At 62.8% G+C, this 57,671-nt stretch carries 48 protein-coding genes, 1 tRNA gene and 2 pseudogenes (2 of these 51 cut by a window edge); 25 read left to right on the top strand and 26 right to left on the bottom strand.

The genetic code is table 11. From position 1 onward, the window contains the following. Together XalbCFBP2523_RS03075 and XalbCFBP2523_RS03070 are read right to left on the bottom strand one after the other, a co-directional pair. Positions 1 to 355, bottom strand: partial view of a tyrosine-type recombinase/integrase gene (locus XalbCFBP2523_RS03075; RefSeq protein ID WP_104629893.1) — the 5' end (the start) only. It extends 866 nt beyond the left edge of the window; the window shows 355 of its 1,221 coding nt (coding positions 1-355); its start codon is at positions 353 to 355; its stop codon lies off the left edge, out of view. Between the two features lie 211 nt (positions 356 to 566). After that, a tRNA-Leu gene (locus tag XalbCFBP2523_RS03070) sits at positions 567 to 653 on the bottom strand. Between the two features lie 143 nt (positions 654 to 796). Here XalbCFBP2523_RS03070 and XalbCFBP2523_RS03065 point away from each other — a divergent pair. Next, positions 797 to 1,177, top strand: coding sequence for a response regulator (locus XalbCFBP2523_RS03065; RefSeq protein ID WP_012916133.1), 381 nt, complete (start codon positions 797 to 799; stop codon positions 1,175 to 1,177). 160 nt (positions 1,178 to 1,337) lie between these two features. Then, positions 1,338 to 5,141 carry a PAS domain S-box protein gene (locus XalbCFBP2523_RS03060; protein ID WP_230599075.1) on the top strand — a complete coding sequence of 1,268 codons (3,804 nt, stop codon included), beginning with the start codon at positions 1,338 to 1,340 and terminating at the stop codon, positions 5,139 to 5,141. 41 nt (positions 5,142 to 5,182) lie between these two features. Here the strand turns inward: XalbCFBP2523_RS03060 and XalbCFBP2523_RS03055 are convergent, their stop codons facing one another. From XalbCFBP2523_RS03055 to XalbCFBP2523_RS03030, 5 genes are all read right to left on the bottom strand, one after another. Then, positions 5,183 to 7,543, bottom strand: a complete 2,361-nt coding sequence (locus XalbCFBP2523_RS03055) for a Tex family protein (RefSeq protein ID WP_045765800.1) — start codon at positions 7,541 to 7,543, stop codon at positions 5,183 to 5,185. A 101-nt stretch (positions 7,544 to 7,644) separates the two neighbouring features. After that, positions 7,645 to 9,279 carry a hybrid sensor histidine kinase/response regulator gene (locus XalbCFBP2523_RS03050; RefSeq protein WP_012916136.1) on the bottom strand — a complete coding sequence of 545 codons (1,635 nt, stop codon included), beginning with the start codon at positions 9,277 to 9,279 and terminating at the stop codon, positions 7,645 to 7,647. Between the two features lie 603 nt (positions 9,280 to 9,882). Then, positions 9,883 to 10,959, bottom strand: coding sequence for a class III poly(R)-hydroxyalkanoic acid synthase subunit PhaC (locus XalbCFBP2523_RS03040; protein WP_045765801.1), 1,077 nt, complete (start codon positions 10,957 to 10,959; stop codon positions 9,883 to 9,885). Continuing rightward, positions 10,956 to 12,047 (bottom strand): class III poly(R)-hydroxyalkanoic acid synthase subunit PhaE, encoded by a 1,092-nt coding sequence (gene phaE / locus XalbCFBP2523_RS03035; protein WP_045765802.1) that lies wholly within the window; start codon positions 12,045 to 12,047, stop codon positions 10,956 to 10,958. The genes XalbCFBP2523_RS03040 and phaE overlap by 4 nt, the downstream gene beginning before the upstream one ends. 46 nt (positions 12,048 to 12,093) lie before the next feature. Next, positions 12,094 to 12,708 carry a CDP-alcohol phosphatidyltransferase family protein gene (locus XalbCFBP2523_RS03030; RefSeq protein WP_045756876.1) on the bottom strand — a complete coding sequence of 205 codons (615 nt, stop codon included), beginning with the start codon at positions 12,706 to 12,708 and terminating at the stop codon, positions 12,094 to 12,096. 153 nt (positions 12,709 to 12,861) lie between these two features. On the opposite strand from XalbCFBP2523_RS03030, the gene XalbCFBP2523_RS03025 reads away from it, so the two are divergent. Next, a complete protein-coding gene (locus XalbCFBP2523_RS03025) occupies positions 12,862 to 13,620 on the top strand; it encodes a 3-hydroxybutyrate dehydrogenase (protein WP_045765803.1) in 759 nt (252 codons plus the stop codon). 303 nt (positions 13,621 to 13,923) lie between these two features. Here the strand turns inward: XalbCFBP2523_RS03025 and XalbCFBP2523_RS03020 are convergent, their stop codons facing one another. The 3 genes from XalbCFBP2523_RS03020 to ppsR all read right to left on the bottom strand — a co-directional run bounded on the left by XalbCFBP2523_RS03020 (position 13,924) and on the right by ppsR (position 15,937). Continuing rightward, entirely contained in the window at positions 13,924 to 14,412 is a 489-nt protein-coding gene (locus XalbCFBP2523_RS03020; protein WP_045765804.1) for an NUDIX hydrolase, read from the bottom strand. 50 nt (positions 14,413 to 14,462) lie between these two features. After that, positions 14,463 to 14,969 (bottom strand): DUF1249 domain-containing protein, encoded by a 507-nt coding sequence (locus XalbCFBP2523_RS03015; protein WP_012916142.1) that lies wholly within the window; start codon positions 14,967 to 14,969, stop codon positions 14,463 to 14,465. A 146-nt stretch (positions 14,970 to 15,115) separates the two neighbouring features. Then, positions 15,116 to 15,937, bottom strand: coding sequence for a posphoenolpyruvate synthetase regulatory kinase/phosphorylase PpsR (gene ppsR / locus XalbCFBP2523_RS03010; RefSeq protein ID WP_045757280.1), 822 nt, complete (start codon positions 15,935 to 15,937; stop codon positions 15,116 to 15,118). 140 nt (positions 15,938 to 16,077) lie between these two features. Between ppsR and ppsA the strand changes: the two genes are divergently transcribed. Both ppsA and XalbCFBP2523_RS03000 read left to right on the top strand, forming a co-directional pair. Further along, positions 16,078 to 18,453: a phosphoenolpyruvate synthase gene (ppsA, locus tag XalbCFBP2523_RS03005; RefSeq protein ID WP_045765805.1), complete on the top strand. Its 2,376-nt coding sequence runs from the start codon at positions 16,078 to 16,080 to the stop codon at positions 18,451 to 18,453. A gap of 4 nt (positions 18,454 to 18,457) precedes the next feature. Further along, the gene (locus tag XalbCFBP2523_RS03000; RefSeq protein WP_080928103.1) at positions 18,458 to 19,411 is read left to right on the top strand and encodes a mechanosensitive ion channel family protein; all 954 of its coding nucleotides are present in this window, start codon (positions 18,458 to 18,460) and stop codon (positions 19,409 to 19,411) included. Positions 19,412 to 19,472: 61 nt separating this feature from the next. Here the strand turns inward: XalbCFBP2523_RS03000 and orn are convergent, their stop codons facing one another. The 3 genes from orn to mntR form a co-directional block, all read right to left on the bottom strand. Next, positions 19,473 to 20,045 carry an oligoribonuclease gene (gene orn, locus XalbCFBP2523_RS02995; protein WP_045758056.1) on the bottom strand — a complete coding sequence of 191 codons (573 nt, stop codon included), beginning with the start codon at positions 20,043 to 20,045 and terminating at the stop codon, positions 19,473 to 19,475. A gap of 102 nt (positions 20,046 to 20,147) precedes the next feature. After that, positions 20,148 to 20,639 carry a tRNA adenosine(34) deaminase TadA gene (gene tadA, locus XalbCFBP2523_RS02990; protein ID WP_045765807.1) on the bottom strand — a complete coding sequence of 164 codons (492 nt, stop codon included), beginning with the start codon at positions 20,637 to 20,639 and terminating at the stop codon, positions 20,148 to 20,150. Beyond that, a complete protein-coding gene (gene mntR / locus XalbCFBP2523_RS02985; RefSeq protein WP_045758058.1) occupies positions 20,636 to 21,100 on the bottom strand; it encodes a manganese-binding transcriptional regulator MntR in 465 nt (154 codons plus the stop codon). The genes tadA and mntR overlap by 4 nt, the downstream gene beginning before the upstream one ends. 179 nt (positions 21,101 to 21,279) lie before the next feature. On the opposite strand from mntR, the gene XalbCFBP2523_RS02980 reads away from it, so the two are divergent. Together XalbCFBP2523_RS02980 and XalbCFBP2523_RS02975 are read left to right on the top strand one after the other, a co-directional pair. Further along, positions 21,280 to 22,620, top strand: a complete 1,341-nt coding sequence (locus tag XalbCFBP2523_RS02980) for an Nramp family divalent metal transporter (protein ID WP_407071004.1) — start codon at positions 21,280 to 21,282, stop codon at positions 22,618 to 22,620. Positions 22,621 to 22,980: 360 nt separating this feature from the next. Next, positions 22,981 to 23,688, top strand: a complete 708-nt coding sequence (locus tag XalbCFBP2523_RS02975; RefSeq protein ID WP_045765808.1) for a superoxide dismutase — start codon at positions 22,981 to 22,983, stop codon at positions 23,686 to 23,688. A 156-nt stretch (positions 23,689 to 23,844) separates the two neighbouring features. Here the strand turns inward: XalbCFBP2523_RS02975 and XalbCFBP2523_RS02970 are convergent, their stop codons facing one another. From XalbCFBP2523_RS02970 to XalbCFBP2523_RS02950, 5 genes are all read right to left on the bottom strand, one after another. Further along, positions 23,845 to 24,519 carry a DUF2058 domain-containing protein gene (locus XalbCFBP2523_RS02970; protein ID WP_012916151.1) on the bottom strand — a complete coding sequence of 225 codons (675 nt, stop codon included), beginning with the start codon at positions 24,517 to 24,519 and terminating at the stop codon, positions 23,845 to 23,847. Between the two features lie 28 nt (positions 24,520 to 24,547). After that, complete coding sequence (locus tag XalbCFBP2523_RS02965; protein WP_045765809.1) at positions 24,548 to 24,784, bottom strand: SlyX family protein; 237 nt, start codon at positions 24,782 to 24,784, stop codon at positions 24,548 to 24,550. Continuing rightward, complete coding sequence (locus XalbCFBP2523_RS02960) at positions 24,774 to 26,120, bottom strand: UDP-glucose dehydrogenase family protein (protein ID WP_045765810.1); 1,347 nt, start codon at positions 26,118 to 26,120, stop codon at positions 24,774 to 24,776. The genes XalbCFBP2523_RS02965 and XalbCFBP2523_RS02960 overlap by 11 nt, the downstream gene beginning before the upstream one ends. A 15-nt stretch (positions 26,121 to 26,135) precedes the next feature. Then, the gene (locus tag XalbCFBP2523_RS02955) at positions 26,136 to 27,083 is read right to left on the bottom strand and encodes an FKBP-type peptidyl-prolyl cis-trans isomerase (protein ID WP_045765811.1); all 948 of its coding nucleotides are present in this window, start codon (positions 27,081 to 27,083) and stop codon (positions 26,136 to 26,138) included. A gap of 88 nt (positions 27,084 to 27,171) precedes the next feature. Beyond that, positions 27,172 to 27,738: a glutathione peroxidase gene (locus XalbCFBP2523_RS02950; protein WP_045765812.1), complete on the bottom strand. Its 567-nt coding sequence runs from the start codon at positions 27,736 to 27,738 to the stop codon at positions 27,172 to 27,174. Between the two features lie 364 nt (positions 27,739 to 28,102). On the opposite strand from XalbCFBP2523_RS02950, the gene XalbCFBP2523_RS02945 reads away from it, so the two are divergent. The 6 genes from XalbCFBP2523_RS02945 to XalbCFBP2523_RS02920 all read left to right on the top strand — a co-directional run bounded on the left by XalbCFBP2523_RS02945 (position 28,103) and on the right by XalbCFBP2523_RS02920 (position 32,402). Continuing rightward, complete coding sequence (locus tag XalbCFBP2523_RS02945) at positions 28,103 to 28,465, top strand: GntR family transcriptional regulator (protein WP_012916156.1); 363 nt, start codon at positions 28,103 to 28,105, stop codon at positions 28,463 to 28,465. Next, a complete protein-coding gene (locus XalbCFBP2523_RS02940) occupies positions 28,462 to 29,343 on the top strand; it encodes an ABC transporter ATP-binding protein (protein WP_045765814.1) in 882 nt (293 codons plus the stop codon). The genes XalbCFBP2523_RS02945 and XalbCFBP2523_RS02940 overlap by 4 nt, the downstream gene beginning before the upstream one ends. Further along, entirely contained in the window at positions 29,340 to 30,320 is a 981-nt protein-coding gene (locus XalbCFBP2523_RS02935) for a hypothetical protein (protein ID WP_045760725.1), read from the top strand. The genes XalbCFBP2523_RS02940 and XalbCFBP2523_RS02935 overlap by 4 nt, the downstream gene beginning before the upstream one ends. 49 nt (positions 30,321 to 30,369) lie before the next feature. Further along, complete coding sequence (locus XalbCFBP2523_RS02930) at positions 30,370 to 31,197, top strand: DUF4097 family beta strand repeat-containing protein (protein WP_045764493.1); 828 nt, start codon at positions 30,370 to 30,372, stop codon at positions 31,195 to 31,197. A gap of 27 nt (positions 31,198 to 31,224) precedes the next feature. Then, positions 31,225 to 31,806: a DUF2884 family protein gene (locus XalbCFBP2523_RS02925; RefSeq protein WP_249027708.1), complete on the top strand. Its 582-nt coding sequence runs from the start codon at positions 31,225 to 31,227 to the stop codon at positions 31,804 to 31,806. Positions 31,807 to 31,958: 152 nt separating this feature from the next. After that, complete coding sequence (locus XalbCFBP2523_RS02920; protein WP_045765816.1) at positions 31,959 to 32,402, top strand: hypothetical protein; 444 nt, start codon at positions 31,959 to 31,961, stop codon at positions 32,400 to 32,402. A 44-nt stretch (positions 32,403 to 32,446) separates the two neighbouring features. Here XalbCFBP2523_RS02920 and XalbCFBP2523_RS02915 read toward each other — a convergent pair whose 3' ends face one another. Then, positions 32,447 to 33,868 (bottom strand): class II fumarate hydratase, encoded by a 1,422-nt coding sequence (locus XalbCFBP2523_RS02915; protein ID WP_045765817.1) that lies wholly within the window; start codon positions 33,866 to 33,868, stop codon positions 32,447 to 32,449. Positions 33,869 to 33,992: 124 nt separating this feature from the next. Between XalbCFBP2523_RS02915 and XalbCFBP2523_RS17000 the strand changes: the two are divergent. From XalbCFBP2523_RS17000 to XalbCFBP2523_RS02870, 9 genes and pseudogenes are all read left to right on the top strand, one after another. Further along, positions 33,993 to 34,139 (top strand): annotated as a pseudogene (locus XalbCFBP2523_RS17000) (HlyC/CorC family transporter); the annotation flags it as partial. Positions 34,140 to 34,207: 68 nt separating this feature from the next. Then, the gene (gene purB / locus XalbCFBP2523_RS02905; protein ID WP_045765818.1) at positions 34,208 to 35,575 is read left to right on the top strand and encodes an adenylosuccinate lyase; all 1,368 of its coding nucleotides are present in this window, start codon (positions 34,208 to 34,210) and stop codon (positions 35,573 to 35,575) included. 5 nt (positions 35,576 to 35,580) lie between these two features. Continuing rightward, positions 35,581 to 35,745, top strand: coding sequence for a DUF3060 domain-containing protein (locus XalbCFBP2523_RS02900; RefSeq protein ID WP_080928104.1), 165 nt, complete (start codon positions 35,581 to 35,583; stop codon positions 35,743 to 35,745). Positions 35,746 to 35,906: 161 nt separating this feature from the next. Further along, positions 35,907 to 37,115, top strand: coding sequence for a ribosomal protein uL16 3-hydroxylase (locus XalbCFBP2523_RS02895; protein ID WP_045766726.1), 1,209 nt, complete (start codon positions 35,907 to 35,909; stop codon positions 37,113 to 37,115). Positions 37,116 to 37,122: 7 nt separating this feature from the next. Next, positions 37,123 to 38,010, top strand: coding sequence for a GNAT family N-acetyltransferase (locus tag XalbCFBP2523_RS02890; RefSeq protein WP_045765819.1), 888 nt, complete (start codon positions 37,123 to 37,125; stop codon positions 38,008 to 38,010). 184 nt (positions 38,011 to 38,194) lie between these two features. Further along, positions 38,195 to 41,020, top strand: a complete 2,826-nt coding sequence (locus tag XalbCFBP2523_RS02885) for a 2-oxoglutarate dehydrogenase E1 component (protein ID WP_045765820.1) — start codon at positions 38,195 to 38,197, stop codon at positions 41,018 to 41,020. A 46-nt stretch (positions 41,021 to 41,066) separates the two neighbouring features. Further along, positions 41,067 to 42,281 (top strand): dihydrolipoyllysine-residue succinyltransferase, encoded by a 1,215-nt coding sequence (gene sucB, locus XalbCFBP2523_RS02880; RefSeq protein ID WP_045765821.1) that lies wholly within the window; start codon positions 41,067 to 41,069, stop codon positions 42,279 to 42,281. A gap of 125 nt (positions 42,282 to 42,406) precedes the next feature. Continuing rightward, positions 42,407 to 43,846, top strand: a complete 1,440-nt coding sequence (gene lpdA, locus XalbCFBP2523_RS02875) for a dihydrolipoyl dehydrogenase (protein WP_045765822.1) — start codon at positions 42,407 to 42,409, stop codon at positions 43,844 to 43,846. Positions 43,847 to 44,007: 161 nt separating this feature from the next. Then, entirely contained in the window at positions 44,008 to 44,574 is a 567-nt protein-coding gene (locus tag XalbCFBP2523_RS02870) for an LOG family protein (protein WP_012916169.1), read from the top strand. 170 nt (positions 44,575 to 44,744) lie between these two features. Here XalbCFBP2523_RS02870 and XalbCFBP2523_RS02865 read toward each other — a convergent pair whose 3' ends face one another. Then, the gene (locus XalbCFBP2523_RS02865; RefSeq protein ID WP_045765823.1) at positions 44,745 to 47,633 is read right to left on the bottom strand and encodes a bifunctional diguanylate cyclase/phosphodiesterase; all 2,889 of its coding nucleotides are present in this window, start codon (positions 47,631 to 47,633) and stop codon (positions 44,745 to 44,747) included. 365 nt (positions 47,634 to 47,998) lie between these two features. Between XalbCFBP2523_RS02865 and XalbCFBP2523_RS02860 the strand changes: the two are divergent. Both XalbCFBP2523_RS02860 and XalbCFBP2523_RS02855 read left to right on the top strand, forming a co-directional pair. Next, positions 47,999 to 48,253: pseudogene (locus XalbCFBP2523_RS02860) on the top strand (YigZ family protein); the annotation flags it as partial. 59 nt (positions 48,254 to 48,312) lie between these two features. Beyond that, positions 48,313 to 50,079, top strand: a complete 1,767-nt coding sequence (locus XalbCFBP2523_RS02855; RefSeq protein ID WP_045765824.1) for an ABC transporter transmembrane domain-containing protein — start codon at positions 48,313 to 48,315, stop codon at positions 50,077 to 50,079. Between the two features lie 411 nt (positions 50,080 to 50,490). On the opposite strand, the gene XalbCFBP2523_RS02850 is transcribed toward XalbCFBP2523_RS02855, so the two are convergent. The 6 genes from XalbCFBP2523_RS02850 to hrcA form a co-directional block, all read right to left on the bottom strand. Further along, on the bottom strand, positions 50,491 to 51,600 hold the full coding sequence (locus XalbCFBP2523_RS02850; protein ID WP_045766727.1) for a prephenate dehydrogenase: 1,110 nt from the start codon (positions 51,598 to 51,600) through the stop codon (positions 50,491 to 50,493). Positions 51,601 to 51,605: 5 nt separating this feature from the next. Continuing rightward, complete coding sequence (locus XalbCFBP2523_RS02845; RefSeq protein WP_407070979.1) at positions 51,606 to 51,731, bottom strand: hypothetical protein; 126 nt, start codon at positions 51,729 to 51,731, stop codon at positions 51,606 to 51,608. Positions 51,732 to 51,995: 264 nt separating this feature from the next. After that, the gene (dnaJ, locus tag XalbCFBP2523_RS02840; RefSeq protein WP_012916174.1) at positions 51,996 to 53,126 is read right to left on the bottom strand and encodes a molecular chaperone DnaJ; all 1,131 of its coding nucleotides are present in this window, start codon (positions 53,124 to 53,126) and stop codon (positions 51,996 to 51,998) included. A 149-nt stretch (positions 53,127 to 53,275) separates the two neighbouring features. Continuing rightward, a complete protein-coding gene (dnaK, locus tag XalbCFBP2523_RS02835) occupies positions 53,276 to 55,198 on the bottom strand; it encodes a molecular chaperone DnaK (RefSeq protein WP_045765825.1) in 1,923 nt (640 codons plus the stop codon). 149 nt (positions 55,199 to 55,347) lie between these two features. Then, the gene (gene grpE / locus XalbCFBP2523_RS02830) at positions 55,348 to 55,869 is read right to left on the bottom strand and encodes a nucleotide exchange factor GrpE (protein ID WP_045727616.1); all 522 of its coding nucleotides are present in this window, start codon (positions 55,867 to 55,869) and stop codon (positions 55,348 to 55,350) included. A 168-nt stretch (positions 55,870 to 56,037) separates the two neighbouring features. Further along, positions 56,038 to 57,096, bottom strand: a complete 1,059-nt coding sequence (hrcA, locus tag XalbCFBP2523_RS02825; protein WP_012916177.1) for a heat-inducible transcriptional repressor HrcA — start codon at positions 57,094 to 57,096, stop codon at positions 56,038 to 56,040. Positions 57,097 to 57,207: 111 nt separating this feature from the next. Between hrcA and recN the strand changes: the two genes are divergently transcribed. Beyond that, positions 57,208 to 57,671: the 5' portion of a DNA repair protein RecN gene (gene recN / locus XalbCFBP2523_RS02820; protein ID WP_045765826.1), read on the top strand. The gene runs 1,204 nt beyond the window's last position; only the first 464 of its 1,668 coding nucleotides appear in the window; its start codon is at positions 57,208 to 57,210; its stop codon lies off the right edge, out of view.

Here is a 57,671-nt window from a genome sequence, read left to right as displayed (position 1 = left end):
CGCGAGCAACAGTCTGGCGGCTCATCCACTCGCGAGCGACGGACTTGAAGGTCTCGCCAGAAGCAGCCACCGCAGCAATCTGCTCCTGCTTGACCTGTTTACGCTGTTCGCTCGGGTCTATGCCGGAAGCCAGGAGCTTGCGGGCTTCCTCGCGCCTTACCCTGGCAGCCGCAAGCCCAGTATCGGGGTAGGTGCCAAGGGACAACCGCTTTTCCTTGCCGCCAACGCGGTACTTCAACCTCCACCACTTGCCGCCGGCAGGAGTGATTTCGAGGTACATGCCCCCGCCATCGAACAAGCGTTGGGTGCGACTGGCGGACTTTGCCTTGCGGATCGCAGTATCGGTCAGTGGCATGGGGGACTCGTAATGGGGCAACCAGAATGGGGGCAACTGGGGCCATGGAAAATGTATCACGGCCCGCCTGCCCCCAAATCTGCCCCCACTTGCCCCCAGATTGCAACACATATCCTTGGACGCATTTGGACGATCAGACACAAAAAAACCCGCTAAGTTGCGGGTTTCTTTGAAGTTTCTGGACCTTATCGGACGCCATGAAACAATGTGCTGGTGCCGAAGGTGGGACTCGAACCCACACGCTTTTAAGGGCGGCGGATTTTGAGTCCGCTGCGTCTACCGATTCCGCCACTTCGGCGCGGCCGACAAGTATAGCCGACTCGACTACCAAAACACCATAGGGGCCCGCTTCAATCATGCGGCGGGATGCAGTAGCAAGTCTACACGGCGGGATTGCCGCTGCCGCTATACTCTCATTTCTGAAACTTTAACGAGCAAGCGATGTCGGCATTGCGGGGCCTGCGTATCTTGGTGGTCGAGAACGACGAAATGAACGCGACGCTTCTGGAGTTACAGCTTGCCCAGGCCGGTGCCGATGTCGTCGGTATCGCTGCGTCGGTGAAGCAAGCCCTGGCGTTGATCGACAGCGAACGTCCGGATCGGGCGGTCCTCGATTTCCGCTTGGCAGCTGGCGAAACCAGTGAGACAGTCGCCCGGGTATTGACCGAACGCGCCACGCCCTACGTGCTGGCCACCGGAGTGGCCGCCGCGTCCCTGCCGGCGGGTTTCGCCACGGGCGTGGTGCTGACCAAACCCTATCTGTCCGAGCAGCTCATCAAAGCATTGGAAGACGCTCACACCAAGATGACCGCACGTCCCTGAGAATCCTTAATTGCAAGCTTGTCACCGCGACATGCTACATTCGAGGAACACTGCCATCAACGCAAACGACCGTTCACCGCCTGCTGTCCGGCTTCCTGCCGGCAGCGTCACTGGTGAGCTGTTGCGCGCAATCGACTGGCCCAACCACTCACTGGGCCCCATGGAACACTGGCCGCAAAGCCTGCGGACCGCCCTGTCCATCTGCCTGGCGTCGCGTTTCCCGATGGTGATCTGCTGGGGCGAGCGGATGAGTCGCCTGTACAACGATGCCTACATCCCGCTTCTGGGACTGCGCCACCCCGCTGCATTCGGACGCCCAGCCGAAGAGGTGTGGCCGGACGTGTGGTCGGCAGTGAATGCGCAGGCCGAACAGGTCTTCGCTACCGGGCAATCCACTTGGAACGCGCACATGCCGCTGACGGTGCTGCGCAACGGCTACAGCGAGCAGGTGTATTTCACCTTCTCCCATAGCCCGCTCTACGACGACAACGGCGATATCGGCGGTGTGCTGTGCGTTTGCATGGAAGACACCGTACACACCACCCAGGCGCGCGAGGGAGATACATTGCTGAGTGATCTGGACGTGCAACGCACCCAGATGGCCGATGCCTTCGAGCAATCCCCCACCGCACTGGCCATCCTGCGCGGCCCCGACTACGTGGTCGAAAGCGTTAACCCACGCTATCAGGAACTGATCGGGCCACGCGAGTTGGTCGGCCGACCGCTAGCCGAGGCAATCCCGGAGATCCACCAGCAAGGCTTCCTGCAACTACTGGACACCGTGCGTGCCAGCGGCATGCCGTTCACCGGCAAGTCGATGACTTTCAACCTGCGCCGCACCGCACACGGGGCGATGTCGGAAACCAATGTGGACTGTGTCTACCACCCCATGCGCGACGCCGATGGCAAAGTCACCAGAGTGCTGGTGCATGGCATCGATCGTACCGAGCAGATTCGTTCTCAGCCGCACGACAGTTTCCTGCTGATGCTGGAAGACACGTTGCAGAATCTGGACAACGCCGAGGCTATCTGCGAAACCGGCGCGGCGATGCTCGGCCAGCATCTGCGTGCGAACCGCTGTGCCTACGCGATCGTCGCCCCCGACGAAGACACCTTCGATGTCCGCGCCGACTACGTCGACGGTGCCGCTCACCGCACTGGACGCTCATGCTTGAGCGAGTTCGGCAGCGATCTGCTCGACTGCCTGCGCGAGAACCGCCCCTGGGTCGTAGCAGATACCCGATCCCATACTCCTCCACTGCGCTTGGACGATCTCGATCAACGGCGCCTGGAGCTGCGTGCGGTATTGACCGCGCCGCTACACAAGGCCGGACGTCTGGTCGCGATGATCAGCGTGCACCAAAACTATCCACGCGTCTGGACGCCGGCGGAAATCGAACTGGTGAGGCTGGTGGCGGCACGCTGCTGGGAATCGATGGAACGGGCGAGCGCGCAGGCGGAACTGGCCAGCAGCGAGGCACGCCTGCGCGAGTTGGCCGATGCAATGCCGCAGATCGTGTTCACCACCATGCCAGACGGCCAAGTCGACTACTTCAACAAACGCTGGTACGAATACACCGGTCTGCCGGTCGGCGAAACTGGCTACGACAGTTGGCGCAAGGTCCATACCGAAGAAGGTTTGGCGCGGATGATGCAGGTGTGGCCGGAAGCCTTGCGCAGCGGCGAACCCTACGAAATCGAGTATCCGCTGCGCCGTCATGACGGCAACTATCGTTGGCACCTTGGGCGTGCCCTGGCAATCCGCGACGAAGCTGGCCAGATCGTACGCTGGATCGGCACCAACACCGACATCCACGACCGCCGCATGGTCGAACAGCGCCTGCAGGAAAGCGAGTTGCGCTTTCGCAACCTATGTGACAACGCGCCGGTCATGATCTGGATGTCCAATGCCGATGGCGATTACGAGTACATCAGCCGCCAGTGGTACCTCTACACCGGCCAGAGCGAACAGGAAGCACTAGGGGCCGGCTGGCTGGAAAAGATCCATGTCGACGACGTCGCCGCGACCGGGCGCATGCTGGCGCGGGCGTCAAACGACCGCCGCGCCTACACGATCGAATACCGCTTGCGCCGCCACGACGGCGAGTACCGCTGGTGCGTGGATACCGCGACTCCTCGCTTCAGTTCATCGGGCCAGTTCCTCGGCTTCATCGGCTCGTTGATGGACATCGCCGAACGCAAGCGCATCGAGCACGCCACCGCCGCCGAGCGCTCGGCGCTGGAGATGATCACCACTGGAAAACCGTTGAACGTGGTGCTCGAAGCAATCGCGCACGGTATCGAAGCGCAGAGCGATGTGGGCTTGCGCTGCACCATCATGCTCGTCGACGAGCATCAGCAATGTTTGCTGGAGGGAGCGGCACCGAGCATGCCGGCCGGATTCCGCAAGGCCATCCATCGCCTGCCGATCGATGCCAACACAGTCTCCTGCGGACGCGCGGTCCACCTGCGCCGGCAAGTGCTGTGCAGCGATATACGCCTGGATGCGCACTGGCAACACTATCTGACCGTGGCCGTTGAAGCCGACATCGTCGCCTGCTGCTCTACCCCGATCATCGCCAGCGATGGCGATGTATTGGGCTCGGTCGCGCTGTATTTCCCGTTCGTGCACTACCCCAACGCACACGAACAGGAGCTGGCCCGCTCGGCCTCGCGGCTGGCCGGCATTATCATCGAACGCCGTAAAACCGACCTACGCCTGCAGCAACTGCTCGACGCCGAACAGAATGCACGCAGCGAAGCCGAACGGGCCAGCCGCATGAAGGACGAATTTCTGGCCACATTGAGTCACGAATTGCGCACCCCACTCAATGCGATCCTGGGCTGGGCGCGGCTGATGCAGCAAGAGACGGAGGTGCTCGAAAAAGATATCAGCAAGGGCCTGCAGGTGATCGAGCGCAGCGCCCATACCCAGGCGCAGATCATCGACGACTTGCTGGACATGAGCGCCATTCTTTCCGGCAAGGTCCGCCTCGAACCGACAGAATTGGATCTGCGCACTCTGATCGGGGAAACGATCGACTCCGCCAGGCCCAGTGCCGAAGACAAGGGCGTCGATATCGTTTTAGTCGCCGACAGCACGCCGCTCCCCCCGTATCTGGGCGATACGGTACGCCTGCAGCAGGTGTTAACCAATTTGATCGGCAATGCGATCAAGTTCACTCCAAGCACAGGCAAGATCACGGTAACGCTGAGCAACAGCAGCACCCATATGCGCATCGAGGTCAGCGATACAGGCTTGGGTATCGAACCGCTGTTTCTACCGCACGTATTCGACCGCTTCAGTCAGGCCGATGCCAGCAGTACGCGCAGTGCCGGTGGACTCGGCCTGGGCTTGTCCATCGCCAAGCAATTGACGGAACTGCATCATGGGCAACTGTCGGTCATCAGCGATGGCCTCGGCCTCGGCTCGACTTTTACCCTGCTATTACCACGCAACGACCTACATGGACTGGATCAGATCCGCAGCCACGAAGGCGGCGCGATCGCCAGCGGCGGCTTGCGTGCTGGCGGCATTCGTCTGGACGGAGTCCGCGTGTTAGTGGTCGACGACGACATGGATTCTCGCGGCGTCACCCAGCGCTTCTTGCAAGAAGCCGGTGCGACAGTCGAAATCGCGGTATCCGCCGACGACGCCGAGGCACTGTTGCGCGAGCGCCCTTATGCGCTGCTGGTCAGCGACGTGGGCATGCCGCGCCGCGATGGACACAGCCTGATTCGCAGCATCCGCGCACGCGGGGCCGGCGCGACCAGCCGCATTCCCGCAGTCGCACTGACCGCCTACGTGCGCAGCGAAGATCGTACGTTGGCCTTGGAAGCCGGCTTCGATGCACACCTGGGCAAACCAGTGGATCCGTTGAAGTTGATCGAGCTGGCAGCCTCGCTGGTTTCGCCAGCGCCGGTCACCGAACAAGGCTCCAGCTCCAAGACCGAACCAGCCTGAGCCTGCGGACTGCCGACATCAGTCGGCAGCCAGCGTCTTCTTCAGCCGCGCTTTGCCCGCGCGAACGCGTCGGCCAGGGCGTTGTTGGCCGGTGCGATAGCAGGGGGCCGTGCTTTGGCGTTGCCGCCTTCCCGGTTGCCGCCGCGCTGCGCGCGACGCACCGCACCGGCGGGCGCGCGTGCGCCGCCGTCGCGTTCGCCTGCCCGTGTCGGTGCCGGTGTGTCGTCCAGGCGCCTGGTCAGTGCGATGCGCTTGCGCGCCACATCCACTTCGAGCACCTTGACCTTGACGATATCGCCGGCCTTGACCACCTCGCGCGGATCCTTGACGTAACTGTCCGACAAGGCGGAGATATGCACCAAGCCATCCTGGTGTACGCCGATATCGACGAATGCGCCGAAAGCGGCGACGTTGCTGACCACCCCCTCCAGCACCATGCCAGGCTTGAGATCCTTGATGTCCTCCACGCCGTCGGCGAAACGTGCAGCCTTGAACTCCGGACGCGGGTCGCGACCTGGCTTTTCCAGTTCCTTGAGGATGTCGCGTACGGTCGGCACACCGAACGTCGCATCGGTGAACTGATCGGGCTTGAGGCTGCGCAGGAAACTGCCATCGCCGATCAGCGCCTTGATCGGCTTGCCGGTGGCGCCGACGATGCGCTCCACCACCGGATACGCTTCCGGATGCACTGCCGAGGCATCCAGCGGCTCCTCGCCATCGGCAATGCGCAGAAAGCCGGCGCACTGTTCGAAGGTCTTCTCGCCCAGCCGCGACACTTTCAGCAGATCCTTGCGCCGCTTGAACGGACCATTGTCGTCGCGGTGACGCACGATGTTCTCGGCCACGCTGGACGAAAGCCCCGACACCCGCGAGAGCAGTGCCGCCGAGGCGGTATTGACGTACACGCCCACCGCGTTGACGCAGTCCTCCACCCTGGCATCCAACGCCCGCGCAAGGCGGTACTGGTCCACGTCGTGTTGGTACTGACCCACGCCGATCGCCTTCGGCTCGATCTTGACCAGTTCCGCCAACGGGTCCTGCAGACGCCGCGCGATCGACACCGCCCCGCGCAGCGATACGTCCAATTGCGGGAACTCCTTTGCCGCCAATTCCGAGGCCGAGTACACCGAAGCGCCCGCTTCGCTGACCACGATCTTTTCCAGCGACAGCTGCGGATTCTGCTTGATCAGATCCGCCGCCAGCTTGTCGGTCTCGCGGCTGGCGGTGCCGTTGCCGATGGCGATCAATTCCACGCCATGCTGGGTACACAACTGCTGGAGGGTGTGCAACGCCTGATCCCATTGCCGGCGCGGCTCGTGCGGATAAATCGTCTCGGTGGCGAGCAACTTGCCGGTGGCATCGACCACCGCGATCTTGCAACCGGTACGGATGCCCGGGTCCAGCCCCAAGGTCACGCGCGGGCCTGCCGGCGCGGCAAGCATCAAATCTTGCAGGTTGTCGCCGAACACAGCGATGGCCTCGGCCTCGGCTTTTTCGCGCGCCTGGTTGAACAGATCCAGTAGCAGATGCATGTGCAACTTGGCACGCCAAGTCATGCGGCATGCATCGAGCAGCCAGCGATCACCGGGCCGGCCCTGGTTGGCGATAGCGGCACGCAATGCGACCCGCCCCTCGGCATACTGGTGGCCAGCGTCAGGGTCGCTGCCCGGGTCCAGTTCCAGAGAGACGATGTCCTCGCGGCGCGCACGGAACAGGGCCAGCAAGCGGTGCGAGGGAATTTTGGCCAGCGCTTCGGCGTGATCGAAATAATCGCGGTACTTGGCACCTTCCTGCTCCTTGCCTTCGGCGACGCGAGCGCGGATCACTCCGACCTCGCTCAACCAGGTACGCAATTCGCCGACCAGCGACGCATCTTCGCCCCAGCGTTCCATCAGGATCGCGCGTGCGCCTTCCAACGCCGCCTTGACGTCGGCCACGCCCTTGTCTGCATCGACGAAACCGGCGGCAACCGTTTCCGGCACCTGCGACGGATCGGCCAGCAGTCCATCGACCAACGGTTCCAGCCCGGCCTCGCGGGCGATTTGCGCGCGCGTGCGCCGCTTGGGCTTGTACGGCAGGTACAGGTCTTCCAATCGCGACTTGGTGTCGGCGGCGACGATTTCCGCGCGCAATTGATCGCTGAGCTTGCCCTGCTCGGCGATACTGCTCAGGACCGCGGCACGGCGTTCTTCCAGTTCGCGCAGGTAGACCAGACGCACTTCCAGATTGCGTAGCTGGGTATCGTCCAGGCCGCCCGTGACTTCCTTACGGTAGCGCGCGATGAACGGAACGCTGGCGCCTTCATCGAGCAGCGCGATGGCCGCGCGTGCTTGCGCTGGTTGCGCACCGATCTCCGCGGCGATGGTATTGGCGATCTGCTGGGCGAGCTGAGTGTCGTGCATTGCGTCCGGCCGAAGCCGCCTTGCGGAAAACCGCTATTTTCGCAGTGCGCGCGCCACCGGGGAACCCGTTGACAGGCGCACGCAGACCTGTCCCGTTCAACTCACTCCGTTCCGTTCGGACCATCCAACACCATGCGGACCTTGCGGGTCAACTCCTGACGGTTGTAGGGCTTGGCCAGCACTTCGAATTCGTTACCACCGGCATCGGTGCGTTCGATCGAGGACTCCGCATAGCCGGTCGTCAGCAATACCTTGATGCGCGGCTGTCGGCGCCGCACCTCACGCGCCAGCATCACCCCATTGAGGCCGCCGGGCATGATCAGGTCCGAATACAGCAAGTCCACATGGATACCGGTATCGATCAACGCCAGCGCTTCGCGCGCGTTGTACACCACATGCGTGACGTAGCCCTGATCTTCCAGGAACAGGCGCGCCAAGTCGGCGATATCCGGCCGATCCTCGACGATCAGGATGGTCTCGTCGCCCTGGCGATCGAATGGGCGACGTGCGCGCGAGTCGCGTGGCGCCATGTTCTCGACGTTGTCGTCGATGGGGAAATACAAGCGCACGGTGGTGCCATGGCCTTCTTCGGAATACAAACGCACCGCACCGCCGGATTGCTTTGCAAAGCCATACACCATCGACAGGCCAAGGCCAGTCCCCTTGCCTTCATCCTTTGTGGTGAAGAACGGATCCAGAACGCGGGCCAGCACCTCCGGCGGCATGCCGCTGCCGTTATCGGTGACCGATACGCACACGTAGTGACCGGGTAGCAGATTATCGTAGGTCGTCGGTTCGTTGACGCGCACCGACACGTTGCGGGTCTGAATCACCAACCGCGGCACGGACTGCTCGGCCATCGCATCGCGTGCGTTGATCAGGATGTTCAGCAACGCGACCTCGGCCTGTGTCGGATCGATCCGGCAATTGCGCAAATCCGAGGCCAGTTCCAGCGAGAATGCAATGCTGTCGCCGAGGGTGCGCTTTGCCACATCGCTCATCCCCGCTACCAGCGCATTGAGATTGAGTACGCGTCCTTCCAACTTTTGCTTGCGCGCAAACGCCAACAATTGTTGGGTCAACCGCGCCGCCTGGCTGGCCGCATCGCGGGCACGCTCCACACTCTTGGACAACAATAGCGGAGTGGACGACTCGCCTTGCACCGCATGCTCGATCAGCTCCAGATAGCCGGACATGATCTGCAGCAGATTGTTGAAGTCGTGCGCGATACCCCCGGTGAGCTGGCCCAGAGCCTCCATCTTCTGCGCCTGACGCAGGGCATCCTCGGCATCACGGCGGCGGCTGACATCCAATTGCGAGCCGAAGAAGTACACCAGCTTGCCGCACTCGTCGTAGACCGGAGAGATGTACAGCGCGTTCCAGAAGCTGGAACCGTCTTTGCGATAGTTGAGGATCTCCACAGCCACTTCGGTGTGCGAAGCGATCGCATCACGCACGCTGCGCACGGTTTCGCGGTCGGTGTCCGGCCCTTGCAGGAAGCGGCAATTATTGCCGATCAGTTCCTCCTTGCTGTAGCCGGTCATCTCCAGGAAAGCGTTATTGACGAAGATGATCGGGTTGTCCGGCTGGTTCGGATCGGTGACGATCATCGGCATGCGCGTGGTCTGCACCGCAGCGAAGAAGATATCGCTGCTCCGGTTGGACACGCCCGTAGGCGCGTCCGAGTCGACGCTTACAGGCAACGAATGGTCGGGGCTGGAGTCGGATGCGGACATGGTCGGGGCAGGTCGATGCGAACCATCGCTGGCCCGACTAGGCGGGCAACCACCCCAGGGTTCGCACGCCGGGGGCAACGTGAATCATACCTATGCAAACGCTCCACCAGAATATCGTCTTGCAACGACTCCAGCACCATGATCCTTGGCTGCCGGTTGCTCACCCCAAGCAGACGTTCGACGTGGATCTCAGATCCACGCTTGGTGTCTTTCATGGGCATGCACACGCACTGAGTCAGCAGTGGCTTCTCACCACCCGTGCTGAGCCCGATCTCGACAGCGACCAGACATCACGTTTCGTATAGCTGAAATTCAGTGAAGCTGACGCGAACACGACACAGCATCATGTGAGGAAGTGCTGCATCAAGGCTCATCCAGGGATATTGCTCTACAAATGCATTGCTGAATAATCACATGAAATTAACTATGCCAACTCAACTCCCTCTCTGTAAGCGACTGGAACAGATCGTCACCGCCTGTCTGTCGTGTTCGCCGCATGGGCCCGCGCGACAAACATGGTGATGCGACAACGCAAATCCGTCATTTCGACATGAAACGCTCTCAGAGCGCTGCCGAATGGACGAACTACGGTAGACGGCAAGCTCAGTGTCCACCGTCGCGCTCGGCCAGCCAGCGATGCAGCGATGCCGGCACTTCGCGCTGGGCACGGCCAGAGACGTAGATGCCGATATGTCCACCGCGGAAACTCAGTTCGGCGTAGTCGTGGCTACCGACCACCCCGCGCAACGCCCGCGAGGCGTCCGGCGGCACCAAATGGTCCTGCTCGGCGTAGACATTGAGCACCGGCATCGTCACCTGTCCAAGATCCACCGTGTGGTCGCCGATCCGTGCGCGGCCATGCACCAGGGCATTGTCTTGATAGAACTGTTTGACGAATTCGCGGAATGTCTCGCCAGCCAGGTCGGGCGAGTCGAAGATCCACTTTTCCATGCGCAGGAAATCCTCCAGCGCCTGCGGATCGTCGAGGATGTCGAGCAGACCGACGTATTTCTGCAGATTCAAGCGGAATGGCTTGAGCATCAGGTAACTGACGTTCATCAGGTCGGCTGGTACGTTGCCCAAGGTATCCACGAACAGATCCACGTCGACCTGGCGTACCCAGTTCGACAGCATGTTGTCCGGTGTGTGGAAATCCACCGGGGTGACCATCGTGACCAGATTGCGCACTTTCTCCGGTCGCAACGCGGCATAGCACAACGAAAACGTGCCGCCTTGGCAAATGCCCAGGACATTCACTGGCGCGCTAGCGTTACTGTCACGCAGATGGTCCACAGCACCGTCGATGTAGCGCAGCAAGTAATCTTCCAGGGTCAGATAGCGCTCGGATCGGTCGGGGTAGCCCCAATCCAGCACGTACACATCCTCGCCCAGTGTCAGCAAGCCCTGTACCAGGGAACGATCGGCCTGCAGGTCCACCATGTACGGGCGGTTGACCAGGGCGTACACGATCAGCAATGGCACCTTGGCTGTCGGCGGCTTGCTGCCGACGAAGCGGTACAACACGACCTTGCCATCGCGCCATACTTCCTGGCGTGCAGTGGCCCCGTACTGCACCTCGTCCAGGCCAGGCAATACCCGCATGCCCTCGAGCAACTTGCGCTGCAGTTCCAGGGTTTCCTGCAGCAGATCGTCGCTGCTGAAACTCAGTGGCCCCTTCATGCGCGGCTCCGGCGTGGCGGTGACGCGCCGACGCTGCGGTGCGCCTTGGCAGTTGCCGACGGCATGGCCTGAGCCGTCTTCGCTGCTGTCTTTTTGGACACGGTGCGTTTAGCGGGCGCGGTCGGTGACGTCGAGAGGGCGGCGGCTGGGGCACGCTCCGTCACTGACGGGCGCGCCGTGCCAGCCCCCTGCCCCGCGCCGCGCTCCAGCCGACGCAGGCGCCGCTCCAGATCTGCGATGCGGCAATGCGCGGCATCCAACTCGGTGCGCGTCGGCAGGCCCATTTGCTCGCAAACCTGCTCGACCTCGCGTTGCAGCAGCCCCCGTAGCCGCATCTGCGCATTGGCGAAATCGGCGTAGACCTGACGGAACTCCGGTGACAATGCCACTGCCGCATAAGCTTCTTCGGCGGCATCGATCCACAGGTCGAACATCGCACGCGCGTTGGTCAATTGCCGGCCTGGGTCCTCGTGTGCGCGCAATTTCTCCTCGAACACGAGGAACGCGCGGTCAATGGCAGCATGCAGCAGCGCCATATAAGACTGCGACTGCGCCAGATACTCCTGCTGCGCCTTGGTCAGCGCCCGCCAACGCGCATGATGATTACGCGCCGGGCCGAACCCCGGCATCTGCAGCCATGGACTACTGTCGCGTTGCACCCCCTGCATCCAGTGCGCCGCTTGCTGCAGCCACGGGTCAAGCGTGGCCTGACCAGCGCCCGCCAGCGAACCGAGCAACCACTGCAGGCATTGCTCGCGTTGGCTCTGTACCTGCCGCTTCCAGGCATCGGCCACCTCGGCGCTGCTGGCGTCGCGTCCGGCGAAGCCGACGGCCACTTGCTGCATCGCACCGAGCCAATCGCCGGCATGCTGCTGAAACCGTGCGACAGCGTCCTCGGTGTGCGTTGACGTGCTACGCGGCAGCCATTGCGCCCAGGCGTCGATCGCCTCGCGCCAGGAACCGTTCTCGCGCATCGGCGCTGCCGCCGATGCTGCACTCCCCTGCCGCAATATGGCGCTCCAGGCGTCCCAGTATTGCCGTGCCATTGCTTCGAAATCGCCGGGGCTCGTGCCACCGCTAGCTTTCATCGCCACTCTCCCAAGCCTGTTGGCGATGATAGCAATACGTCGCAGCTCAGGGCTTGGGAATGCGCAGGGTCTTGCTGATCATCAACGATCCGGACAACGCGAACAACAGCACCAATGGGTGCAGCAACCAAGGGCCGAGGCGGCATTGCCCCCACCACAACGCATCGCCGATGCGGCCAAAATGCGCCGCCATCGCTAGCACCATCACCAAGCCCAGGCTGCTGGGAATCGGCGTTCCTTCGAAATACGGAACCTTGTCGTCATCGCCGGCTAGTTGCTCGGCGGTGACGTTGTAGCGCGCCAAGCGGCTGACTCCACAACACACGAAGAAGCTCAGCACCAGCCAGTCCCAGCCGCCTTGCATGCCGCAGGCGTAGGCCAACGCCGCCGGAGCGACACCGAAGGAAATCACGTCGGCCAGCGAATCCAATTCGCGGCCCAGGGTGGAAGCCGACTTGCGCCAACGCGCCACCCGGCCATCCAAGGCATCGAACACAAACGCCAATGGAATCAGCGCCATCCCGAATAGCAGGTCGCTGCATCGGCCATCCTGTAGAAAACGCATCGCCGCGAACACCGCGCCAGTCCCGCAGAAAGCATTGCCGAGGGTGAACCAATCGGCCAGCCGGAACTCGCGCAACATCGAGAAATGACGTTTCATCGACATGTCATCGGCATGTGTGGCGGATTCGACGCAGGCGTCCTAGTGACAGATACAGGATAGCGTGGTGTCGCCGCACTGGCGAGCGCCGCCGCTACGATCTGCCGCGTGCGCTGTTACGCTCAACGCCCCACTTTCGCACAGGTACTCCCCATGCAGACTGTCCTGATCACCGGCGCCGCCAGCGGCATCGGCGCGGGCATCGCCCGTGAACTCGCCGCCAGTGACCGTCACATCGTGGTCAGCGACCTCGACGCTGCCGCCGCCGCCGCAGTGGCCACGCAATTGCGTCAGGCCGGCGGTTCGGCCGAGTCGGTGGCGTTAGACGTCGGCAGCGCGGCCAGCATCGAGGCAGCCCTGGCCACGTTGTCGCGCCCGGTGGACGTGCTGGTCAACAATGCCGGTTTGCAGCACGTGGCACCCTTGCAGGATTTTCCGATGGACAGATGGAGCCTGCTTGTGGAAGTGATGCTGACCGGCGTGGCACGACTGACTCAGGCGGTGTTGCCAGGCATGCGCGCACGCGGTTTCGGCCGCATCGTCAATATCGGCAGCATCCACTCGTTGGTCGCCAGCCCCTACAAGAGCGCCTATGTCGCGGCCAAGCACGGGCTGGTCGGATTCTCCAAGGTGATCGCACTGGAAACCGCCGATACCGACATCACCATCAACACGCTCTGCCCCAGTTACGTCAAAACGCCGCTGGTGGACAAGCAGATCGCCGACCAAGCCCGCACTCGTGGCATTTCCGCAGCGGACGTGATCGCACAGGTAATGCTCAAGCCGATGCCCAAGGGGGTGTTCATCGACTATGACGAATTGGCTGGCTGCGTGGCGTTCCTCGCCTCCCCTGCCGCGCGCAACATTACCGCGCAGACCATCGCCATCGATGGCGGCTGGACCGCGCAGTAATTGGTGTCATTCCCAACTCTGTCTGCAAGGCGGCCACGCTCTTGTGACGGTCCTGGCACTATTTTCGCCAACATCGATACCCGCCTTGCGCTGCAAACCAGTCCCGCGCTTATCCACAGACCTGCGGCGATTCCATCCACAGCCGCTGTGGAGAACCGTGCCGACGTCTGCCGATTTTTTCGCCACTCACCGCATGCGACCAGCGATTTCAACCACTTGTCGACGTTGCCCACAGCCTTGTCCGGCATCGATCCACAGCCGTTGTGGACAACCAGCGCGCGCGCCAACACCGATATGTACAGCTCACACCCGCGAATAGCGCCAGGACAGCATGCGTCCATCGCGGTACGGCATGACGCCATGGAAAGGACGCGGATCGTCGTCGAACACCAACGGCAAGAAATGGCGGTCGCCTTCCCACAACGGCAGCGTGGCCATCTGCGCCACCGGCACCCAGGCCAGGCTGCCCTCGGCATTTTCGGTATACGGTTCGCCGCTGTAGGCATCGATCAGGAACACGAAGCCCAGCCAGTCCTCGCCCTGCTTGCCGAAGCCGGGCCAACTGATGGTGCCGCGCAACTGCAGGGTTTCGCACTCGATGCCAGCCTCCTCACGGATTTCACGGCGCATTCCGGCCAATACATCTTCGTCCGCCTCGACCTTGCCGCCCAGGCCGTTGTACTTGCCCAGGTGCTGGTCGCCGGGCCGTGCATTGCGGTGGACCAACAGCACCCGGGAGCGGTCTGGAGAAAGTACGTAGCCGAGGGTAGCGACGATGGGGGTATAAGGCATGCGCTGGCAGGGCGATGGACGGTGGCGCAGTATGCCGCACAGTGCGGCGTTTAGACGGTGGGAGCCGCCGTATCGTGTCGCAGGCGTGGCAACGGCGGCGCCGGCTTCAGTGTGGCCACGCCGTGGCCGCGCTCGGCCAGGTACTCCAGCCACTTGCTGAGAAACGTATTCATGCGCATGCGGTGGCTGATCAGTTCGGCTGGCGGCGGATACAAGCCCATCACGTCCTGCCAGCGGCGGCCGACATAGCAGTGGGTGGTTTCGGCTTGGCGTGCGTCGCGGTAAAGACGCACATAGGCCGACGGGTCCGGCTCGCCGGTCACCGGGTCGCACAGGTCGTAGGTGATGCGCAGTTCGACGGTGTAGCGATGGTGTTCGATCACGTCCAGGCGCAGGTCCAGGCCGTCACCAATGCTGGAGACGTAACTGCCCACGGCCAGATCGGCCGGCACAAACAGGCGATTGAGGTGCTGATAGTTCTCGGCATACAACCCCATCAGCCAGGCAAATCGGCTTAGCCGGGGGATACGTTCGCTGCGGGTCAGGGCGTGCGGCATGCCCCGATCCTACACGCTGGAGGATGTAAGCGGCAGCATTGACGGATCGGACCAGCAGGCCTACTGTGGAAATCCGCGTTGCGAACGCGAGTCTGCCGGTTCAGCCAGATTCTGCGCCGCTCAGTCCGGCATGCCTGAGCCTGCTGTCAGAACATCTCGCGCTGCAACCCCAACGTGGTCAGTACCTTGCTGGAAATCTCCTCGATCGAGGTATGCGTGGTACTCAAGGTTGAGATCCGTTCCATGCGGAACATGCTCTCGGCCGCGGCGACTTCGCGCCGACACGTCTCCAAGTTGGCATAGTGCGAATTCGGCCGCCTTTCCTGACGGATCTGCTGCAAGCGCTCCGGATCGATGGTCAGTCCGAACAGTTTGTTGCGATAAGCGCGCAGACGCGGCGGCAGGCGGTCGTGCTCCAGATCTTCGTCGGTCAAGGGATAGTTGGCTGCACGTACGCCATAGTGCAGCGCCAAATAGATGCAGGTCGGCGTCTTGCCCGCGCGCGAGACGGCCACTAGGATCAGATCGGCTTCGTCGTAGGTCAGCGCGATGCCATCGTCGTGGGTCAAGGCGAAATTCATTGCATTGATACGGCGGTGATAGGTCTCGAAATCCACCATGCCGTGCGCCTGCCCCACCCGCGCGTGCCGCGGGGCGTTCAATTCGCGCTCCAGTGGTTCGATGAACGGTGCGAACACATCCAGCATCAGCGCCCCGCTCTGGGCCAACAGCACGCTCAACTGCGGGTCAACGCAGGAATTCACCACGATCGGCCGCACCTGGTAGCGCTCGCCCGCGGCATGGATCCGCTGTGCCGCCTCGCGGGCTTTTACCGCATCGTCCACGAATGCCATGCGGTCGGTAACAAAGTTGAAACCGATGAATTGGGTGAGTAGGCTATGCCCAATGGTTTCAGCGGTGATGCCGGTTCCATCGGAGACATAGAACACCGGTCTGATCGTCGACATGACCTGCATGCTCCTGGCTGGCACGCAACGGATACACCCACTCGCACTGTGCGAGTGTGCATTGCATGATACCGATTTTCCCCCTCACGGACGTGGCCATTCAGCCCGGCTCGGGCGATGGCCCAAACGGAGCATCGCACTTGAACGAGAACATCCTGTGGTTGCATGAGCTACGCTTGGCCGATCTGGCCCGCGTCGGCGGCAAAAATGCATCCCTTGGCGAAATGATCGGCAATCTGGCCGGATTGGGCGTGTCGGTGCCGGGCGGTTTCGCCACCACGTCAGATGCATTCAAGGCGTTCGTCGCGCACAACGCACTTGATCGCCGCATCTTCGACAAACTCGCCACCCTCGATGTGGAGAACGTCGCTGCGCTGACTGCCGCCGGCAAGGAAATCCGCAGCTGGGTCATTGACGCGCCGCTGCAACCGGCATTGGATCAGGCCATCCGCCACGCCTATGCGCAACTATGCAGCCAGAACGGCGGCGGCAATGTGGCCGTGGCCGTGCGCTCCTCGGCCACCGCGGAGGATCTACCCGATGCGAGCTTTGCCGGTCAACAGGAAACCTTCCTCAACGTGACCGGCGCCGACGATGTGGTGCACAAGGTCAAGGACGTGTTCGCCAGCTTGTACAACGACCGTGCCATCGCCTACCGCGTACACCATGGCTTCAAACACGAGGACGTGTTTTTGTCCGCTGGCGTGCAACTGATGGTGCGCTCGGGCGTCGGTGCATCCGGCGTGCTGTTCACGCTCGACACCGAATCGGGCTTCCGCGAGGTGGTGTTCGTGACCGCGAGCTTCGGCCTGGGCGAAATGGTCGTGCAGGGCGCGGTCAACCCCGACGAGTTCTACGTCTACAAGCCCACGCTGAAGGCCGGCAAGCCGGCGATCCTGCGCCGCTCGCTCGGCAGCAAGGCGATCCGCATGGTGTATTCCGAGGTACCAGGCGAGCGCGTGTGCATCGAGGACACCCCTGCGGCATTGCGCAATACTTTCTCGATCAGCGACGAAGACGTGCAGGAACTGGCCAAGCAGGCACTGGTGATCGAGCAGCACTACCAGCGCCCGATGGACATCGAGTGGGCCAAAGACGGCGTCAGTGGCAAGCTGTTCATCGTGCAGGCGCGCCCGGAGACGGTGAAATCGCGCAGCCATGCCACCCGGATCGAGCGCTTCGCGTTGCAACAGCGCGGCGAAGTGATTGCCGAAGGCCGCGCCATCGGGCAGAAAATCGGCGCAGGTGTCGCGCGCGTGGTGCGCAGTCTGGACGACATGAATCGGGTGCAGCCTGGCGACGTGCTGGTCGCCGACATGACCGATCCCGACTGGGAGCCGGTGATGAAACGCGCCTCGGCGATCATCACCAACCGCGGCGGCCGCACCTGCCATGCGGCGATCATCGCCCGCGAACTGGGCGTGCCGGCGGTGGTCGGCACCGGCAACGCGATGGCGCTGATCGAAGACGGCAAGGACGTCACCGTCAGTTGCGCCGAGGGCGACACCGGCTACATCTACGCCGGACGCCTGCCCTTCGAGTGCATCAGCACCGATTTGGATAACATGCCGCCAGCGCCATTGAAGATCATGATGAACGTGGCCAACCCGGAGCGCGCGTTCGATTTCGGCCAACTCCCCAATGCCGGCATCGGTCTGGCGCGGCTGGAGATGATCATCGCCGCGCACATCGGCATCCATCCCAACGCGCTGCTGAACTACGCCCAGCAGGATACGGCGACCAAGCAGAAGATCGATGCAAAGATCGCCGGCTACGCCGATCCGGTCAGCTTCTACGTCAATCGTCTGGCCGAAGGCATCGCCACGTTGACCGCGTCGGTGGCGCCGCATCCGGTGATCGTGCGCCTGTCGGACTTCAAGTCCAACGAGTACGCCAACCTGATCGGTGGCAGCCACTACGAACCGCATGAAGAAAATCCGATGATCGGCTTCCGTGGCGCCAGCCGCTACGTCGATCCGAGTTTCGCCGCCGCGTTCGCACTGGAATGCGAGGCCGTGCTCAAGGTCCGCAACACCATGGGACTGGATAACTTGTGGGTGATGATTCCGTTCGTGCGGACCCTGGAAGAAGGCCGCAAGGTCATCGAGGTCCTGGCCGGCAACGGACTGCGCCGGGGCGAGAACGGCCTGAAGATCATCATGATGTGCGAAGTGCCATCGAACGCCTTGCTGGCCGAGGAATTTCTCGAAATCTTCGATGGCTTCTCGATCGGCTCCAACGATCTGACCCAGCTCACCCTGGGGCTGGACCGCGACTCCTCAATCGTGGCGCACCTGTTCGATGAGCGCAATCCGGCAGTCAAGAAACTGCTGTCGATGGCGATCAGAGCCGCGCGGACCAAGGGCAAGTATGTTGGCATCTGTGGCCAGGGGCCGTCGGACCATCCCGACCTGGCCGAGTGGCTGATGCAGGAAGGCATCGAGTCGTTGTCGCTGAATCCCGACACCGTGGTCGATACCTGGCTGCGTCTAGCCAAGCGCAAACGCGAGGGTTGAGGCGATGGCAGGCACATGGGTGATGGCGTGGGCAGCGGCCACGGGCGCTTCTTCGGTCGCACCAACGACGCGCACGTTCGATTGGACACAGCTGGATTGGGCTCGATATGGGCTCGACTTGGGAGTGGCGTTGGTCATCCTGGTCGCGGGGATATGGATCGCCAAGCGCCTGAGCCTGTGGCTACAACATGCGCTGCTACGCGCAGGGGTGGAAAGCACGCTCAGCAAATTTCTACGCAACCTCGCCTATGCCTTGATGCTGGTACTGGTGCTGGTGACCGCACTACAGAAAATTGGGGTACCGCCGACGTCGTTGTTCACGGTACTCGGCGCCGCCGGACTCGGCGTCGGCCTGGCACTGAAGGATTCGCTGTCCAACATCGCCTCGGGCGTGATGCTGATCGTCCTACGGCCGATGCGCGACGGCGATCATGTCGTGGTGGCCGGCCAAGAAGGCGTGGTCGAGGAGATCCGGATCTTCCAGACCCGCCTGCGCACGTTCGACGAGCGCATGGTCACCCTGCCCAACAGCACGATCACCACCGCGCCGATCGTCAACTACAGCACCCTGCCCAATCGGCGCCTGGAGATCACCGTCGGCGTCGGTTATGACGACGACCTCAAGAAAGCGCAAGACCTGCTTCTACAGATCGCCGAGGACAACCCCGCTCTACTGAAAACGCCCGCGCCGTTCGTACAGGTCGCCAAGCTCGGCGAAAGCACCGTCGACCTGACGCTGTTCGCTTATGCCAAGAACAGCGACTTCGGCACCGCCAAGAGCACCACCCTGGAGCAGATCCGCAATCAATTGCTGGAGAACGGTCTCAGCATTCCCTACCCACAGCGCGACCTGCACGTGTATCACCACGCCGTCGACGGGACTCTGATCGCCGATCTGTTACGTAAGAGCCTCACCGATAACGGCGAGAGCACGCCAGAGCCGCCACGGACGCGCTGACCTCAACGCAGAAACGACAAATGCGCGCAGATAACGCGGACCAACTGATACGAAGCCTGCCTTAGCCGACGCCCTGCCCGCCCAACGCCCCCATGAACGGCCGGTAGTAGCGCAGTTCGGCGATGGAGTCGTGCACGTCGCTGAGCGCGGTATGCGAGGAGGTCTTGACAAGCCCGGTGGACACCGTCGGCGCCCAGCGCCGCGCCAGTTCCTTCAGTGTGGACACGTCCAGATTGCGATAGTGGAAGAAACGCTCCAGCCGTGGCATCTGCCGGTGCAGGAAGCGCCGATCCTGGCAGATCGAGTTGCCGCACATCGGCGAAGCGCCAGGCTTGCACCACTGTGTCAGGAACGCCATCGTCTGCGCCTCGGCTTGGGCCAGACCGACCTGACTGTCGAGCACGCGCTGCCACAGCCCGGATTGACGGTGCTGATTGCGGTTCCACTCGTCCATCGCTTCCAGCGTCTGCAACGGATGCGCGATGGCGAACTCCGGCCCTTCCGCCAACACGTTGAGTTGCGCATCCGTGACCACCGTGGCGATCTCGATGATCGAGTCGCGTTCGGTATCCAAACCGGTCATTTCCAGATCGATCCAGATCAGTCGATCATTCGCCGCTTGGTTTTCGGCCATATCACCATCCTATCGTTCGCAACGGAGCTGCCGGCGCGAGAGTGTGCGTATCGTTCTCTCATGATACCGCGTGACTTGCGACACTGGCAGGGGCGCGCAGACTCAATCGCCGACGAGCGGCTTGCCGCGTTTGGCGCGGAAGTAATTCGTCAGCCGCACGCTGGCCGCCGCCGCCAGCACGCCACCGCGGACCTGTACACGGTGGTTGTGGCGCGGATCGCCCAGCAGATCGAACACGCTGCCGCAGGCACCGGTCTTCGGGTCGGCAGCGGCGTAGACCAATTCCGCCACGCGTGCGTGCACAAGCGCCATCGCACACATGGCACACGGCTCCAGGGTCACATAGAGCGTGCTACCAGGCAAACGATGGTTGCCCAGCCGGCGGCCAGCCTGTCGCAACGCCACAATTTCCGCATGCGCGCTGGGATCGTGCTCGGCAATGTTGAGATTCCAGCCCTCGCCCAGCACCGCGTCCTCGGCCGACACCAACACCGCACCGACCGGAATCTCATCGAATTCGCGCTCTGCGCGCTCGGCAAGCGCCAGTGCGTGGCGCATCCAGCGTTCGTCGCGCGCCTGCTCGCCGTCGCTCATCGCAACATGCCGTGGCTGCGCACGAACTCGGCGAACACCGCCAACGTCGCCTCGCTGACGTGATGTTCGATACCTTCTGCATCGCGGCGCGCCGTATCCGCATCGATGCCCAGCGCCAGCAGAAACTGCTCCACCGTCTGATGCCGCTGCCGGCTGGCTGCGGCCAGCGCTTCGCCCTCGGCGGTCAGGAACACCCCCCGGTAGGGCCGTTGCACCACCCAGCCGCCCTTGACCAGGCGCTTGAGCATCTTGGCCACCGTCGGCTGGGCCACGCCCAGACGCGCGGCGATATCCACCTGCCGCGCTTCGCCACCATCGGCGAGCAGGTCGGAAATCAGTTCCACATAGTCCTCGATCAGCTCCAGGCGGTGCGCCTCGCGCACCTGGCGGAAGCTTTCGACCTGCACTTCGGCGTCGAGCAGCGCCGCCGCCGGCACCATCGACTTCCCGCTTTTCTGCATCGCAACGCCCTTGTCCGGTGCCAGCGCATGCCAGCCGCCTGTCTATTCTGGCCGAAATCGCAGTGATCGCAGTGATCGCAGTGATCGCAGTGATTTTAATTGTCAATGCTAAAGCATATAGCATTTGCTATATAATACCTCGCACTCCGCCGCCGCTGCCCGTTGCCATGGCCGACCCTCTGCCCCTACCCACCTCCGCCAGCACATTGCCCGCGACAAGCGGCGATGCGCGTCCCACGCTGGGCCACCTGCATGCCAGCGTCCCCGTGCCTGGGAGCGGACGCGGATGGCGGCGTTTCCTGGCCTTCTTGGGACCGGGCTACATGGTCTCCGTCGGCTACATGGACCCGGGCAACTGGGCGACCGACATCGCAGGCGGCTCGCACTTCGGCTACTTGCTGCTCTCGGTGATCCTGCTCTCCAACTTGATGGCGATCGTGCTGCAAGGATTGGCAGCGCGCCTCGGCATCGCCACCGGCCACGATCTAGCACAGGCCTGCCGCGCGCACTACTCCAGACCGGTGAATATCCTGTTGTGGCTGGCTTGCGAAGCGGCCATCGTCGCCTGCGACCTGGCCGAAGTGATCGGCACCGCGATCGCGCTGAAGCTGCTGTTCGGCATCCCGCTCACTGCCGGTGCGATCATCACCGCCATCGACGCGCTGCTGGTGCTGCATTTGATGCGCCGCGGCTTCCGCGCTCTGGAGGCCTTCGTGATCGCCTTGCTGGTGGTGATCTTCGTCTGCTTCATCGCGCAGATCGCACTGGCCGCGCCGCCACTACGCGAGGTGCTGGCCGGCTTCATCCCACACCCGCAAGTGGTCACCGACCCGGCCGCCCTGTATCTGGCCATCGGCATCATCGGCGCGACGGTGATGCCGCACAACCTATACCTGCACTCATCGATCGTGCAAACCCGCGCTTACGAGCGCAGCGACCAGGGCCGCCGTTCCGCTCTGCGCTGGGCGCTGACCGACAGCACCATCGCGCTGAGCCTAGCCTTGTTCGTCAACGCCGCGATCCTGATCCTGGCCGCCGCCGTGTTCCATGCGCATGGCCGCACCGACGTCGAAGAAATCGAACAAGCCCATCAACTGCTGGCGCCGATGCTCGGCGTCGGTCTGGCCTCAACACTGTTCGCAGTGGCGCTGCTGGCTTCGGGCATCAACTCCACCGTGACTGCCACGCTAGCCGGACAGATCGTCATGGAAGGCTTCCTGCACCTGCGCCTACCGGCTTGGGCACGGCGCCTGCTGACCCGTGGCCTGGCGATCGTCCCGGTGATCGTGGTCACCTGGCTGTATGGCGAACAGGGCACCGCCAAGCTGCTGGTACTGAGTCAGGTATTGCTGTCGATGCAACTGCCGTTCGCGGTCATTCCGCTGGTGCGCTTCGTCACCGACAAACGCAAAATGGGTTCGTTGGTGGTGCGGCGCTGGCTGGGCTGGTTGTCCTGGGCCATCGCCGGGCTGATTGTGGTGTTGAACGTGAAGCTGCTGGCGGATATCTGGTTGCATTGAGTGCTGCAAGGCCACAGCCCACTCCACTGACCTGGTCTCCACCAATCTGCCGACAACACGTCGATCCCTGGTCTGGTGACAATGAGGCGTCGACACGGTACGCGGCAGGTCGCCACAATCGTATCGATGTCACAACGCTACGCCGTGACCGTCCCGGCCGAACCGTATCCTGCGTGGTCGGGATCTTCGCTCTGTCGTACTCTGATACCCGCCGACGCAGTGTTCCCTACGGATTACCGATAGACTGAATCGTCTACCGACGCAGAACCTGCTCACGCACACTATTGCGGCGATACGCATGACAGCGCCAGACCGTGTGCACCACGGGAGCGCGCCCCCATCCGATGGAGAGATCAACCGATGAAACGCTTCACCCTGAAAACCCTATGCATGACCGCGCTGTTGGCAACGGCCAACCTTGCATCCGCCGCAGACACCGACAAAGCGCCGTTCTCGCTTCCACCATTGCCGTATGCGAACGCGGCCCTGGAGCCAGCCATCGATGCGCGGACGATGGAAATCCACCACGACCGCCATCACAAGGCTTACGTGGACAATCTCAATGAAAAGGTGAAAGACTATCCGGACCTGGCCACGACCTCGCTCGAAGATATCCAGGCGCACATCTCGCGTTACGACACGGCAGTGCGCAACAATGCCGGCGGTGACTACAACCACGGCCTGTTCTGGACAGTGATGGCGCCGGTCGGCAAAGGCGGCAGCCCCTCGCCCAAACTCAAGGCCAAGCTCGTACAGACATTCGGCTCCGAAGCGGCCTTCCAGGCTAAGTTCACCGAAGCGGCTAAGAAAGTATTCGGCTCTGGCTGGGTGTGGCTGATCCTCAAAGCGGATGGTTCGCTCGCCATCACTACCACGGCCAACCAGGACAATCCACTGATGGACGTGGTCGCCGAGCGCGGCACACCGCTGCTGGCGTTAGATGTATGGGAACACGCTTACTACCTGAAATACCAGAACAAGCGCGCCGATTACATCAGTTCCTGGTGGTCGGTGGTCAACTGGAATCAGGTCAATGCACGCTTCGATAAGGCCGTCGGCAAGCACTGATCGGCAATGTAATGACCACCAGTTGTTGCTCAGGTCATGCGGTTATCGCGGCATAGGCCGCATCCGGGGCCTGAGCAATCTCCACCTTGCAAGTGCAGCACGACAACTGAACTAAGCGTTCTGCGTCCGCGCATCGCATGCCAGGAAACGCCGAGGTCACCAGACCAGATCGTCGGGGATCTGATACTTCGGATCGGCATAAGGGTCTTCCTCGGCCGCTGCATTCGGGTCCACACGCAGTGCCACCGCCGCCGGGAAGATCGCCTCAGCCTGATCCAACAATGCCGCAGTCACCAACAGATAGCGGCCATTCTGCTGCAGCACGCCCAACTCACCGGCGTTGAGTGCCTTGAGCTGATCGGCAGTGACGTAGATGCGCTTGATCTTGCCGCCATATGGGAAATGCCGTGCGATATCGGCCTCGGCCTGGTTCAGGGCCTGCCCCTTGAGCAGCTCGTCCAGCTTGGCCCGGGCCTCGCGACGCAGTCGTGCTTCTTCCTGCTTAAGTCGCTCCGCCTCGATACGTTCGTCTTTCTCGCGCTGGGCGCGAATCGCATAGGCCTTGGCAAGATCGATGTCCTCGCGACGACGCGTCGGCTGGCCGGCCGCCTGCACCTTGCTGCCAGCATGAGGCCGCCCCTGCTTACCGCCGGGCTTGCCGGTGGCGGGCGCCGCGCCTGAAGCACGTTCGCCGCGCCCTCCCGTCGGTACCGGGCGCTGTCCCGGCCGCCCCCGTGACGACGGCGGTGCGCCAGACGAAGTCTGACGTTCGGGTTTCGGCGCGGGCTTGAAGCCCAGGCCCAGCAACTGGTCGCGTAGGGTATCGCTCATCGGGACGGGATCGGATCGATTCGGGGGATCAGTAATGCGGCGGTGGCGGTTCGTCGGAGGAATCGGCGTATAGCGTGCTGCGCACCTTGCCCAGATCCTCAAGCAGGTGACGCAACAACGCCGCGTTACGCTGGCTTTCGGCACGCGCATCGGCCAACGCATCGCTCAACTCGGATAACGCCTGTTCCTGGAAGGATAGGCGCGTCTCCAATTCGATCAGGCGGTTTTCCAACAGCCTATCCTGTGCAGAGACATCATGCTGCATGAATCGAACGTCCACGGCCAATACCGTAATAAGCCAAGCCGAAACTTTCCATTTCCTGCGGATCGTAGAGATTACGGCCATCGAACACCACTGCGTCGGCGATCAATTCCCTCATCCGTATGAAATCGGGACTGCGGAACTGCTTCCATTCGGTGACCACCACCAGCGCGTCGGCACCTTCCAAGGCCTGGAAAGCATCGCGGCAGAAGGTCAGATCGGCACGCTCGCCGAAGATACGCTTAGCCTCGTCGGTCGCCTCGGGATCGTAGGCGCGCACGCTGGCACCGGCGTCCCACAACTGCGCCAGCAATCGACGACTGGAGGCTGCGCGCATATCGTCGGTATTGGGCTTGAACGCCAGCCCCCACACCGCGAAGGTCTTGCCGGCCACGCCCTGCACGTCACCGTAATGGCGCTGGATCAAGGCATACAAGTGGCCCTTCTGGGCCTCGTTGACCGCTTCCACCGCGTCCAGCAGTTTCGCCGTGTGACCATGCTGCTGCGCGGTGCGCGCCAGCGCCTGCACGTCCTTGGGAAAACACGAGCCACCATAGCCGGCACCCGGATAGATGAAGTGCCAGCCGATGCGCGGATCCGAACCGATGCCCTGACGTACCCGCTCCACGTCGGCACCGACCCGCTCGGCGATGTTGGCGATCTCGTTCATGAAACTAATCTTGGTCGCCAGCATCGCATTGGCCGCGTACTTCGTCAGTTCGGCAGAGCGCACGTCCATCTCCACGATACGGTCGTGGTTGCGGTTGAACGGAGCGTATAGACGGCGCAAGCGCGTGGCCGAGGTCGGCTTGCTACTGCCGATCACGATGCGGTCCGGGCGCATGCAGTCGGCGACCGCGTCGCCTTCCTTGAGGAACTCTGGATTGGACACTACGTCGAACTCGACCGCCACGCCTCGCGCCTGCAATTCCGCAGCAATGGCCGCGCGCACCTTGTCGGCGGTGCCGACCGGAACCGTGGATTTATTGACCACGATGGTCGGCCCCTGGATGTGCTGGCCGATGGTACGCGCCACCGCCAGCACGTACTGCAGATCGGCACTCCCGTCCTCGTCCGGCGGCGTGCCCACGGCGATGAACACGATGTCCCCATGCGCGATGGCGCTTGCCGCATCGACGGTGAACGACAGTCTGCGTGCCGCGTGGTTGGCCTTGACCATCGGCGAGAGACCAGGCTCGTAGATCGGGACCACGCCCCTGTTGAGCCCATCCACCTTTGCTTGGTCGATGTCTACGCACATCACATGGTGGCCGACCTCGGCCAGACACGTTCCGGTGACGAGGCCGACATAGCCGGTGCCGAATATCGCAACACGCACGTGATGTCCTTTCGGTTACTTAAGGATGCCCAAGAGTTCAACGTCGAAAGTCAACGTCGCATCCGGACCGATCGGACCACCCGGCGTCCCTTTGGCACCGTAGCCGAGGTTGGAAGGAATCCAGAAGCGGTACTTTGAGCCGACCGGCATCAGCGCGACGCCCTCGCTCCAGCCCGGAACCACCTGGTTGAGCATGAACTCAGCCGGCTGACCATTCTTGTAGGAGCTATCGAAGACAGTGCCGTCAAGCAGCTTGCCTTCGTAGTTCACCCGTACTTTACTGGTCGGCATCGGCCGCTCGCCGCTGCCCTGACGCAGCACCATGTACTGCAGCCCCGAGGGCGTGGTGATCACGCCTTTCTGGGTCTTGTTGTGCGCCAGGAAGGTATTGCCCTTTTCCCGGTTCTCCGTGGCCATCGCGGCCTGCTTGGAGGCGCCGAATGCCTGCAGGGTGGCCGCTGCCTGCTCCTGGGTCATGACCGTCTCGCCCTTGGCAAACACGGTACGCACTGCACCCAGCAGCGTCGGCAGGTCGATGTCCTTCTGGATGCGCGCCAACGATGGGCCGACCGCACGGTCGCCCAGCATCAGCCCGACATTTTCCTTGGAGACCTGCGGCGGTTGACTGCCTGGTGCCACGCCCGGCGCTGGCTGACCGCTACGCGCAGCCAACTGGGTGCGCAGCGCCGTGTCGGTCGCCTTGGTCTGCTCGTCGGACAGTAACGGCTTGCCGCCCTTGAACGCATTCTCGATCGCACGCTGCAACGCATTCAGATCGATATCCTGGGCAATCGGCTCGAACGAACGCGCGACATCCATGCCGATCGCGTAACTGACCTTCTGTTTCTCACTGCTCAGTGCCGCCGCTTTATTGACCGCCGGCCCCTCCGCGAACGCATTGCCCACCATCACCACCATCCCCATCACCAGTGACGCCGCGGCGCCGCGTATTGCCATCTTCATTCGCTTACTTTCCTAGAAGTGAATTGCACGCGCCGGGATGGCGCAGGGGCCGCATTGTCGCACGCACGGCAGAGATGTTGCTTTGCATTCAATGTGAACCGGACTGCACTTTCAGTTCGCGTTCGATGGCGCTGCGCAATGCCGGATCGTCCGGCGTGACCTTGCTCGGGAACTGCGCCACCACGCGACCATCGCGGGCGATCAAATATTTATGGAAGTTCCAGCCAGGCGCCACGCCGGTGGCCTGGGTCAATTGCCGGTACAACGTAGTTGCCTCGTTGCCGACCACATGCACCTTCTCGAACATCGGGAACTTGACCCCATACGTCAGCGTGCAGAACTCCTGAATCTGCTTTTCCGATCCCGGCTCCTGCCCCATGAAGTCGTTGGACGGGAAACCCAGCACGCTGAAACCCTGCGCCGCATAGCGCTGCTGCAACTTCTCCAGGCCTTCGTACTGCGGGGTATAGCCGCATTTGCTCGCGGTATTGACCACCAACAACACCTTGCCGCCATAGGTTTTGTTCAGATTGATCGCGTCCTTGCCGGCCAGCGGGCGGTAATCCACATCCAGCAAAGAGGCCGCCCAGGCGCTGCCGACGGCACCGACAGCAGCCAGGATCGCTAGGAAAAACAAATGCTTGGGAGGTTTCATCGGACACCATGGAGTATGAAGACACCTGCGACCATACCGAAGGTTGGGATGCGGTGGGTTGACACGTTACGAAATAGTGATATAGTTAAGTACAACACCAATAAACAAGTACAGAAGCGATGCGCCACGAACGCCTCCGGCACCACGTCCCAGCCGCACTGATCGTCGGCGCCCTGCTCCTGACTGGCGGGATCGGCGCCCTGTACAGCCTGGGACGGATGCGAGCTGATGGCGGCAGCCCCCTTCGCACCGGCAAAGCCGACGATGCAACACCCGTCACCCCACCAACGACCAGACAGCTGCGCACCTCGCTGTCGATGCCTTACTTCTCCTTCGCACGCGTATTGCACCCACGGAGCTGAGCATGAGCGACATTCATTGGAGCGACGGCGCTCCCATCTACCGGCAACTGAAAGATAAGGTGATCGCAATGATGCTCGACGGCCTCATCAAACCCGGTGACGCGCTCCCCTCGGTGCGCCAGGTCGCCGCCGAGTACAAACTCAACCCGATCACTGTCTCGCGGGCCTACCAGGAATTGGCCGACGAAGGCCTGGTCGAAAAACGCCGCGGACTGGGCATGTTCATGACCGAGGAAGCGGCGCAGAAACTGCGCGGCAGCGAACGCGAACGCTTTCTCACTGAAGATTGGCCCTTGATACTGGAACGCATCCAGCGTCTTGGCCTTACGTTAGAAGACCTGTTGTCAAAGGAGAGAACACCATGACCGCCGCTGTCCCCGCCTCCGAATCCGTTGTCTTCGCGCAAGGATTGCGCAAGACCTACAATAACGAGCCAGCACTGGCCGAGACATCTTTCGTCATCCAGCCCGGGCGTATCGTTGGCCTGATCGGTCCCAACGGCGCGGGCAAGACCACCGCGTTGAAGGCAATGCTCGGCCTGACCGCAGTGGAAGGCGAACTGCGCGTGCTCGGCCTGGACCCGCGCAAGCAGCGCGACGCGTTGATGAACCAAGTGTGCTTCATCGCCGACGTCGCGGTACTGCCACGCTGGATGCGGGTGCGCGAGGCGATCGACTTCGTCGCTGGCGTGCATCCACGCTTCGACCGTGCCAAATGCGAGCGTTTCCTCGCCAACACCAAGCTCTCGCCCAAACTGCGCGTGCGCGAAATGTCCAAGGGCATGATCGTGCAATTGCACCTGGCGCTGGTGATGTCTATCGACGCGCGCTTGCTGGTGCTAGACGAACCGACCCTGGGGCTGGACGTTTTGTACCGCAAAGAGTTCTACCAGCGCCTGCTGGAGGACTACTTCGACGCGCAAAAGACCATCGTCATCACCACCCATCAGGTGGAAGAGGTCGAACACATCCTCACCGACGTGCTGTTCATCCGCGACGGTCGCATCGTGCTCAGCGCCGATATAGAAGACATTGCCACACGCTACACCGAACTGCTGGTACCTGCCGAACGCAGCGAGGAAGCGCGCGCACTGCGCCCCATCGACGAGCGCAGTCTGCCATTCGGCAAATCGGTCTTTCTCTACGACAGCGTGGCGCAGGCAGACCTCGCCACACTCGGCGAAACCCGCAACCCCGGCCTGGCCGATCTGTTCGTCGCCATCATGAAGGGCACCTACGCATGAATACTCCCGCCAAGACCATCACGTCCATGTCCACGTTCAAGTGGCTGCTCAAGCGCGAGTTTTGGGAACATCGCGGCGGTTTTCTATGGGCGCCGGTCATCACCGGCGGCATCGTGGCCGTACTGTACGCGCTGCTGACAATGATCGGCAGCGTGGCAGGCCATAGTGGCGACAGCAACGACATCCATTTGGGAGATACTCCGGAAAGGGCCCACGAAATCATCGGCACGATTGGCGACGGCACCATGCTGGCCGGCGTGCTGCTGGCCTGTATCGTAATGGCCTTCGTGGTGTTCTTCTACGCGCTGGGCGCACTGTACGACGATCGCCGCGACCGTAGCGTGCTGTTTTGGAAATCACTGCCGGTGTCGGATCTGAGTACGGTACTGTCCAAGGCCGCATGGGCACTGCTGCTGGCGCCGATCCTGGCGCTGGGAATCGGCCTGCTGGTCGGCATAGCGCTGTGGCTAGTCACCGCCTTGACCCTGTCGTTCAACGGCGTCCAACAAAGCGGCGCGGTCTTCACCCATTCGCATCCGCTGCACATCATCGCCGGCGTGCTGTCCAACCTGCCGATCTACGCGATGTGGTCGCTGCCGACAATCGGCTGGCTGATGTTCTGCTCGGCCTGGGCACGCTCCAAGCCGTTCCTGTGGGCAGTGCTGATCCCGATCCTCGGCTGCGTTACCACCAGCATGATGAACATCCTGCCGATGCTGCATTTGAACGACAACTTGATCTGGTACACGGTGCTCTACCGCGGCCTGCTGAGCGTGATGCCCGGTACCTGGCTGCCGGTGCTGAGCAAAAGCGCGCCACCGACACAGATCGACAGTGCGCAGGACCTGGCCAACACGATCCAGCTCAGCGGTGCCTGGCGCATCTTCCAGCAACCCGATATCTGGATCGGTGCAGCGATCGGCGTCGCCTTCATCGGTGCCGCGATCTACCTGCGTCGCTGGCGCGACGAAGCCTGACCTGTTGCTCTGCCCCGTTTCTCCTTTTTGATCAGCAAGGATTTCCACCATGCGCAAGACCTTCGTCCTGTGCGCGCTGCTTGTGCCTGCCGTGGCCATGGCCGACGAGTGTAAGTATTCCGAACCGCGCGAACTAAAACTAAAACTGGATGGCATCAAGTCGGTGCTATTGGACGTACAACAAAACACCATCAAACTGACCGGCAACGGCAACGGCAACGGCATCTCCGAATTGCGCGGCAGCGCCTGCGCCTCCGATGCGGACATGCTGAAGGAACTCACCGTACACCAGCGGCGCGATGGCGATACGCTGGTGGTGACCCTACGACAGGAAGGCACGATTCACGGCATCAACCAGGGCAACCACTATGCCTATCTGAACATGGCCGGTAACGTTCCTGCCAACCTGCAAGTGCAGTTGCGCCTGGGTTCTGGCAATGCCGACATCGGCAGCGTCGCATCACTCGAAGCCAGGGTCGGCTCCGGCGACCTGCATGCGTCCGCCATCAATGGCCCAGTCACCGTCACTGTGGGATCGGGAGAGGTGGAATTGCACGGCATCGGCAGCCTGACCATGCCAACGCTCGGCTCGGGCGACGGCACGGTCACCCAGGTCGGCGGCGACGTCAAGGTCGGCAACGTCGGCCCGGGCGACCTGAGCGTACACAACGTACATGGCAATGTGCAGATCGACAGCGTCGGCTCCGGCAACGTGCGGTTGAATGATGTCACCGGCAATGTCGCGCTCCATAGCATCGGCTCCGGCAACCTGGGCTTGGACAACATCGGCGGCAACCTGAGCGTGCAACGAACCGGCAGCGGCGACATCCACCAGCGCGGGGTGCGCGGCAACGTCCACTTGCCCAAACCACGTTAACCTGGCAGCCCCATACACCACTGCTCTATGCCATACGAAAACATTCCGATGCAGCATTGCTCCTCACTGCCCATGGCCGGCATTGTGCTGGCGTGCTTACTGACTCTGGCTGCCTGCCATCCTTCGACCACGGCCGACAATACCTACGCAAATCACCATGACGTGCATAGCACGACGGTCTTGAACGGCGACATCATCCTCAATGCCGCAGGCCAACCACCGGCCATCATCGGCCACGACGGCAGCTTGTCGATCGACGGCAAACACGTCGCGCTCAACGCCGAGCAGCGCGCGCTGCTGATGGCGTATCGAGGGCAACTCGAAACGCTCGGCAAACAGGGCATGGAGGTCGGCAAGCAAGGCGCGGCACTGGGAATCAAGGCCACTGGCGAGGCGCTATCCAGTGTCTTCACCGGCAATACTGGCCACATCGGCGAGAACATCGAAGCCCAGGCCGAACAGGTGAAACAGGCAGCCATGCACATCTGCGGTCAGATCGCGGCACTGCAAACGGTGCAGAACTTACTCGTACAAAAGCTGCCGACGCTCCGTCCCTACGCACATTTGCAACACAGCGAGATTCAGCACTGCAAGGATTCGGACAGGTAATCGGCAGCGTATTGACCATCAGCGCCAAGATGCCAGCCCCCGGTTTGCCTTGTTGGCAGCAAAGCAAAATCCTCTACACACCGCTGACGACTAACGTATCTCGCTTAACGCGCTCTAAAATAGCAGGAACTTTCCTGCGCCATCGCCGAACGATGAAGAAAAAAACACTGCTCGCCTGGCTTGCCCTGTTTTCGCTATGTCTGCTGCTGGCCGCCTGCGGCGGGCACGGTGGCGACGCGGCATCCGCGCGTGCCGAACGCAACAAGCCGCGCGTGGCGGTGGACAGCATGACCGTGATGCTGCGCCGTGCACCAGCCGCCAATGCCAGCATCGGCCCCGATGGCAGCTTGCGCATCGACGACATCCAACTGCCATTGCCCGAGGCACAACGCGTTCAGTTGCAACAGTTGTTCATGCAATTGCAGATGCAACGCCAGCACAGCCTGGAAACCGCACCGGCGGACCCGAACATGCGCTCGGTAGGCTTCCCGTCCACACCGGAAATCCACGCGTTGCAGAAGGCGCTATTGCACGATATCCCGCCACTGCAGGCGTATCGCGAGAGCTTCGACAACCTGCAGGCCGAGCGGCACTGAATCCGGCGACACCAACCAGCATCGCTCTCCAACGCACACGCGACTCAACCGCCCCCGCTCGCACCAGCATGAATCCCACCTTCGGTCAGTGCTGCGGGATCCAGCAAACGGCGCAGTGCATCCTTGCTCAGGCCGCTGTCCTCGGCAGCCACGTCCAGCACCGGACGGTTTTCCTTGTAGGCGCGCTTGGCAATTGCAGCCGCCTTCTCGTAACCGATGATCGGATTCAGTGCAGTGACCAGGATCGGATTGCGTTCCAGCGCCTCGCGCACCCGCTCCTCGCGCACGCGCAAGCCAGCGATGGCACTGTCGGCCAATCGCCGCGACACGTTGCTCAACAACTGGATCGATTCCAACAAATTCGCCGCGATCAGCGGCAAGGTCACGTTCAACTGGAAGTTGCCGGTCTGCCCGGCGACAGTAATCGCGGTATGGTGGCCGATGACCTGCGCGCACACCATCACCGTGGCCTCGGGAATCACCGGGTTGACCTTGCCGGGCATGATCGAACTACCCGGCTGTAGTGCCGGCAACTCGATCTCGCCGAGACCGGCCAGCGGCCCGGCATTCATCCAGCGCAGGTCATTGGCGATCTTGATGAGCGCCACCGCCAGCGCATTGAGTTGGCCGGACAACTCCACCGCATCGTCCTGCGCGGCCAATCCTTCGAACTTGTTGTCGGCGCTTTCGAACTTGCAGTCGGTCAGCGTCGACAGCGCCTTGGCGACCTTACCGCCGAAGCGCGGATCGGCATTGATGCCGGTGCCGATCGCGGTGCCGCCCAGCGGCAACCGACGCAGCCGCTTAAGGCTATCGCTCACCCGCTCCTGCGCCGAGGCCAATTGCGCCGACCAGGCGCCGAATTCCTGGCCGAATGTCAGCGGCATCGCATCCATCAGGTGCGTGCGCCCGGTCTTGACCACGCGCTCCAACTGCCTGGCGCGCTTGTCGATGACCTTGCGCAAGTACTTGAGCGCCGGCAGCAACTGCTCCTGCGCTGCCAGCAGCGCCGACACGCGAATCGCCGTGGGCACCACGTCGTTGGAACTCTGGCCGAGGTTGACGTGGTCATTGGGATGCACCGCCGATGTGGCCTTGGCGCCGGACTTTGCCGCACGCGAAGCCAGCGTGGCGATGACCTCGTTGGCGTTCATGTTCGACGAGGTACCCGAGCCGGTCTGGTAGATATCGACCGGGAACTGCGCATCGTGGCGGCCGTCGGCCACTTCCAGCGCAGCAGCCTGGATCGCCTTGGCCACGGCCTTGGGCAGCGATTCCAATTCTGCATTGACACCAGCTGCGGCAGCCTTGATCAATCCCAGCGCGCGAATGAAGCCGCGTGGCATCGGTCGGCCGGAAATCGGAAAATTCTGCACCGCACGCTGGGTCTGCGCCCCCCACAGCGCATCGATGGGCACTTGCAGTTCGCCCATGCTGTCGTGTTCGACGCGATACTTCTCGCTCATGCGCAATCTCCGGATTCGGTAATGAGATGTAACGAAATACGCGACTGGCGCCGGGGAACCTGATCCCCTGCTGGCACCCACACACGATACTCCTGGCGTCGCGTCGCCACAGCCTGCCTCTGCAAAGGCGCTGGACTGGGGCGAGATCGAACACGCCTCGCACCGCTACTCGCGCGAGGAACTGAAGCTGATTGTCGGCCGCCAGCAGGCTGGCGGCGGTGCCCCCGACCACGAACTGCCCCTGATGAGCCAGGCACTGGAGCTACCGGAAGCGGCAGGCCAAGTCCACTGACGCCGGACCGACGTAGAATGACGACCCCTCCCGCCGCCGCCCCAGCCATGTCCGATTCCGCCCTGCTCGCCTTGTCACCGCTCGATGGCCGCTATGCCGGCAAGGTCGATGCCCTGCGGCCGATTTTCTCCGAATACGGCCTGATCAAGGCACGGGTGAAGGTAGAAATCGAATGGCTACTGGCGTTGGGTGCCGAACCGGGCGTGGTCGAACTGCCCGCGTTCTCCCCGGCCGCCACGCAGCGCCTGCGCGCTCTGGCCGAGCGCTTCAGCGTCGAACACGCCACGCGGGTCAAGCAGATCGAGCGCACCACCAACCACGACGTCAAGGCGGTGGAATACTTCATCAAGGAGCAACTCAAAGACGACGCCGAACTCGGCCCGGCGCTGGAATTCGTCCACTTCGCCTGCACCAGCGAGGACATCAACAACCTCAGCTACGGGTTGATGCTCGAGCAAGCCCGACGCGACGTGTTACTGCCTGTCCTGGATGAGGTGATCGCCTCGCTGCGCGCACTGGCCCATGCCCAGGCCGCGCAGCCGATGCTCTCGCGCACCCACGGCCAAACTGCCTCGCCCACCACACTGGGCAAGGAAGTGGCCAATGTCGTCGCGCGCCTGGAACGCCAGCGCCGGCAGATCGCCGCGGTGGAACTGACCGGCAAGATCAACGGTGCGGTCGGCAACTACAACGCGCACATGGTCAGCTACCCGGATGTGAACTGGCCGGACTTCGCTCAACGCTTCGTCGAGAGCCTCGGCCTGGTGTTCAACCCCTATACCACGCAGATCGAGCCGCACGACAATGTCGCCGAACTAGGCGATGCCGCCCGCCGCGCCAACACCGTGCTGATCGACCTGGCCCGCGACATCTGGGGCTACATTTCGCTGGGCTATTTCAAGCAGAAACTGAAAGAAGGCGAAGTCGGCTCCTCGACCATGCCGCACAAGGTCAATCCGATCGATTTCGAAAACGCGGAAGGCAACTTTGGCATCGCCAACGCCTTGTTTGAGCATTTCTCGGGCAAGCTGCCGATCAGCCGCTGGCAGCGCGATCTGACCGACTCCACCGTGCTGCGCGCACTCGGCACCGCCTTCGGCCATACCCAGGTGGCCCTGGATTCGCTGACCAAGGGCCTGAGCAAGCTGACAGTGAATCCGCAACGCCTGCATGACGACCTCGATAGCGCCTGGGAAGTGCTGGCCGAAGCGGTGCAAACCGTCATGCGTCGCCACGGCCTACCCAACCCTTACGAACAATTGAAGGCCCTGACCCGTGGCCAGGGCATCACCGCCGACTCGATGCAAGCCTTCGTCCAGACCCTGGACCTGCCCGAGGACGCCAAGCAGCGCCTGCGCGCGCTGACGCCGGCCGCATACGTCGGCCTGGCCGAACGCCTGGCGCGCACGATCTGAGCAGGATGCACCGCATCGCCACGCTGGAGGTATCCGGCAACGAGAACCCATTGCATGCAACCGAGATCGGCAAAATCGTATTGCATGGCAACAGCAACGCCATCGTCGAACACAGCGGCACTGCCCAGATCGAAGATGACGGCAAGGACAAGCGCATTCCCGGCCAATGAGGTCACAGAGCCCATCAGACACAGAGGTTGCCGATGGCCTCGACCTATCCGCCCAACGACCTCTCTACACAACCGTTCGCACGCAACGCGGGGCACACGGCCTGGGCGACAATGGCGTCATCGTCGGCACCGTCGCCGGCTTGCCCCTGCCGAATGCCACCATGAAAAAAACCACCGCGCCCCCGATTGAACTCTCTGCCACCCGGCAGTACCCCCTGGGCATGTCCACCGCGAGCTTCCTGCGCGACTACTGGCAAAAGCGTCCGCTGCTGATCCGCAATGCCTTCCCCGACTTCGTCTCACCAATCGAGCCAGACGACCTAGCCGGGCTGGCTTGCGAGGAAGCCGCACTATCGCGCTTGGTGATACACGACCGCGCAACCGACCGCTGGAGCGTGCGCAACGGACCGTTCCAGGAACACGAGTTTCCCGGCATGCCCGATCACGACTGGACCCTACTGGTACAGGATGTGGATAAATGGGACCCGGATATCCGCGCCCTGCTCGGGCAGTTCCGTTTCCTGCCGCGCTGGCGCGTGGACGACGTGATGGTCAGCTTCGCCGCGCGCGGCGGTTCGGTCGGCGCCCATGTGGACCACTACGACGTCTTCCTGCTGCAGGCGCATGGCCGGCGCCGCTGGCAGATCGACGCCAGCGCCTCGATGGGGCGCCCACCGCCGCCCACCGAGTTCCGCGAAGACGTGGAACTGAAACTGTTACGCCAGTTTGCCCCGACCCACGACTGGGTGCTGGAACCGGGCGACATGCTGTACTTGCCGCCGATGGTGCCGCACCATGGCGTCGCCGAGGAGGCCTGCCTGACGTTCTCGGTAGGCATGCGCGCCCCGTCCTCGGCCGAACTGATCGCCGATTATCTGGACACCCTGATCGACGGTGCCGACGAGGCGCTGCGCTACCACGACGAGGACCTGCTGGCGCCAACCGATCCCCACGAGATCGACGCGGCGGCGATGGGTCGGGTGGTCGAGGCGTTGAACGCACTGCGGATGAACGATCCGGACCGCCTCGGCGCCTGGTTCGGTCGCTTCATCACCACCTACCGTGCCGGCGGCGAAATCCTGCCGCCGAGTAACCTGCCGCCGGTCGAAGAAACTGCCGCGGCGCTCGCGCAGGGCCTGGTCCTGCAGCGGCATCCGTGGGCCCGGCTGGCCTGGCGACGGGCCAGCCGCGGCGCCATGCTGTTCTGCAACGGGATGGAATTCGCGCTGCCGATCCAGGACGCCAAGCGCCTGGCGGCGGCCGAACACCTGGACGCGACCGATTACGCGGCGTTGTCGGCGACCGGTCGGCAGACGCTGCTGCAACTGATCCAGAGCGGTTTCTACCAGCCACTGGACAGCGAGGACTGATCCCCCGATGCCCACCTCTGCTTTCCGCCTGGATATCCTCGATCCCGCCCGGCAGGGCGCGGAACTATGCACGCTGCGTGCCCAAGCAGGATGCGCCGAGGACCCGTCGGATGCCGCAGCCGATGCGCTGGGCTACCACCTGATGGCACGCAGCGACGACGGCCAGCCGGTCGGCAGTGCGCGGCTCGGTGCCGATCGACGCATCGGTGCGATGGCCGTACTGCCGGCCTGGCGTGGCCGCGGCGTCGGTCGCGCGCTCCTACAGGCACTGCTGCTGGAAGCGCAACGCCGCCAATGGCCGCAACTAGACCTGCTGGCCCCGCCGACGGCGCTAGCCTTCTATGCGCGCCACGGCTTCCTGCCGCAGCCGTTGGCCGATCACGACCACGGCAGCGGCCAGCGGCTGCGCTGGCGGCTAGGCGTCAGCAAGGTGGAAGACGCCGCCGCCGCCGTCGCGGCTTGCATCGGAATCCTGGCGCAGGCCCGGCGGCACGTGCTGATCCACAGTCGCGCGCTGGATCCTGGCCTGCTGGACAGCCCCCAAGTACTGGCGCAACTGCGCCGTTTCGCCGTCGCGCCACATGCCAAGCAGGTGTGCGTGCTCCTGCACGATGCGGCCGCAATACAACGCGCCGGCGCGCCACTGGTCGCGATGGCGCAGCGACTCCCAAGCGTGTTCCAGTTCCGCGCGGTGACCGACCTAGTGGACCGCAACGACGCCACCGCCTACCTCGTCAACGAGGCGAGCGGCTATTACTTTCGTCCGCTCGGTCACCGCTACGAGGGGGAGGCCGACCTACTCGGCGATGGTCGCGCACGTCAGCTACGCAGCACGTTCGCCCCAGTCTGGGAGCGTGCACGGGTCTGCACCGAACTACGTGCGTTGGGCTGGTAAGACCCACGCAGCGCCCCCCGAAAGGGGCCACGCATGAACCGGCATTCGACCGAAGGCCAGCCAATGCACACCCTGGGTGGTTCATGAGAGTATAATTTTTACGTTTGATTACGCCCGCGTGCGCGGCCTCGTGTCCGCCGCTCCTAGCAAGCCTACCCATCAAAAACGAGCTGACCCCACCATCGTGGACAATCTACTCAAGCAGTTTGCGCAGTCATCGCAACTCGCCGCCGGCAATGCCGCCTATATCGAAGACCTGTACGAGCAGTACCTGGTCTCTCCCGACAGCATCGATCCCAAATGGAAAACCTACTTCGACGGCTTCCAAGGCCGCGATGCCGGTGACGTCCCCCATTCTGCGGTCATCGCCCACATCGCCAGCGCGGCACGCCAGGCCGGCAACAGCGGCACAGGCCCGAGCGGCGACGAGCGCGAGCGCCATGTTGGTCGCCTGATTACCGCCTACCGTTCGCGCGGCCACCTTGGCGCGCGCCTGGACCCACTGGGCCTGACCCCGCCAATCAATCCGCCAGATCTGAGCCTGCCGTTCCACAGCCTGTCTGAAAGCGACTTGGGCAGCGAGTTCAGCACCGGTGGCCTGGGCGGGCAGCCGCGGATGAAACTGCGCGATCTGCTGGTACGGCTGAAGGCGACCTACACGGGGTCGATCGGCAGCGAATTCATGCATATCTCCGAATTCGAACAGCGCCAGTGGATCTACCAACGCCTGGAGAACGTCGGTGGTCAGATCACCTCCGACGTCGCCAGCCGTCGCCGCATCCTGGAGCGGATCACCGCCGCCGAAGGCCTGGAGCGCTACCTGCACACCAAGTACGTCGGCCAGAAACGCTTCTCGCTGGAAGGCGGCGACGCGCTGATCCCGCTGATGGACGTGCTGGTGCAGCGCGGTGGCAGCGACGCGGTCAAAGACATCGTAATCGGCATGGCCCACCGTGGTCGCTTGAACGTGCTGGTCAATACCCTTGGCAAAAACCCACGCAAACTGTTCGACGAGTTCGAAGGCAAGTTCGAGCACGCCCACGACGACCGCGCCCACACCGGCGACGTGAAGTACCACATGGGGTTCTCCGCCGACGTGGCGGTGGCTAATGGTGCGTCGGTGCATCTGGCGCTGGCATTCAACCCCTCGCATCTGGAAATCGTCGACCCGGTGGTGGTCGGCAGCGTGCGTTCGCGTCAGGAGCGCTACGGCGATGCCGCGCGCAAGTCGGTGCTGCCGGTGATCATCCACGGTGATGCCGCGTTCGCCGGCCAGGGCGTGGTGATGGAGTTGTTCCAGATGTCCCAGGCACGCGGCTTCGCAGTCGGCGGCACCGTGCACATCGTGATCAACAACCAGATCGGCTTCACCACCAGCGCCCGCGACGATGCGCGTTCCACGCTTTACTGCACCGACGTGGCGAAGATGATCGGTGCGCCAGTGTTCCACGTGAATGGCGACGATCCGGACGCGGTCGCGTTCGTGGCCAATATCGCCTACGACTTCCGGCAAAAATTCAACAAGGACGTGGTCATCGACCTGGTTTGCTACCGCCGCTGGGGCCACAACGAGGCCGACGAACCGGCGGCGACCCAGCCGGTGATGTACCAGACCATCCGCAAGCACAAGACCACCCGCGAACTGTACGCCGCACAATTGGAAAGCGAAGGCGTACTCCAGCCCGGCGAAGGTCAGGCGCTGGTCGACGCGTACCGCAACAAGCTCGATTCGGGCGAGTACACCACCGAACTGGCGCCTCGCAAGCAGGACGAATTTGCCATCGATTGGTCCAAGTACCTGTCCGGCAAGCTCTCGGACAAGGTGAACACCACGGTCAAGCGCAAGACGCTGGACCAGTTGGCCAAGATCATCACCACCATCCCCGAAAGCGTGGAACTGCATCCGCGTGTGGCCAAGATCTACGAAGACCGGGTGAAGATGGCCGCTGGCGAACTGCCAGGCGATTGGGGCTTCGCCGAGAACCTGGCCTACGCCACACTGCTCAACGAGGGTCATAAACTGCGCCTGGTCGGCCAGGACGCCGGCCGCGGCACGTTCTTCCACCGTCACGCGATCCTGCACGACCAGAAGAACGACAGTTATTACCTGCCGCTGCGTCAGTTGGTGCAGAACCCGGAAGACGCCACCGTGATCGACTCGCTGCTCAGCGAGGAAGCGGTGATGGGCTTCGAGTACGGCTATTCGACCACCGACCCCAATACCCTGTGCATCTGGGAAGCACAGTTCGGCGACTTCGCCAACGGCGCGCAGGTGGTGATCGACCAGTTCATCGCCGCCGGCGAAGCCAAGTGGGGACGCATCGCCGGCCTGTCGCTGTTCCTGCCGCACGGGTACGAAGGCCAGGGTCCGGAGCATAGCTCCGCGCGCCTGGAGCGCTTCCTGCAACTGTGTGCCCTGGAAAACATGCTGGTCTGCGTGCCCACCACCCCGGCGCAGGCATTCCATATGATCCGTCGGCAGATGCGCATGTCCACGCGCAAGCCGCTGGTGGTGATGACGCCCAAGTCGCTGTTGCGCCACAAGCTGGCGGTATCGAGTCTGAAGGAACTGGCCGACGGCGAGTTCCAGCATTTGATCCCCGACTCCAAGGCCGAGCCGAAAAAGGTCAAGCGGGTCATCGCCTGCTCGGGCAAGGTGTATTACGACCTGCTCGAGGATCAACTCAAGCGCGGCCAGGAGGATGTCGCCATCCTGCGCGTGGAGCAGTTGTATCCGTTCCCGCGCGCACTGCTGGCCGCCGAGTTGAAGCGTTACGGCAATGCCACCGACCTGGTCTGGTGCCAGGAAGAACCCCAGAACCAAGGTGCCTGGTACCAGATCAAGCACCATCTGCAAGCCTGTCTGGCCGACGGGCAGAGCCTGCACTATGCCGGTCGACCGCGTTCGCCGTCTCCCGCGGCCGGCCATCTCGCCGAGCATCTGGAAGAGCAACTGAAGCTGGTCGCCGATGCGCTATTGAATCCGTTCAACGACCAAGTCGCTGAATAAAACTCCTTCCACACTTCCAAAAAGACACCACTAGGACCCTCCTGCAATGGCCACCGAAGTCAAAGTTCCGGTACTGCCCGAATCCGTATCCGATGCCACCATCGCCAGCTGGCACAAAAAAGCCGGCGACGCGGTCAAGCGCGACGAGAATCTGGTGGACCTGGAAACCGACAAGGTCGTGCTGGAAGTGCCCTCGCCCGTCGATGGCGTGTTGAAGGAAATCAAGTTCGAAACTGGCGCCAGCGTGACCAGTTCGCAGGTCTTGGCGATCATCGAGGAAGGCGCGAGCGCCGCTGCGGCCCCGGCCGCAGCCAAGGATGCCGCCGCACCGACGCCGAGTGCGCCCAAAGCCGCCGCCGCGGAAACACCCAAGGCAGCCAAGGTGGAAGCACCGAAAGCCTCCGGCGACGTGTCCAGCCTGCCGCCGGGTGCGCGCTTCAGCGCGATCACCGAGGGCGTGGATCCGGCACAGGTCGAAGGCACCGGCCGCCGTGGCGCAGTGACCAAGGAAGATATCCTCAATTACGCAAAGAACGGTGGTGCCGGCAAAGCATCCGGCGCGCGTCCGGAAGAGCGCGTGCCGATGACCCGCGTGCGTAAACGCATCGCCGAGCGCCTGATGCAGTCGAAGAACTCGACCGCGATGCTGACCACCTTCAACGAGGTCAACCTGGCCAAGGTTTCGGCCGCGCGCAAGGAACTGCAGGACGAGTTCCAGAAGGTCCACGGCATCAAGCTCGGCTTCATGAGCTTCTTCGTCAAGGCCGCAGCCAACGCGCTGCAGCGCTTCCCGCTGGTCAACGCCTCGATCGATGGCGAGGACATCATCTATCACGGTTACAGCGACATCTCCATTGCCGTGTCCACCGACAAGGGGCTGGTGACACCGGTGCTGCGCAATGTCGAGCGCCTGTCCTTTGCCGACATCGAACAGGGCATCGCCGATTACGCCAAGAAAGCGCGCGACGGCAAGCTGAGCCTGGAAGAACTACAGGGCGGCACCTTCACCGTGACCAACGGCGGCACCTTCGGCTCGCTGCTGTCGACCCCGATCATCAATCCGCCACAGAGCGCGATCCTGGGCATGCACGCGATCAAGGAGCGTCCGATCGCCGAGAACGGTCAGGTCGTGATCGCGCCAATGATGTATCTGGCACTGTCCTACGACCACCGCATCATCGACGGCAAGGATTCGGTGCAGTTCCTGGTAGACATCAAGAATCAGCTGGAAAACCCTGGCCGGATGCTGTTCGGCCTATAAGGTCCAGTCGCCGGGACGCGGGACTCGGCTAGCCAAACACACAAAGAGAGGCAACACGTCGGCAGTGCGCCGGCGTGTTGCCGCCTCCGACTCCCGACTCGCGTACAACACAGGACTCGCGCAACATGTCTGAACAACATTTCGACGTCGTCGTCATCGGTGCCGGTCCTGCCGGTTATCACGCGGCCATCCGCGCCGCCCAGTTGGGCTTGAAGACCGCCTGCATCGACGCGGCGCTGGGCAAGGACGGCAAGCCGGCCCTCGGCGGCACCTGCTTGCGGGTGGGCTGCATCCCGTCCAAGGCGCTTCTGGATTCCTCGCGCCAGTTCTGGAACATGGGCCACCTGTTCGGCGAACACGGCATCAGCTTCAAGGACGCCAAGATCGACGTCGAAGCGATGGTCGGCCGCAAGGACAAGATCGTCAAACAGTTCACCGGCGGCATCGCCATGTTGTTCAAGGCGAACAAGGTCACCGCGTTCTACGGCTTCGCGCAGTTACAGGCGGGCAACATCGTCAAGGTCAAGCAACATGACGGCCAAGAGATCGCGCTCAAGGGCAGCAACGTGATCCTGGCCGCCGGTTCGGATTCGATCGAACTGCCGTTCGCCAAGTTCGATGGCGACAGCATCGTCGACAATGTCGGCGCGCTGGACTTCACCGAAGTTCCCAAGCGTCTGGCGGTGATCGGCGCCGGCGTGATTGGCCTGGAACTTGGCAGCGTGTGGAAGCGGCTAGGCGCCGAGGTCACCATCCTGGAAGCGATGCCGGCGTTCCTGGCCGCCGTCGATGCCGAAGTGGCCAAAACCGCGGCCAAGGAATTCAAGAAGCAGGGCCTGGACATCAAACTCGGCGCCAAGGTCTCCAAGACCGAGATCGTCGGCAAGGGCAAAAAAAGGGAAGTGCTGGTCACCTACACCGATGCCGCAGGAGAACAGAGCCTGACCGTGGACAAGCTGCTGGTGGCCGTCGGCCGCCGCGCGGCCACCCACAACCTGGTGGCAGAAGGAACTGGCGTCAAGCTCAACGCGCGCGGTCAGATCGAAGTGGATGCGCACTGCCATACCGGCGTGGACGGCGTGTGGGCAATCGGCGACTGCGTGCGCGGGCCGATGCTGGCACATAAGGGCTTCGAGGAAGGCATCGCGGTCGCCGAACTGATCGCCGGCCTACCCGGCCACGTCAACTTCGATACGATCCCCTGGGTGATCTACACCGAGCCGGAAATCGCCTGGGTCGGCAAGAACGAGCAAGAGTTGCAGGCCGAGGGCGTTCCCTACAAGGCTGGCAGTTTCCCGTTCGCGGCGATCGGCCGCGCGGTGGCGATGGGAGAGCCGGCGGGTTTCGTCAAGGTCATCGCCCATGCCGAGACGGACCGTGTCCTGGGCATGCATCTGGTCGGCGTCGGCGTCTCCGAACTGGTCCACGAAGGCGTGCTGACCATGGAATTCAACGGCTCGGCGGACGATCTGGCACGCATCTGCCATGCCCACCCCACCCTATCCGAAGCAATCCACGACGCGGCGATGGCGGTGAGCAAGCGGGCGATCCACAAGGCCAATTAAGGCCAGGCTCCGCAAAACCAGGACGCGTGCAAAGCCCGCACCCGCGACGCAGACGCCGGGCAATACCCGGCGTTTTGCGTTGCGGGAGTAGAACAGGTTACACACGCGAGCATTCCAGTTCGCCTCCCTGACAGCCTTCTCTCCATCCGACATCAGGCCCAATGAAAAGCATCTGCGTCTACTGCGGTTCCAATCCCGGCAATAAACCCGCCTATGTCGAGCGCGCCACCGCACTGGGCACACGCATCGCCCAGCAAGGTCTGCGCCTGATCTACGGCGGCGGCAATATCGGCTTGATGGGCACCATCGCCAACGCGGCGATGGCGGCTGGCGGTGAGGTCACCGGCGTCATCCCCCAGCAACTGGCCGACTGGGAAGTGGCACATCGCGGCCTCAGCGCACTGGAGATCGTTGATTCGATGCACGAACGCAAGTCACGCATGTTCGACCTGTCCGACGGTTTCGTGGCCCTACCTGGCGGCTTCGGCACCATGGAGGAAATCTTCGAGATGCTCACCTGGCGTCAGCTGCGCATCGGGCATAAGCCGTGCGCCTTCCTAGACATGGAAAACTTCTACGCGCCCCTGATCGGGATGATCGATCGTATGGTCGAAGAAGGCTTCCTACACCCAGACCAACGTGCCGACTTTTGGTACGGCAGCGACATCGACGCCATGCTGGGATGGATGCGTGACTACACGCGGGTGCAGGCATCGGCAATTGATTGACGGAAAACACCGCAGCGCACAGCAATAATGTCGGAAAAAACACCGCCCCAGGCGGATGGTGAAAAATCCGGATACAAGCAACAAGACGACCCAGCGCGATGAACGCGCTGACTACACCGCCACGTCGCTATCACCCACGTTGGCGAAACGGCAACCAGCAGCGATCGCGCTCATGCCATCGTTGCTGGCATCGGCCGCCCAAGCAGATACCCCTGCCCATAGGTACAGCCCAGCTCGCGCAACGTTGCCAATTGCTGCTCGGTCTCGATGCCTTCACCGACAGTCTCGATGCCGAGCGTGTCGGCCAGGGCCAGGATGCCGCGCACCATTGTATGGCTGCCAGCGCCCGCTTCGTCATGCAGCCCAGCGACGAAACTCTGGTCGATCTTCAGCACAGAAATCGGGAAGCGGTGAAGGCAGGACAACGCTGAAAAGCCGGTACCAAAATCATCCAATTGCGCAAGCACACCGCGCTCGCGCAAGGATTGCAGAATGTCGTGCGTGTGCGTCGCATCGTCCAGCAGTGCGACTTCGGTGATCTCCACCCGCAACCGGCACGGATCAGCACCATGTGCATCGATCAGGCCGAACAGACGTTCGGTAAAATCCGCAGTGCGAAAATGTCGCGGGGACACATTCACCGAGACATAGCCGTCCTGCTCCTGCACGAGACGCCGGATCACCTGTTCATACAGCAACCAATCGACCTGCTCGATCAGTCCGCTTTCCTCACCAAGGTCGACGAACTGGCTCGGCAGCAGCATGCCACGTCTGTCGTGGTGCCAACGCAGCAAGGCTTCGTGGCCGATCACCTGACCGTCATTCAGGCGCACGATCGGCTGGTAGAACGGCTCGAAATCGCCGTGGTTGATCGCTCGGCGCAGTTCCGCTTCCAGATCCAGACTACGCAGCGCGGCTTCGTGCATGGCCTCGTCGAATACCGCGCAACGGTCCTTGGTTTGCGCCTTGGCCCGATACATTGCCGCATCCGCGTCGCGCAGCAGCTCCTCGCCATGGCTGTAGCGCGGATGCCAGAACGCAATCCCAAGGCTGCCGGAGGGGAACAGTTCGCGACCAGCGATCCACATCGGCTGAGAAAGCACATGCATCAGGCGCCGCGCCAATTCACATGCACCGTCCACCCCAATGTCGCACGGCATGAGGATCGCGAACTCGTCGCCCCCCAGACGCGCGACTAGATCGTTGCAGCGAATCGTGGACACGATCCGCCTAGCGACCTGTATCAGCATCTCATCGCCAGCGGCATGGCCGATGCTGTCGTTAACCGATTTGAACCGATCCAGATCAAGGAACAGGACGGCGAAAGTCTTGCACTCGCCACCGCGCGCACGTTCAATCGCCTCGCCGAGCCGGTCGAGCAGTTGTATACGATTTGGCAAGCCGGTCAGCGCATCGTGCATCGCCTGGTGGGTCAGGCGTTGCTCGGCGAGCCAACGTTCGGCAATCTGCGCCAGCAACTGCTCGTTGACCTCGGCCAGTTCGCGGGTGCGTTCCTCGACCCGATGCTCCAGTTCGGCATGCGCCAAGCGTATGCGCTGCTGCGCGTGCTGCCGCGCTAGACCGTTGACAACATTATGTGCAACGAAGGTCAGTAATCGCTGGTCGTATTCTGTAAAACGCACATGCTTGGTGTAGCTCTGCACGGTGATCACGCCAATCACCTCGCCCTCATCGAACAAAGGCACGCTCAACCAACTTTGCGAGCGCTGGCCGTGCGTCTGAACCTCTCCCTGCGCGATGAGCGCGTCGATCGCCTCGCGTTCCAGCAATTGCGGCCGATGGATACGCATGACATATTCGGTCATACCGCGACTGAAGCGTCGCCGCGGCCGGTGCTGGGTGTATTCGTCCACCGAATAGACGAAATCGAGCATCGTGGCGTCCTCGGACAACAAGGCGATATACAGATTACGCGCGTCGATCAACCCGCCGATGATGGCGTGCACCTCGGCATAGAACTGCTGCAAACTTTCCGAGCGAATCGCTAACTCGGTGATACTAAATAGCGCCAGTTGCAAGGCTTCCGAACGCTCGCGCTCCTGAATCTCGTCCTGAAGATCGCGATTGGCGCGCTGCAATTGCTGGGTGTGTAACTGCACACGCTGCTCGAGTTGCACTCGCGCATGGTGCCGATCCATCGCCGTCTGCACGTACTGCGCCACATAGGCCAGCATGGCACGGTCGGCATCGGTATAGCGCACCGCATGGTCGTAATTCTGTACCACGATGGCGCCGCACACCCGGCCATCGCGCAACATCGGTACACCCAGCCAGTCCTTGCTGTCTAGGCCATGCTCGGGGTTATAGTCAACATGCAGGCGTTTACGCACCTGTTTCGATGGCCCCCGCACGGCACGACCGTGACGTAACAGCGCGACGGTGAGGCTATGCGGCATATCGCGCAAAAAGTACGTCTGCTGCGGATCAGGGGAGAAGTCAGCGTAGCGATCGGAAAAGTACAGAAAGCGCATGCTCTGCTGATCTTCATCGTACTCGACGATGTAGCAATTTTCCGCATACATCAGCGATTCAAGCACGGCATGCACGCGCTGCAGCATCTGCCCCATTTGTAGATCGGCACCTGCAAGGTCGGTGATCTCGTACAGCGCTTGCTGTAGTTGCTTGGACTTTTCCAGGCTCTGGATACGTCCACGCATCCGCTCGCTATCGAGAAAGCACTGACCGAACGCGATGGCGATATCGCACCAAGCCTTGGTCTGTGACTCGGACATGGGCTGCGCCAGCTGCGCAGCCACCGCCACGCAACTACCTTCAGCCATATGACGCACATGCAGCAAAGCGGGCAATACCGACACCACCAACGTCGGATCGGCCAACGCCTCCCACACCAATGCGGGCAACCATTTCGGCGCCTGCGACGTGGCGCCGCACAGACGTCCGACCACGCCGTCAGCACAGCCAATGGCCACCGCGCTACCAGGCGGCAATAGTTCGCATAGCGCCTGCGCGGTGTAGTCCAGCGTGCAGTTGCTGGCCTGTTGAGACTTGCTGGCGATAGCGAACGGATTGAACAGCATCGACGGCGACTCTCTTGCCTGCTGGACGTCAGACTACCCCACACATCCCCTATTGACGACAGCATATCCGTTACGTAAAAACTGCAATTGGGGAGTTGACCCCATTCCACTCACCTGGGCACCTGTCTAGTCTGCCTGCATATCGCACGCGTGAAGGCTTGCGATCATCTGCCAGCATTAGCACAACGGCGCCAGCGGCAATCGGCACTTGATGCGCTCCTGAACCGGCGGACACACAGGCCCTTACACCACTAGGCTCCCAACTCGCCAGCACTTGGGAACGCTCCTGCAGAATTGAACCTGAGTCGCTGCTGCAACGAACGCGGACGGCAAGCCGTGTGCGCAGCTCGTCTACAATGCCAGCAATGCGCGATACCCTCACCCACCCCATCCGTCACGGCATGGAAATCAAGCACAGCCGCTTCCTCGCCCATGCGGCGCCGATCCCTGACGCCAGCGCGGCGCTGACGTTCGTCAAGCAAGTCGCGATAACCGATGCTACCCACAATTGCTGGGCCTACCGTCACGGCACCGCGTACCGCTCCAGCGATGACGGCGAACCCACCGGGACCGCCGGGCGTCCAATCCTGGCAGCGATCGACGGCCACGGCATCGACCGGAAAGCGCGTCTGCGCGAGGCGACTGGCGACAGAATCCGTTATTCGGAACCCCCAACTGCATGAACACCCCATCGACCGACCGGGCCAAGTCGCTACGCAAGCTCGGCAACCTGCGCGCCCTGTGGCCATTCGTTCAACATCGGCGTGGCCTGCTCATCGCCTGGCTGGTCGCACTGGCGATCTCCTCCAGCGCCACGTTGAGCCTGCCAATGGCGGTGCGGCAGATGATCGACCACGGCTTCAGCGACGCCAGCCGTATCAACCGATCCTTCGCCTTGCTGTTCGCGGTGGCCGTGGTGTTGGCAATCGCCACCGCAGCGCGTTTCTACTTTGTGTCGCTGCTCGGCGAGAAAGTCATCGCAGACCTGCGCGAGCGGCTATACGCGCATCTGATCGGCCTGCATTCCGGCTTCCACGACCGTAATCGCAGCGGCGAACTGGTGTCGCGCCTATCGGCCGACAGCGAGTTACTGCGCGGCGTCATCGGCAGCACCATGTCGGTCGCGTTACGCAGCACGGTCACCGCGATCGGCAGTATGGCGATGCTGTGCGTGACCAGCCCGCATCTGGCGGCCTATACCTTACTGGGGATCCCGCTGGCGGTGTCACCGATCGTGATCGGCGCACGCCGTCTGCAAAAGATCTCGCGTGCCAGCCAGGACCGCGTCGCCGACGCCAACACGCTGGCCGCCGAAAGGCTGGGCGCGGTGCGCACGGTGCAAGCGTATGCGCGTGAACCCTACGAACGCGATCGGTTCGGCCAGGCGCTTGCGCTGACCGTGGCGGTGGCGCAGCGTAGGGTGCGTACGCAGGCGCTGATCACCGCCGCGGGGATCCTGCTGGTGTTCGGCGCCATCGTGCTGGTGTTGTGGTCTGGCGCGCACGAGGTCGCCGCCGGCGAACTGAGCGCCGGCGCACTCGGCCAGTTCGTTTTGTATGCGATGTTCGGCGGCGGCTCGGTGGCCTCGCTGGCGGAAGTCTGGAACGAGCTGCAACGCGCAAGCGGCGGCATGGGCCGCATCGCCGAGTTGTTCAACGAACGCTCCGAGGTGGTGGCGCCGGCACAACCGCGCCCCCTGCCGCAGCCGCTGCGCGGTGAAGTGCGCTTCGAAAATGTCAGCTTCCGCTATCCGCAGCGCACCGAGCATCCGGCGCTGGATGGCTTCGATCTGCATGTCCGCCCCGGCGAGAGCGTGGCCCTGGTCGGCCCCTCCGGTGCCGGCAAGAGTACCGTGCTGGCGCTGCTGATGCGTTTCCACGATCCGCAATCGGGCAGCGTGCAGGTGGACGGTCTTGACGTGCGCACGCTGGATCCTGCGCATCTGCGCGAAGCGATCGGCCTGGTACCGCAGCACCCGACCCTGTTCGCGGCCAGTGCCGCCGACAACATCCGTTACGGCCGGCTCGAAGCCAGCGACGCCGAGGTCGCGGCCGCCGCAAACGCGGCGGAGGCCGATGTCTTCCTGCGCCAGTTGCCTGAAGGCTATGCCAGCGAACTCGGAGAGCGCGGTGCGCGCTTGTCCGGCGGCCAACAACAGCGCATCGCCATCGCCCGTGCCCTGCTCAAGGACGCACCGATCCTGCTACTGGACGAGGCGACCAGCGCACTGGACGCACAGAGCGAACACGCCGTGCAGCATGCGCTGGAACGGCTGATGGCGGGACGCACGACGCTGGTGATCGCGCACCGCCTGGCTACCGTCCTCAAAGCAGACCGCATCGTGGTGATGGACCACGGCCGCATCGTCGCCCAGGGCACCCACGACACGCTGCTCGCACAAGGCGGACTGTACGCGGAACTAGCGCGGCTACAGTTTATCGAGTGAGTCCAGGCACACGTTTGGCGAAGTCAGGTTCGCACTACGCCGGTAGCATCACGATCATCAGCGCAGCCGACGGCATTGCGCGACGACCGGGACAACGGGATCACGCTGATTCGTCATGGTCAGTCATTCGGGAGCGTCGGGACGAACCGAGCTCGACAACGGCATGAGGGCCAGATTCGCCTGCCCATACCGCCGATGCTTCCACAGCTTACCCAGAAGCATGTGTGACTCAGGTCAATTTTTCACCATATCTCTTGACAGGCTTACCAGGCAAGGCATTCAAGCGGTTGTCCACAGGTTTATCCGAGATCCATCCACAGCGCCTGTGGACGACACACTCTCTTGCAGGGACACCGTGGGACCACCTGCATTCGCTCTTCAGATGGATGAACGTGGATTCGTCGCCCCCGATCAATCCGCCAATACCCGACCGATGCCGCTGGCATCGATTTCTGCAGCCGCAGCCTGTAATGCGACAGCCTCGGTGGCCGGATCGAAACTCAGACGGAAATGCAACTCGCCTGCGGGGGTACGCGAAGAATGAATCGATGCCAGATTCACCAGATGGCGCTCGAACACATACAGCAGGGTCCGCAGCGAGCCGGCACGGTCATGCGGAAGATAGACGCTGAGCGTGAGTTGCTCGGTGAGATCGGCCAGCAGATAACCGACTCGCTCGTAGCTGTAATTGCCCTGGGCAATCGCCGCTGCCCCCAGCGCATGGCGGTTGGCGTCGAGGAAGTCGGCACGGAACTGCGCTCGCGCGGCATCGTCGCCACGGGCGACCTGCGCGCGCAACCGCGACAATTGCGCGATCAATCCATCCAGCACAGCGCCAACATGCGGATTACCGAATTGGATGTCTTCGTAAATGGCCGGATTCAGCGCCAGGATGCGCGCGATGATCGCCGTATCCAGCTCGAACGAGGCTGAGCGATAAGGCAGCAACGCCTGCAACGATCCCAGTGTCGGCGCGTGCTCGCGCAACACACCCGCCTGCGCCAGATGACTGGCATGGACCATTGCCTGCACCAGGGCCATCACCCGGTCGTGGTGGTCGGGGGTGGTCCACACGCATTCGGCTTCCAACGCGGCGCACAGGTGTTGCAGCCACGACTGCCACTGCGCCACCCGCGCCTCGCACACCACCAGCACCCGCCCCTTGAGCGTGGGCGACTTCGGCGGCGCGGTCATCGGGTGCAACCCGGCCACGTCCGCCTGCGAGGCGAGCATCGCCGCGACGGGTTCACGCTTGACTGAAGTCACGTCGAGCCAGAGTTGTCCGCGTTCACGTCCAGCGGCACGCTGCACGTACTCACCGATCAGCGCCGGCGTGTGCCGGATGGGCACCGAGAAGATCAACACCTGCGCGCGTTGCAGCAGCGTGTCCGGGTCGCAGGACTGCGGATCGGTCGGATCGTGGCCCACGACCTCCAACTGCATGCGCTCGCGAAAAAAGCAACTCAGCCAGCGACCATAAGCACCCGCACTCCCCACGATGCCGACAACCGGATGCAACAGGCTACTCACTGCGCACGCCCGGCGGCGAACCGCAACAACGGCGACTGGATGGAGATGACGTCGACCGGAACCGGCCCATCGGGCCGTTGGCGACGCTCATGAAGAAGATGACGCTCGGTGGATGCGTTCATCGCGCTAGTGTAGCGTCGGGATCTGGAGGAACTGCAGACAGCCATGCGCGTGTCGCATTGAGATCACACGATTTGGTAAAAAACGACACGCTGCAGATGCAACAACTACAGTGCCTCAGCCAGGCATCGCGGCTGGTTTGTGGAGCCAGCCCACGCTGCGGCTTCAGTCGGTGCAGACATCGCAACTGACGCCGCGGTGACGACCAAACACAACAGAACCGCCATGCAGCAGCGGATTCGTGAGAAACCTCTGAATCGGCTCCGCTAGGAGGTCATCCGATCCCAGAACCCCTTCACCCCATCGATGAAGGTCGCCGACTTCGGCGAATGCTTGCGCGCGTCCTCACCAGTGAAAGTCGCTTCGAACTGCTCAAGCAGCTTGCGCTGGTCGGCAGTGAGGTTGACCGGGGTCTCGACCACCACGCGACAGTACAGATCGCCTTCGCCGCGGCTGCGCACCGAACGCACACCCTTGCCGCGCAGGCGGAATAGCTTGCCGGTCTGGGTCTCGGCGGGAATGCGGATCTCGGCTTCGCCGCCCAGAGTCGCCACACGCACGATGTCGCCCAGTGCGGCCTGCGAGATGCGGATCGGCACTTCGCAATGCAGATCATCGCCGTCGCGCTTGAAGATCGGATGCTCGCGCACCCGCACCTCCACGTACAGGTCGCCTGGCGGGGTACCGGCCGGGCCTGCCTCGCCCTCGCCGGACAGACGGATACGGTCGCCGTTGTCCACGCCAGCAGGAATCTTGACCGACAAGACTTTGGTCTCTTGCACCCGCCCGGCACCATGACACACCACGCACGGGTTTTTTATGATGTGACCACGCCCGCCGCAATGCGGACAGGTTTGCTGCATGGCAAAGATACCGCGCTGGATACGCACCTGACCACGCCCATTACAGGTGCCACAGGTTTCGACTTTGCCATCTTCCGAACCACTGCCATGGCAATGCTCGCACTCGGCCAAGGTCGGGATCTCGATGCGCCGCTCGATACCGATCACCGCGTCTTCCAGATCCAGTTCCAGCACGTAGCCAATATCGGCACCACGCCGCGTCGCGCGCGCGCCCGCACCGACACCGCCGAAAATGTTGCCGAAGATATCGCCGAAGATATCGCCCATATCCGCGCCGCCGGGACCGCCGCCCATCCCGCCCATGCCATGTTCGAAGGCCGCATGACCGTGCGTGTCGTACATCCGCCGCTTGCTGCCGTCGGACAGCACTTCGTAGGCTTCCTTACATTCTTTGAATGCGGCCTCGGCGGCCTGGTCGCCCGGATTGCGGTCAGGGTGGTACTTCATCGCGCAACGCCGATACGCCTTCTTCAGATCGTCGTCGCTGGCAGTGCGGGCCACACCCAACACTTCGTAATAATCGCGTTTGCTCATTGGTCGTGGCTCCGGACGCGGGACACGGGACCCGGCATGGCGAAAGATTGGTACACGTTAATCACTCCAGGCGATACGAAACCCCGGACCCGGACAGCAGCGGGACCCGGCAAGTCCCCCTGCCGGGCCCCGGGTCCCGCTTCCGGGCCTTACTTCTTGCCGTCCTTGACTTCGGTAAACTCGGCATCGACCACGTCATCGGCCGACGAGGACGCATGCGCACCACCCGCACTGGCGCCCGACGGCTGCTCGCCGGCCGCCGCAGCCGCGTACAACGACTGGCCGACCTCCTCCAACGTTTTGCTCTTGGCCTCGATCTGGCTCTTATCCTCGCCCTTCATCGCGGTTTCCAGATCGGCCAGTGCGGCTTCGACCTTGCCAATCACGTCGCCGCCAACCTTGCTGCCGTGCTCGGCGATCGCGCTGCGCGTGGAGTGGATCAGGCCGTCGGCCTGGTTGCGCGCCTGCACCAACTCGTGGAACTTCTTGTCTTCCTCGCGATTGGCTTCGGCATCGGCGACCATGCGCTGGATTTCCGCGTCCGACAGACCCGACCCGGCCTTGATCTCGACCTTCTGTTCCTTGTTGGTCTTCTTGTCCTTGGCCGACACGTGCAAGATGCCGTTGGCGTCGATGTCGAAGGACACCTCCACTTGCGGCAGGCCACGCGGCGCCGGCTCAATGCCGGACAGATCAAACTTGGCCAAAGACTTGTTATAGCGAGCCTGTTCGCGCTCGCCCTGCAGCACATGCACGGTCACTGCCGACTGATTGTCCTCGGCAGTGGAGAACACCTGCGCGGCCTTGGTCGGGATGGTGGTGTTCTTCTCGATGATCTTGGTGAACACGCCACCCAGGGTCTCGATCCCCAGGCTCAGCGGCGTCACGTCGAGCAGCAAGACGTCCTTGACGTCGCCGGCCAGCACACCGCCCTGGATCGCCGCGCCCAACGCCACGGCCTCGTCCGGGTTGACGTCCTTGCGCGGATCCTTGCCGAAGAACTCGGCCACGGCCTGCTGCACCTTGGGCATGCGGGTCTGGCCACCGACCAGGATCACCTCGGTGATGTCGCTGGCGCGCAAGCCGGCATCGTTCAACGCGGTGCGGCACGGATCGATGGTGCGCTTGACCAGATCTTCCACCAGCGCCTCGAGCTTGGCCCGGGTCAGCTTGATGTTCAGATGCTTCGGACCCGACGCGTCGGCGGTGACGTAAGGCAAGTTGACTTCGGTCTGCTGCGAGGACGAGAGTTCGATCTTGGCACGCTCGGCGGCATCCTTCAGGCGCTGTAGCGCCAACGGATCCTTGCGCAGATCGATGCCTTGATCTTTGTTGAACTCGTCCACCAGATAGTCGATGACGCGCTTGTCGAAATCCTCGCCACCCAGGAAGGTGTCGCCATTGGTGGCCAGCACTTCGAACTGCTTCTCGCCGTCGACATTGGCGATTTCGATGATCGACACGTCGAAGGTGCCGCCACCCAGGTCGTACACGGCAATCTTGCGATCACCGCCGTGAGCCTTGTCCAAGCCATAGGCCAGCGCCGCCGCCGTAGGCTCGTTGATGATGCGCTTGACGTCCAGGCCAGCGATGCGACCGGCGTCCTTGGTCGCCTGACGCTGGCTATCGTTGAAGTACGCCGGCACGGTGATGACCGCTTCGGTCACCTTCTCGCCAAGGAACGCCTCGGCGGTCTTTTTCATCTTTTCCAGCACCTGCGCGGAAATTTCCTGCGGCGCCAGCTTGCGTCCGTCGGCAGTGGCCACCCAGGCATCGCCGTTGTCGTGCTGAGCGATGGCGTAAGGCACCAGGCCGATGTCCTTCTGCACTTCGGCATCGCCGAACTTGCGGCCGATCAGACGCTTGACCGCATGGAAGGTGTTCTTCGGGTTGGTCACCGCCTGGCGCTTGGCCGAGGCGCCCACCAACACTTCGCCGTCCTTGGTGTAGGCGACGATCGAAGGCGTGGTGCGGTCGCCCTCGGAATTCTCGATGACGCGAGCCTTGCCGCCGTCCATGATCGCCACGCACGAATTGGTCGTGCCCAGGTCGATGCCGATGATCTTGCCCATTGGAATGACTCCTGAAATGTCGTGTGTCCGGCCTGTGCCGGGGGTCTGGTTCGGATATAGGGATGGCCGCAGATCATTCAAGCCATCGCCGCAAATTTGCGTTCTACCGCCACCGCCGCATCCGGTTCATGCGCAGGCGGTAGCCGCGCTCAATCGTGCTTGGCCACCACCACCAGGGCTGGACGCAGCAGGCGCTCGTTGAGCAGGTAGCCTTTCTGGAATACCTGAATCACGTGTCCCGGAGCGACGCCCTCTACCTCGGCCTCACTGATTGCCTGGTGGTGCTCGGGGTCGAACGGCTGCCCAGCCGGGTCGAGCAGGGTCAATCCATTGTCGGCAGCGACCTTGAGCAGTTGCTTGTAGGTCAGTTCCAGACCATCGCGCAGCGGACTGGATTCGCTGCCGGCGGCGGTCAGCCCCGCATCCAGGCTGTCGAACACCGGCAATAAGTCGCCGAGCAGACGCTCGTTGGCGAACTTACGCGCCTGCTCCACATCGCGCGCGATGCGCTTGCGCTGATTTTCCAGGTCGGCCCGTTCGCGCAGGGCATCGGCCTTGACCAGGGCCAGTTCGCTGCGCAGCGTCTCCAACTCCGCCTGTAGCGGATCGGTCGCAGGCTGTTGCGCCTCGGTCAGATGTTCAGAATCGAATTCGGGGTGATCTTGGCTCATGTCTGGTCTGTGTCCCTGGCGGGAGGTACACCCGCGCTACCGGACCACCTAATGTGGGCGATGCGCAAGGATTCAAGATGCTGTGTTGCAGGGAAAGGGCGGAACGGGAGATAGAAGCGATAGCGCACAGCAGAAGGCCTGATCGACAAGGGCTAACCGCGCCGACCGTCAACGTTCATCAGACGGAGCCGGGTCGAGCCTTGCACCCAGCACCTCGGCGGCGATCTGCACCAGCGGGATGACCCGGTCGTAGTCCATGCGCTTGGGGCCGATCACCCCCAGCACGCCAAGCACCTGACCACCGGCCATGTAGGGCGCCGTCACCAGCGACACGCTCTCCAGAGGCACCATGCCGGTCTCCTCGCCGATGAAGATGCGCACCCCTGGGGCACGGATGGTGCGCTCCAGCAGTTGCAGGATTTCGCGCTTGCTGGCGAAAACCTCGAACAGTTCGCGCAACCGCTCCAAGTCCGACAGATCCTGCACCCCCATCAGCTTGGTCTGCCCGGCCAGCACGACATCGTCGCCGACCGGGGCCAGCGCTTGTTCGGCCAATTCAACACTGTGGGCAAGCAATTGTTCCATCGCGTCGCGTGCGCGGCGCAGGTCGCGCAACAGGCTGGCGCGGATGTCGGCCAGGGCGCGCCCGGCGAAATGGGCGTTCAGATAATTGGCGACACGTTCCAGTTCCGCCGGCTCGTAGGCCTTGCGCGGCTCGATCACCCGGTTTTGCACTTCATTGTCGGCGAACACCAGGATCGCCAGCACGCGCCGCGCATCCAGCGGCACGAAGTCGATGTGCCGGAACGCGAACTGCTCGCGCTTGGGCGCACTGACCACGCCGACGAAATGGGTCATCGCCGACAGCAACTCCGAGGCGCTACCGAGCAGCGCTTGGGTACCGGCGGCATTGGCCATCTCCGCGCGCAGCCGCGCCACTTCGTCCTCGGCAGGCGGGCGCATCTGCACCAGACTGTCGACGAATACCCGATAACCGGTGGCAGTGGGCACGCGCCCGGCCGACGTGTGCGGCGAGCTGAGCAGGCCGGCGTCTTCGAGGTCGGCCAGGATGTTGCGGATCGTCGCCGGGCTCACGTCCAGCCCGGCATGGCGGGCCAACGTCTGCGAACCGACCGGCTCGCCGTCACGGATGTAACGCGAGATCAAGGTGCGCAGCAATTGCCGGGCACGCGGATCGAGGGCGGACTGCAACGGCGAGGCAGGCATGGAATCAACCCGTGAGACTAGACACTAGATAATGGTTGCCTGGCCGCTTGGCAAGTCATTGGCCTACCTACCCGCGCATGCTAGCGTTGCGCGGCCCTGGATATAGACCCCATGCTCAAACACCTTTCGATCAAGGATTTCGCCGTCGTCCGCGGCACCGAACTGGAATTGGGCCCCGGCATGACCGTGGTGTCCGGTGAAACCGGGGCCGGCAAGTCGCTGATGGTGGATGCGCTCGGTTTCCTGTCCGGGTTGCGCGCCGACAGCGGCGTGGTCCGCCACGGCGCCGAGCGCGCCGAACTGTCGGCCGAATTCAGCCTCCCCGCCACCGCCCCGGCGCGCACTTGGCTGCGCGAGAACGAACTGGACGACGACGCGCACTGCCAGCTGCGCCGGGTGATCCGTGCTGACGGTGGTTCCCGCGCCTGGATCAACGGACGTCCGGTGACATTGACGCAACTGGCCGAACTTGCCGGTCACCTGGTGGAGATCCACGGCCAGCACGAACACCAGGCGCTGCTTTCGCGCAGCAGCCAGCTCGGTCTGCTCGACGCCTACGCCCGCAACGAGACCGA

It is taken from the genome of Xanthomonas albilineans (assembly GCF_002939705.1).
Classification (GTDB): domain Bacteria; phylum Pseudomonadota; class Gammaproteobacteria; order Xanthomonadales; family Xanthomonadaceae; genus Xanthomonas_A; species Xanthomonas_A albilineans.
This window is presented reverse-complemented; position numbering and strand designations above follow the sequence as displayed.

Coding starts and splice junctions, on each gene's coding strand:
- dnaJ (WP_012916174.1), bottom strand. CDS start 53,126: ATGAGCAAACGCGATTATTACGAAGTGTTGGGTGTGGCCCGCACTGCC.
- XalbCFBP2523_RS02940 (WP_045765814.1), top strand. CDS start 28,462: ATGACCGCCGCTGTCCCCGCCTCCGAATCCGTTGTCTTCGCGCAAGGA.
- XalbCFBP2523_RS02945 (WP_012916156.1), top strand. CDS start 28,103: ATGAGCGACATTCATTGGAGCGACGGCGCTCCCATCTACCGGCAACTG.
- XalbCFBP2523_RS02900 (WP_080928104.1), top strand. CDS start 35,581: ATGCACCGCATCGCCACGCTGGAGGTATCCGGCAACGAGAACCCATTG.
- XalbCFBP2523_RS02935 (WP_045760725.1), top strand. CDS start 29,340: ATGAATACTCCCGCCAAGACCATCACGTCCATGTCCACGTTCAAGTGG.
- XalbCFBP2523_RS03000 (WP_080928103.1), top strand. CDS start 18,458: ATGGCAGGCACATGGGTGATGGCGTGGGCAGCGGCCACGGGCGCTTCT.
- XalbCFBP2523_RS02920 (WP_045765816.1), top strand. CDS start 31,959: ATGAAGAAAAAAACACTGCTCGCCTGGCTTGCCCTGTTTTCGCTATGT.
- XalbCFBP2523_RS03030 (WP_045756876.1), bottom strand. CDS start 12,708: ATGAAACGTCATTTCTCGATGTTGCGCGAGTTCCGGCTGGCCGATTGG.
- phaE (WP_045765802.1), bottom strand. CDS start 12,047: ATGAAAGCTAGCGGTGGCACGAGCCCCGGCGATTTCGAAGCAATGGCA.
- hrcA (WP_012916177.1), bottom strand. CDS start 57,096: ATGCCTGCCTCGCCGTTGCAGTCCGCCCTCGATCCGCGTGCCCGGCAA.
- XalbCFBP2523_RS02950 (WP_045765812.1), bottom strand. CDS start 27,738: ATGAAACCTCCCAAGCATTTGTTTTTCCTAGCGATCCTGGCTGCTGTC.
- XalbCFBP2523_RS02915 (WP_045765817.1), bottom strand. CDS start 33,868: ATGAGCGAGAAGTATCGCGTCGAACACGACAGCATGGGCGAACTGCAA.
- XalbCFBP2523_RS02870 (WP_012916169.1), top strand. CDS start 44,008: ATGAAAAGCATCTGCGTCTACTGCGGTTCCAATCCCGGCAATAAACCC.
- XalbCFBP2523_RS02930 (WP_045764493.1), top strand. CDS start 30,370: ATGCGCAAGACCTTCGTCCTGTGCGCGCTGCTTGTGCCTGCCGTGGCC.
- XalbCFBP2523_RS02965 (WP_045765809.1), bottom strand. CDS start 24,784: ATGCAGCATGATGTCTCTGCACAGGATAGGCTGTTGGAAAACCGCCTG.
- XalbCFBP2523_RS03020 (WP_045765804.1), bottom strand. CDS start 14,412: ATGCCTTATACCCCCATCGTCGCTACCCTCGGCTACGTACTTTCTCCA.
- XalbCFBP2523_RS02970 (WP_012916151.1), bottom strand. CDS start 24,519: ATGAGCGATACCCTACGCGACCAGTTGCTGGGCCTGGGCTTCAAGCCC.
- XalbCFBP2523_RS02955 (WP_045765811.1), bottom strand. CDS start 27,083: ATGAAGATGGCAATACGCGGCGCCGCGGCGTCACTGGTGATGGGGATG.
- XalbCFBP2523_RS03055 (WP_045765800.1), bottom strand. CDS start 7,543: ATGCACGACACTCAGCTCGCCCAGCAGATCGCCAATACCATCGCCGCG.
- mntR (WP_045758058.1), bottom strand. CDS start 21,100: ATGCAGAAAAGCGGGAAGTCGATGGTGCCGGCGGCGGCGCTGCTCGAC.
- dnaK (WP_045765825.1), bottom strand. CDS start 55,198: ATGGGCAAGATCATCGGCATCGACCTGGGCACGACCAATTCGTGCGTG.
- purB (WP_045765818.1), top strand. CDS start 34,208: ATGTCCGATTCCGCCCTGCTCGCCTTGTCACCGCTCGATGGCCGCTAT.
- XalbCFBP2523_RS03025 (WP_045765803.1), top strand. CDS start 12,862: ATGCAGACTGTCCTGATCACCGGCGCCGCCAGCGGCATCGGCGCGGGC.
- XalbCFBP2523_RS02895 (WP_045766726.1), top strand. CDS start 35,907: ATGAAAAAAACCACCGCGCCCCCGATTGAACTCTCTGCCACCCGGCAG.
- XalbCFBP2523_RS02925 (WP_249027708.1), top strand. CDS start 31,225: ATGCCATACGAAAACATTCCGATGCAGCATTGCTCCTCACTGCCCATG.
- XalbCFBP2523_RS03050 (WP_012916136.1), bottom strand. CDS start 9,279: ATGTCCGCATCCGACTCCAGCCCCGACCATTCGTTGCCTGTAAGCGTC.
- ppsR (WP_045757280.1), bottom strand. CDS start 15,937: ATGTCGACGATCAGACCGGTGTTCTATGTCTCCGATGGAACCGGCATC.
- XalbCFBP2523_RS02845 (WP_407070979.1), bottom strand. CDS start 51,731: ATGAACGCATCCACCGAGCGTCATCTTCTTCATGAGCGTCGCCAACGG.
- XalbCFBP2523_RS02865 (WP_045765823.1), bottom strand. CDS start 47,633: ATGCTGTTCAATCCGTTCGCTATCGCCAGCAAGTCTCAACAGGCCAGC.
- XalbCFBP2523_RS02855 (WP_045765824.1), top strand. CDS start 48,313: ATGAACACCCCATCGACCGACCGGGCCAAGTCGCTACGCAAGCTCGGC.
- XalbCFBP2523_RS03060 (WP_230599075.1), top strand. CDS start 1,338: ATGGAACACTGGCCGCAAAGCCTGCGGACCGCCCTGTCCATCTGCCTG.
- XalbCFBP2523_RS03065 (WP_012916133.1), top strand. CDS start 797: ATGTCGGCATTGCGGGGCCTGCGTATCTTGGTGGTCGAGAACGACGAA.
- XalbCFBP2523_RS02890 (WP_045765819.1), top strand. CDS start 37,123: ATGCCCACCTCTGCTTTCCGCCTGGATATCCTCGATCCCGCCCGGCAG.
- XalbCFBP2523_RS03015 (WP_012916142.1), bottom strand. CDS start 14,969: ATGCCGCACGCCCTGACCCGCAGCGAACGTATCCCCCGGCTAAGCCGA.
- tadA (WP_045765807.1), bottom strand. CDS start 20,639: ATGAGCGACGGCGAGCAGGCGCGCGACGAACGCTGGATGCGCCACGCA.
- sucB (WP_045765821.1), top strand. CDS start 41,067: ATGGCCACCGAAGTCAAAGTTCCGGTACTGCCCGAATCCGTATCCGAT.
- lpdA (WP_045765822.1), top strand. CDS start 42,407: ATGTCTGAACAACATTTCGACGTCGTCGTCATCGGTGCCGGTCCTGCC.
- XalbCFBP2523_RS03040 (WP_045765801.1), bottom strand. CDS start 10,959: ATGAAGGGGCCACTGAGTTTCAGCAGCGACGATCTGCTGCAGGAAACC.
- grpE (WP_045727616.1), bottom strand. CDS start 55,869: ATGAGCCAAGATCACCCCGAATTCGATTCTGAACATCTGACCGAGGCG.
- XalbCFBP2523_RS02975 (WP_045765808.1), top strand. CDS start 22,981: ATGAAACGCTTCACCCTGAAAACCCTATGCATGACCGCGCTGTTGGCA.
- orn (WP_045758056.1), bottom strand. CDS start 20,045: ATGGCCGAAAACCAAGCGGCGAATGATCGACTGATCTGGATCGATCTG.